Source organism: Paludisphaera rhizosphaerae (assembly GCF_011065895.1).
In the GTDB taxonomy this organism is placed as follows: Bacteria; Planctomycetota; Planctomycetia; order Isosphaerales; family Isosphaeraceae; genus Paludisphaera; species Paludisphaera rhizosphaerae.
Genome location: NZ_JAALCR010000004.1, coordinates 57,471 through 115,141, shown reverse-complemented (window position 1 = coordinate 115,141; position 57,671 = coordinate 57,471). Strand labels below are relative to the sequence as shown.

At 66.1% G+C, this 57,671-nt stretch carries 40 protein-coding genes, 1 tRNA gene and 1 riboswitch (1 of these 42 only partly in view); of the genes, 18 read left to right on the top strand and 23 right to left on the bottom strand.

All coding sequences use genetic code 11. The annotated features are described in order from the left end of the window. Positions 1 to 58: 58 nt before the first annotated feature. The 6 genes from sppA to G5C50_RS06560 all read left to right on the top strand — a co-directional run bounded on the left by sppA (position 59) and on the right by G5C50_RS06560 (position 6,825). Entirely contained in the window at positions 59 to 1,948 is a 1,890-nt protein-coding gene (sppA, locus tag G5C50_RS06585; protein ID WP_165066753.1) for a signal peptide peptidase SppA, read from the top strand. Between the two features lie 90 nt (positions 1,949 to 2,038). Further along, positions 2,039 to 2,422 carry a CoA-binding protein gene (locus G5C50_RS06580; protein WP_165066751.1) on the top strand — a complete coding sequence of 128 codons (384 nt, stop codon included), beginning with the start codon at positions 2,039 to 2,041 and terminating at the stop codon, positions 2,420 to 2,422. A gap of 293 nt (positions 2,423 to 2,715) precedes the next feature. Continuing rightward, a complete protein-coding gene (locus G5C50_RS06575; RefSeq protein ID WP_165066749.1) occupies positions 2,716 to 3,843 on the top strand; it encodes a radical SAM protein in 1,128 nt (375 codons plus the stop codon). Between the two features lie 64 nt (positions 3,844 to 3,907). After that, positions 3,908 to 4,408, top strand: coding sequence for a hypothetical protein (locus tag G5C50_RS06570; protein ID WP_165066746.1), 501 nt, complete (start codon positions 3,908 to 3,910; stop codon positions 4,406 to 4,408). 111 nt (positions 4,409 to 4,519) lie between these two features. After that, complete coding sequence (locus tag G5C50_RS06565; RefSeq protein ID WP_165066744.1) at positions 4,520 to 5,641, top strand: redoxin domain-containing protein; 1,122 nt, start codon at positions 4,520 to 4,522, stop codon at positions 5,639 to 5,641. A gap of 32 nt (positions 5,642 to 5,673) precedes the next feature. Next, positions 5,674 to 6,825 carry a serine hydrolase domain-containing protein gene (locus G5C50_RS06560; protein ID WP_165066741.1) on the top strand — a complete coding sequence of 384 codons (1,152 nt, stop codon included), beginning with the start codon at positions 5,674 to 5,676 and terminating at the stop codon, positions 6,823 to 6,825. Positions 6,826 to 6,837: 12 nt separating this feature from the next. Here G5C50_RS06560 and G5C50_RS06555 read toward each other — a convergent pair whose 3' ends face one another. The 6 genes from G5C50_RS06555 to cax all read right to left on the bottom strand — a co-directional run bounded on the left by G5C50_RS06555 (position 6,838) and on the right by cax (position 16,420). Further along, on the bottom strand, positions 6,838 to 8,430 hold the full coding sequence (locus G5C50_RS06555; protein ID WP_165066739.1) for an ArnT family glycosyltransferase: 1,593 nt from the start codon (positions 8,428 to 8,430) through the stop codon (positions 6,838 to 6,840). 577 nt (positions 8,431 to 9,007) lie between these two features. Next, complete coding sequence (locus G5C50_RS06550; RefSeq protein ID WP_165066736.1) at positions 9,008 to 12,385, bottom strand: WD40 repeat domain-containing serine/threonine protein kinase; 3,378 nt, start codon at positions 12,383 to 12,385, stop codon at positions 9,008 to 9,010. Then, positions 12,382 to 12,960, bottom strand: coding sequence for a sigma-70 family RNA polymerase sigma factor (locus tag G5C50_RS06545; RefSeq protein ID WP_165066733.1), 579 nt, complete (start codon positions 12,958 to 12,960; stop codon positions 12,382 to 12,384). Before G5C50_RS06545 ends, G5C50_RS06550 begins: the two co-directional genes overlap by 4 nt. A gap of 117 nt (positions 12,961 to 13,077) precedes the next feature. After that, entirely contained in the window at positions 13,078 to 13,449 is a 372-nt protein-coding gene (locus G5C50_RS06540) for a hypothetical protein (protein ID WP_165066730.1), read from the bottom strand. 131 nt (positions 13,450 to 13,580) lie between these two features. Then, positions 13,581 to 14,615, bottom strand: a complete 1,035-nt coding sequence (locus tag G5C50_RS06535) for a DUF1559 family PulG-like putative transporter (protein ID WP_165066727.1) — start codon at positions 14,613 to 14,615, stop codon at positions 13,581 to 13,583. A 551-nt stretch (positions 14,616 to 15,166) separates the two neighbouring features. Next, entirely contained in the window at positions 15,167 to 16,420 is a 1,254-nt protein-coding gene (gene cax / locus G5C50_RS06530; RefSeq protein WP_206107603.1) for a calcium/proton exchanger, read from the bottom strand. Positions 16,421 to 16,518: 98 nt separating this feature from the next. Here cax and trxA point away from each other — a divergent pair, with 98 nt between their 5' ends. The 3 genes from trxA (at position 16,519) to G5C50_RS06515 (ending at position 17,767) form a co-directional block, all read left to right on the top strand. Next, positions 16,519 to 16,854, top strand: coding sequence for a thioredoxin (gene trxA / locus G5C50_RS06525; protein ID WP_165066724.1), 336 nt, complete (start codon positions 16,519 to 16,521; stop codon positions 16,852 to 16,854). A 22-nt stretch (positions 16,855 to 16,876) separates the two neighbouring features. Then, on the top strand, positions 16,877 to 17,572 hold the full coding sequence (locus G5C50_RS06520) for a phosphoribosylanthranilate isomerase (RefSeq protein ID WP_165066721.1): 696 nt from the start codon (positions 16,877 to 16,879) through the stop codon (positions 17,570 to 17,572). 108 nt (positions 17,573 to 17,680) lie between these two features. Further along, positions 17,681 to 17,767: transfer RNA gene (locus G5C50_RS06515), tRNA-Leu, on the top strand. Positions 17,768 to 17,924: 157 nt separating this feature from the next. Here the strand turns inward: G5C50_RS06515 and G5C50_RS06510 are convergent. From G5C50_RS06510 to G5C50_RS06465, 10 genes are all read right to left on the bottom strand, one after another. Then, positions 17,925 to 18,647, bottom strand: a complete 723-nt coding sequence (locus G5C50_RS06510) for a phytanoyl-CoA dioxygenase family protein (RefSeq protein ID WP_165066718.1) — start codon at positions 18,645 to 18,647, stop codon at positions 17,925 to 17,927. 54 nt (positions 18,648 to 18,701) lie between these two features. Beyond that, the gene (locus tag G5C50_RS06505; RefSeq protein ID WP_165066715.1) at positions 18,702 to 19,916 is read right to left on the bottom strand and encodes an inositol-3-phosphate synthase; all 1,215 of its coding nucleotides are present in this window, start codon (positions 19,914 to 19,916) and stop codon (positions 18,702 to 18,704) included. Positions 19,917 to 20,690: 774 nt separating this feature from the next. Then, positions 20,691 to 23,087 (bottom strand): M56 family metallopeptidase, encoded by a 2,397-nt coding sequence (locus G5C50_RS06500; protein WP_165066712.1) that lies wholly within the window; start codon positions 23,085 to 23,087, stop codon positions 20,691 to 20,693. Positions 23,088 to 23,472: 385 nt separating this feature from the next. Further along, the gene (locus G5C50_RS06495) at positions 23,473 to 23,856 is read right to left on the bottom strand and encodes a BlaI/MecI/CopY family transcriptional regulator (RefSeq protein WP_165066710.1); all 384 of its coding nucleotides are present in this window, start codon (positions 23,854 to 23,856) and stop codon (positions 23,473 to 23,475) included. Positions 23,857 to 23,955: 99 nt separating this feature from the next. Further along, a complete protein-coding gene (locus G5C50_RS06490) occupies positions 23,956 to 24,981 on the bottom strand; it encodes a 6-phosphofructokinase (protein ID WP_165066707.1) in 1,026 nt (341 codons plus the stop codon). Positions 24,982 to 25,102: 121 nt separating this feature from the next. After that, the gene (locus tag G5C50_RS06485; RefSeq protein WP_165066704.1) at positions 25,103 to 26,425 is read right to left on the bottom strand and encodes a glycoside hydrolase family 71/99-like protein; all 1,323 of its coding nucleotides are present in this window, start codon (positions 26,423 to 26,425) and stop codon (positions 25,103 to 25,105) included. A 107-nt stretch (positions 26,426 to 26,532) separates the two neighbouring features. Further along, the gene (locus tag G5C50_RS06480) at positions 26,533 to 28,059 is read right to left on the bottom strand and encodes a DUF2934 domain-containing protein (RefSeq protein WP_165066701.1); all 1,527 of its coding nucleotides are present in this window, start codon (positions 28,057 to 28,059) and stop codon (positions 26,533 to 26,535) included. A 101-nt stretch (positions 28,060 to 28,160) separates the two neighbouring features. After that, positions 28,161 to 29,528 (bottom strand): acetyl-CoA carboxylase biotin carboxylase subunit, encoded by a 1,368-nt coding sequence (gene accC / locus G5C50_RS06475; RefSeq protein WP_165066698.1) that lies wholly within the window; start codon positions 29,526 to 29,528, stop codon positions 28,161 to 28,163. A 35-nt stretch (positions 29,529 to 29,563) separates the two neighbouring features. Beyond that, entirely contained in the window at positions 29,564 to 30,076 is a 513-nt protein-coding gene (gene accB, locus G5C50_RS06470; RefSeq protein ID WP_165066695.1) for an acetyl-CoA carboxylase biotin carboxyl carrier protein, read from the bottom strand. Positions 30,077 to 30,203: 127 nt separating this feature from the next. After that, complete coding sequence (locus G5C50_RS06465) at positions 30,204 to 31,298, bottom strand: M24 family metallopeptidase (protein WP_165066692.1); 1,095 nt, start codon at positions 31,296 to 31,298, stop codon at positions 30,204 to 30,206. A 379-nt stretch (positions 31,299 to 31,677) separates the two neighbouring features. Here G5C50_RS06465 and G5C50_RS06460 point away from each other — a divergent pair, with 379 nt between their 5' ends. Beyond that, a complete protein-coding gene (locus tag G5C50_RS06460) occupies positions 31,678 to 32,343 on the top strand; it encodes a 3-keto-disaccharide hydrolase (RefSeq protein ID WP_165066689.1) in 666 nt (221 codons plus the stop codon). A 151-nt stretch (positions 32,344 to 32,494) separates the two neighbouring features. Here the strand turns inward: G5C50_RS06460 and G5C50_RS06455 are convergent, their stop codons facing one another. The 3 genes from G5C50_RS06455 to G5C50_RS06445 all read right to left on the bottom strand — a co-directional run bounded on the left by G5C50_RS06455 (position 32,495) and on the right by G5C50_RS06445 (position 34,787). After that, a complete protein-coding gene (locus tag G5C50_RS06455; RefSeq protein WP_165066686.1) occupies positions 32,495 to 33,067 on the bottom strand; it encodes a hypothetical protein in 573 nt (190 codons plus the stop codon). A gap of 182 nt (positions 33,068 to 33,249) precedes the next feature. Beyond that, positions 33,250 to 34,314 (bottom strand): TPM domain-containing protein, encoded by a 1,065-nt coding sequence (locus G5C50_RS06450; RefSeq protein ID WP_165066683.1) that lies wholly within the window; start codon positions 34,312 to 34,314, stop codon positions 33,250 to 33,252. A 191-nt stretch (positions 34,315 to 34,505) separates the two neighbouring features. After that, entirely contained in the window at positions 34,506 to 34,787 is a 282-nt protein-coding gene (locus tag G5C50_RS06445; protein WP_240906987.1) for a hypothetical protein, read from the bottom strand. Between the two features lie 187 nt (positions 34,788 to 34,974). Here G5C50_RS06445 and G5C50_RS06440 point away from each other — a divergent pair, with 187 nt between their 5' ends. Further along, entirely contained in the window at positions 34,975 to 36,441 is a 1,467-nt protein-coding gene (locus tag G5C50_RS06440) for a hypothetical protein (protein ID WP_165066680.1), read from the top strand. A gap of 222 nt (positions 36,442 to 36,663) precedes the next feature. Here G5C50_RS06440 and G5C50_RS06435 read toward each other — a convergent pair whose 3' ends face one another. Further along, positions 36,664 to 38,025 carry a c-type cytochrome gene (locus tag G5C50_RS06435; protein WP_240906986.1) on the bottom strand — a complete coding sequence of 454 codons (1,362 nt, stop codon included), beginning with the start codon at positions 38,023 to 38,025 and terminating at the stop codon, positions 36,664 to 36,666. A gap of 173 nt (positions 38,026 to 38,198) precedes the next feature. Between G5C50_RS06435 and G5C50_RS06430 the strand changes: the two genes are divergently transcribed. The 3 genes from G5C50_RS06430 to G5C50_RS06420 all read left to right on the top strand — a co-directional run bounded on the left by G5C50_RS06430 (position 38,199) and on the right by G5C50_RS06420 (position 42,723). Beyond that, positions 38,199 to 38,591, top strand: coding sequence for a BlaI/MecI/CopY family transcriptional regulator (locus G5C50_RS06430; RefSeq protein ID WP_165066677.1), 393 nt, complete (start codon positions 38,199 to 38,201; stop codon positions 38,589 to 38,591). Further along, positions 38,588 to 41,980: a carboxypeptidase regulatory-like domain-containing protein gene (locus tag G5C50_RS06425; protein WP_165066674.1), complete on the top strand. Its 3,393-nt coding sequence runs from the start codon at positions 38,588 to 38,590 to the stop codon at positions 41,978 to 41,980. Before G5C50_RS06430 ends, G5C50_RS06425 begins: the two co-directional genes overlap by 4 nt. A 305-nt stretch (positions 41,981 to 42,285) precedes the next feature. Further along, positions 42,286 to 42,723, top strand: coding sequence for a hypothetical protein (locus tag G5C50_RS06420; RefSeq protein WP_165066671.1), 438 nt, complete (start codon positions 42,286 to 42,288; stop codon positions 42,721 to 42,723). 252 nt (positions 42,724 to 42,975) lie between these two features. On the opposite strand, the gene G5C50_RS06415 is transcribed toward G5C50_RS06420, so the two are convergent. Then, entirely contained in the window at positions 42,976 to 43,800 is an 825-nt protein-coding gene (locus tag G5C50_RS06415; RefSeq protein WP_165066668.1) for a PEP-CTERM sorting domain-containing protein, read from the bottom strand. 388 nt (positions 43,801 to 44,188) lie between these two features. After that, positions 44,189 to 44,434: riboswitch (cobalamin riboswitch) on the bottom strand. Positions 44,435 to 44,547: 113 nt separating this feature from the next. Between G5C50_RS06415 and G5C50_RS06410 the strand changes: the two genes are divergently transcribed. The 4 genes from G5C50_RS06410 to G5C50_RS06395 all read left to right on the top strand — a co-directional run bounded on the left by G5C50_RS06410 (position 44,548) and on the right by G5C50_RS06395 (position 54,389). Further along, positions 44,548 to 47,394: a tetratricopeptide repeat protein gene (locus G5C50_RS06410; protein WP_165066665.1), complete on the top strand. Its 2,847-nt coding sequence runs from the start codon at positions 44,548 to 44,550 to the stop codon at positions 47,392 to 47,394. 37 nt (positions 47,395 to 47,431) lie between these two features. Further along, positions 47,432 to 49,705, top strand: coding sequence for a cellulase family glycosylhydrolase (locus G5C50_RS06405; RefSeq protein ID WP_165066662.1), 2,274 nt, complete (start codon positions 47,432 to 47,434; stop codon positions 49,703 to 49,705). Between the two features lie 72 nt (positions 49,706 to 49,777). Continuing rightward, complete coding sequence (locus G5C50_RS06400; RefSeq protein ID WP_206107602.1) at positions 49,778 to 50,731, top strand: bestrophin family protein; 954 nt, start codon at positions 49,778 to 49,780, stop codon at positions 50,729 to 50,731. A 247-nt stretch (positions 50,732 to 50,978) separates the two neighbouring features. After that, on the top strand, positions 50,979 to 54,389 hold the full coding sequence (locus G5C50_RS06395) for a serine/threonine-protein kinase (protein ID WP_165066659.1): 3,411 nt from the start codon (positions 50,979 to 50,981) through the stop codon (positions 54,387 to 54,389). A 6-nt stretch (positions 54,390 to 54,395) separates the two neighbouring features. On the opposite strand, the gene G5C50_RS06390 is transcribed toward G5C50_RS06395, so the two are convergent. Together G5C50_RS06390 and G5C50_RS06385 are read right to left on the bottom strand one after the other, a co-directional pair. Further along, positions 54,396 to 55,175: a glycosyltransferase gene (locus G5C50_RS06390; protein WP_165066656.1), complete on the bottom strand. Its 780-nt coding sequence runs from the start codon at positions 55,173 to 55,175 to the stop codon at positions 54,396 to 54,398. A 44-nt stretch (positions 55,176 to 55,219) separates the two neighbouring features. Continuing rightward, positions 55,220 to 57,671: the 3' portion of a PVC-type heme-binding CxxCH protein gene (locus G5C50_RS06385; protein ID WP_165066653.1), read on the bottom strand. It continues 1,265 nt past the right edge of the window; the window shows 2,452 of its 3,717 coding nt (coding positions 1,266-3,717); its start codon lies beyond the right edge, outside the window; the stop codon is at positions 55,220 to 55,222.

The window sequence follows — 57,671 nt, the reverse complement described above, 5'->3', positions numbered from 1 at the left end:
GACGTTCGGGTGCATGGAAGCTGAGCATGACGCGCGAATTCATCGAGGACGATCACCCATGACGAACATCGGATATCGAGTCCGCCTGGCCTTGGCCTTCGGGCTCGCCGCTGCGGTCGCCGCCGGACCATGGATCGGCAAGGCCGCCGCTCAGGAGAAGCCGGCGGGCGAGTCGAAACCCGCCGAGCCTGAGAAGAAACCGGAACCGCCCAAGGCCCGAGTCGCTGTCTTTCGGCTCTCCGGCACGATTCAGGAGACGCCCCGCGACGAGGTCCTGAACCTCGGCGGCGAGACCTCGACGCCGCTTTGGCCCCTCATCGAGCGGCTCGACAAGGCGGCCAAGGATCCGGCGGTCAAGGCGGTCGTCGTTCTGGTTGAGAGTCCTACCGTTGGTTCCTCCCAGGTGGCTGAGATCCGCGCGGCGTTTGAGCGTGTGAAGGCCGCGGGCAAGCCGGTGATCGCCCATGCGGATCAGGTCGGGAGCCTGAGCCATTACGTCCTCATGAGTGCGGCTTCGCGGGTGAGCGTCGTCCCGACGGGCGACCTCTGGATCACCGGACTCTACGGCGAATCGCCCTACATCCGCAACCTGCTCGAAAAGGTCGGCGTCCGGCCCGACTTCCTCACCTGCGGGGATTACAAGAGCGCCGCCGAGATGTTCATGCGCGACGGCCCTAGCAAGGAGGCCGACGCGATGCAGAACTGGCTGCTCGACAGCCTCTTCGACACGATGGTCGCCCGGGTCGCCGCCAGCCGGAAGGTCGATCCTGAGTTGGTCAAGGCCTGGATCGACAGCGGCCCGCACACGGCGGAGAAGGCCAGGGCGCTCGGCGTGATCGACGCCGTCGAGCATCGCCAGGACCTGGAGGCGTACCTCAAGAAGACGTACGGCGGCGACGTCGTGATCGACCGCAAGTACGGCAAGAAGGAGGAGCCCAAGCTCGACGCGACGAACCCGTTTGGGATCTTCAGGTTCCTCGGCGAGGTGATGGCGGCTTCGAAGGTCGACAAGCAGAAGCCTGCTGTGGGCGTGGTCTACGTCGACGGGCCGATCGTGCTGGAGAAGTCGGGGGGCATGTCCGTCTTCCAGGACGGCGAGGCCGCCGGCGTCTCGATTCGCCGCGCCCTCGATGATGCGGCCAACGACGACGCCATCAAGGCGGTCGTCCTGCGGGTGGATTCGCCGGGTGGCTCGGCCCTGGCCAGCGAGATCATCCTCGACGCCACCCGTCGCGTGAAGGCGAAAAAAACCCTGGTCGTTTCGATGGGGAACGTCGCCGGCAGCGGCGGCTACTATGTGGCCTGCGGCACTGACGCCGTTTTCGCCGACGAGACCACGATCACGGGCTCCATCGGCGTTGTCAGCGGTAAGGTTGCGGTCAACGGCCTCTTCGATCGGCTCGGGGTGACGTTCAAGCCTTACCGCCGCGGCCAGAACGCCGGCATGCTCTCCACCGGCGATCTCTTCACGCCCGCGGAGCGGCAGAAGATGCAAGATTATATGAACGAAATCTACGGCGAGTTCAAGGGACACGTCGTCGCCATCCGAGGCGGCAAGCTCAAGAAGCCGATCGACGATCTCGCCGGCGGCCGCGTCTACACGGGCAAGCAGGCCCTGGAACTGGGACTGATCGACCGCCTCGGCGGCTTCCACGACGCTGTCACGCATGCCGCCGGCCTGGCCAAGATCACTGAATACGACGTCCGCGCCGTCCCCAAGGCGAAGTCGGTCATCGAGGAGATTCTGGAGCAATCCTCGGACGACGACCGCAAAGGGCTGGTTCGTACGCCCGCCTCAGGTTCGATCCTCCTGGAGGCCGCGGCGCCGCTGTTGAAGGCGATCGACCCTGCCCGCGCCGGAACCATTCGTCTGGCGTTGGGGAGGTTGGAACTGATCCGCCGCGAGGGCGTCGTCGCGATGATGCCAGAACTGGGGCTCGATCGCTGAACTGGGGATCGACCCGCGTATAATCCCACGAGGCGGGCGGAGACGGTCGCACCGACTTCGCCCGCCTCGCTCTTTTCAGGAGCCCTCTCGATGTCCGAACCCCGCCCCAGGATCGCCGTCGTCGGCGCCAGTCGCGATCGTTCAAAGTTCGGCAACAAGGCCGTGCGCGCGTTCGTCGCCCAGGGCTGGGAGGTTTTTCCGGTCAACCCGACGCTCGACGAGGTCGAGGGCCTTCGCGCCTATCCCGATCTGGCCTCGATCCCTGGCGGCCGGCTCGACCGGGTCTCGCTCTATGTTCCGCCCCAGGTCGGCATCCGCGTTCTCGACCAGATCAAGCTGGCGGACGTTGGCGAGGTCTGGCTCAACCCCGGATCGGAGTCGCCCGAACTCGTCGCGCACGCCGAAGCCCTTGGACTCGACGTGATCCAGGCGTGCAGCATCATCGACCTCGGCGAGAATCCACGTCACTACTGATCGTCTCCTCTCGCTGAATTCCGAAACGGACGGTTCTCACACGGCGTTGTTTTTCGGCAACGCTCGTCGGATCGCGCTGCGGCATTTCAAGGCTGCGACTGGCGTGCCGCCGGCCCTGGCGTCGGCGTTTCGGGTCATCGTAGGCGGGGTCGCCTGATCAATCAACGATCTTTAGTATGGCCATCTACGAATGCAGCTTGCCGAGTTTCGATGGTGCGTGGAAACATGGGTTTGAGGATCGGCGGCAGTCCATCGATCCTTGACTCAACCACCTTCGATCACTCAGGCAGGCCATGAATCTCAAGGATCTTCCGCTGCTTGCGCGGATGGGGAGAAGGCACCTGGCGACGATCCTCCCGGAGGCCCTTTATCTGTCGACCGGGATCGACCTCACCCGTCCGGCGCTGATCGGAGCTTCGGTCACGAATCGCTGCAATTACAAGTGCCTGCAGTGCGCGTGTTGGAGGATGCAGCCCGAGGCGGAGATGACCGTGGAACAGTGGAAGGCCGGACTCGACGGCCTTCGAGAGTATCTCGGTCGTTACCGTGTCCAGTTCGTGGGCGGGGAACCCTTTGTGAAGCGTGGGTTCCTGGACCTCCTGGAGCATTGCGATCGCCTGGGGGTCGATTTCGGGGTCATGACCAACGGGTCGGCGTTCGTCAATCGTCGTGTGGTTGATCGGTTTGTGAAGGCGGGGCCGATCCTCGTCACGATTTCCGTGGACGGACCGACGGCTGAGCTGCACGATCGGCTCCGAGGGCACCCGGGATCGCTGGAGGCGATTGAAGTCGGTATCCACAACCTCCGGGAGTTTCGCGAGGAGCGCCGCCGTTCGTTCCCGATCCGGATCAAGGCGACCCTCAACGCCCGCAACTATCGAACCGCTCCTGCAATGGTCGATTGGGCCGCAGCTCAAGGGGCGACCTCGATCGACTTCGAGCCTGTTCGCGAGTGGACTGAGGAGACTCGGGGGGAACTCTGGCCGACGATGGACGACAGCGACGAGTTGGAGGGCATCGTGAGCGAACTCCTCGAGATGCAGAAGGCTGGAGCGCCGATCGAGACCTCGAATCATAAGCTGCTGAGCATGCCCGATCACTTCCGTCGACGCCCGCCCAGTCCAGAGGTGGAGGTCTGCCGGATTGGGTTGCGAGCCTTCTCGATCAACCCGCAAGGCATTGTGTCGCACTGCCACTACTTCGAGCCGATCGGCGATCTGACACGGCAAACCGCTCGTGAGATTTGGACGGGCGAGCATGCCCGCGCGGTCCGGAGCCAGACGATCGCCTGTACTCGGGGATGCTCATACGGCTGCTACGCGACCAAGCCGGTGCTGCACACCATCAAGCGGGGCCTCAAGGTCTTCGCCCGCCCCGTCGTCGATCCGACTCCTCGGGTTGAGACCGCTCCCGGTACCTGATCGATCTCGGGATCGGCTACGATGGGGTAGAGGGTCGACGCCGGCCCGATGGAGATCCCCGTTCATGAGCCGATCCCGCGACCTGGTCCTCACCCTACTGGCGGCGGCCTTCACGGCCGCTGCGCCTGAGGAACCCCACGTCGACTTCAAGGTCGTCGCCTGGTACGATCGCGCCTCTCCTGTCGCCACCTTCCGCTACCAGTCGTACGACCTTCGGAAGGGCGATTACACGCCGGCGGTCGACCAGTGGATTGCCATGATGCGCTCGACTTTTCCGCACTACGAGGTTGTGGTCCGCGACGTCGATCTCTCGCACGAGGAGGGGCCGACGGATACTCGCAAGGTCGGGGCGGTGATCCATCGTGAGCTTCTCGCCGCCGCCGCGGCCGAGGGCCTGTTCCTGAACGCCGCCCCTTCCGTCCGGGACGTCGTCGCCCGCGAGCCGTTCACACGCCGCCTTGCGCCGATCGAACAGCCGTCGACCGTGCGGTTCGCGCCCCCGACATGGTACGCGATTCCCTGGAACTACCCGTTTCCGGTGCCGTATCCTCGGCCGTTCCCCTGATTCGAGGGCGTCGACCCTGGGACGCGGAGGCTTGCCAGCGCGAGTCGGCTCGGTCAGACTACCGAGAATCATCGGATGCGAAATCGACCGACGCCTTGGGAGCGACCCGCCATGAGAACGACGCCTGCTTCGATCGCCCTCGCGCTCCTCGCCCTGTCATTCGCCGGGAGAGCCGTTGTCGCCGATCCGCCTGGCCTGAAACCTCTCGACATCGGCGCGCCCGCCCCGGACTTCAACCTGCCGGGCGTCGACGGTCGGAACCACACGCTGCAGGATTACGGCTCGGCCAGGGCGCTCGTGGTCGTCTTCACGTGCAACCACTGCCCGACGGCCCAGGCCTACGAGGCCCGCCTCGCCAAGCTTCACGACGACTACAAGGATAAGGGCGTCGCGCTGGTGGCTATTTCACCCAACGACGCCAAGGCGGTTCGGCTCGACGAGCTGGGCTACACGGACCTCGGCGATTCGCTCGAGGACATGAAGATCCGGGCTCGCGATCATAAGTATGCCTACCCCTACCTATACGACGGCGACACGCAGGCGACCTCGAAGGCCTACGGGGCGCTCGCCACGCCTCACGTCTTCATCTTCGACGCTGATCGGAAGCTCCGCTATCAGGGCCGGTTCGACGACGGCGAGGTGAAGGCGATCAAGTCGCACGACGCGCTCGACGCCCTGCAGGCCGTCCTGGCAGGCAAGACGGTTGAGCGTTCCACGACCCGCGTCTTCGGTTGCTCGACCAAGTGGGCGGAGAAGCAGGCCGACGCCGTGAAGTCGCTGGAGAAGTGGGACGCCGAGCCCGTCGCGATCGAGCCGATCTCGCTCCAGGGCGTCGCCAAACTGGCCAAGAACGAGACCGACAAGTACACCGTGGTCAACGTCTGGGCGACTTGGTGCGGCCCCTGCGTTCAGGAGCTTCCCGAGTTCGTGACGATGAACCGGATGTACCGCAAGCGGCCGTTCCAGTTGATCACCATCAGCCTGGACGACCCCGCGAAGAAGGCCGAAGCCCTGGCGACGCTGAAGGAGAAGCATGTCTCCTCGCTCAACTACATCCTCGATTCGGCCGATCGCGACGCCTTCGCCGAGGCGCTCGACCCCAAGTGGCCCGGCCCCGTCCCCTACACTCTGGTCATCGCCCCCGGCGGCGAGGTCGTCTATCGCAAGAGCGGCGGCGTCGACCCCCTGGAGCTGAAGCGCGCCATCGTCGAGAAGATCGGTCGGACGTACTGAGCCGCTGGGATCGCATCAAAGGTGCCCTCGATATGAATGCCAGCCTCGTCGCCTTCGCTCTGGGCGTGACGATGTTCGCAGCAGCCGCCGCCGACGGCGAGCCTCCCGCCAGTCCTGAGATTGCGGCGGCCCTGCAGCCGTACTTCGACCAGTACAAGCTGGCGGGAGCCATCGGGGTCGTCGCGGACAGGACGGGAAGAATCCATTATCGGAATCTGATGGGTTACTCCGATGTGGAGGCGAAGCGGCCGATCCGTGAGGACGACGTCTTCTGGGTCGCCTCAATGACGAAGATGTTCGCCGGGGCGTCCATCATGATGCTCGTGGACGAAGGCAAGGTCAGCCTGGACGACCCGGTCAGCAAGTTCATCCCGCAACTCGGCAGGTGGATGGTCGTCGAGGAGAAAGACCCCTCCCACGTCCTCCTGAAACCGCCGGTGCGCCCGGTAACCATCCGGCACATCCTCAGCCACACGAGCGGCCTCACGGGGATGTCAGAGCTTCAACAGGCGATCGGGTCGGACCGGACTCCCTTGCAGGCGAGGGCTCTGAGTTCCGTCACAGGGCCGCTCCAGTGGCAGCCCGGCGACAAGTACGCCTACGGCAATCAAGGCATGAATATCGCCGCACGCATTGTCGAGATCGTCGGCGGCATGCCCTATGAGCAATTCCTGCAAGCTCGCTTCTTCGATCCGCTGGGCATGTCGGAGACGACCTTCTGGCCGAGCGAGCAGCAGGTCGCCAGGCTCGTGGGCGCCTACGGCCCGAGCAAGGATAAAACGGGCTACGCTCGCGGCGGCATCGGCTTTCTGACGAAACCGTTGAGCGATCGGGAGCATCGCTATCCCGAGGCCGGCGGCGGCCTCTTCTCCACGACGCACGACATCCTCCGATACGGCCTGATGCTCGCCAACGACGGCGAACTCGACGGCCGGCGATACCTCTCGCACGAGGCGATGAACGAACTGCGGAAGGAACAGACGGGGACGACCAAGGTGAACTACAGCCTGGGTTATCACCTTCGCAACGGCATGTTCGGCCACGACGGGGCTTATGGAACGGACCTGTCGGTCGATCCCAAGACCGGCATGGTGGCCGTTTTCATGGTCCAGTGCACCAGTGGCGATCAATGGGCGGCTCGCGACCTGTTCCTCAAGACGGCCGCCCAGGTTTTCCCGAAGTGAGTCCGCCGAGCCTCAGCGGACCGTCCCAACTCGGTTCGTGGCCGTTTGGAGTTCAGAGACTCGCCAAAGCTGATAACGGGCGATGGGAGACTCGGGACGGCAGTCGCGGAAGTCGCTCGGGAGGTCCCAGGCGGTCTTGCCGCAGTTGAGGATGAAGACCTCGCGGCCGGCTCCAAGCTCCGGGCTTTCAGCCAGGCGGACGGCGTCGTCCGGAGTCTGCGCTACGAGGACGGTCTGGCAGATCCGACCTGCGTAGAAGGGGAGGGGGGGCTGCTCGCGGGAGTCGTTCACCGGTGAGAAACGGTCGGGGGCGAACGAGCAGACCGAGGGATCGGCGACGATGAGGTCGTCCGGTCCGATGGTTCGACCCAACTCCCGAGCGATCGCGTCCTGACGCCGGTCCTCGCTCGACGATCGGAGGATCCGCGCCGCGGGCGTCAGATCCACGATCACGAACGCCGCCAGGACGGCCGCGAGGATTCCAACGGCAGCCCGAGCCGAAAGCCGCGCCGCGATCGGCTCGACGGCCATTCCCGCCGCCAGGGCGAATGAGGGGACGTAAAGCAGGACGAAGAAGTCGTGCAGGAAGGCGAGGTTGGGGGCGAAGTTCAGCGGCAGGGCGAGCACCAGCAGGCCTAGACACCAGGCGAGAGCCTTGAATCGCCGCCTGCGGACCAGGACCGCCGCTGAGAGCAAAGCTGCCGCCAGAGGAATCCGTCCGACATTGCGGACCAGCCGCACGCCGTTCAGGCAGGCCATGGACCATGGCGTGAGGACGGTTGTGTCGTTCTGTTTCAGGGTCGACCAGGAGGAGCGTTCGCCGATGTGGTGCACGAACTGTCGCACATCCCCGAGCGCGTCTCCCGTGGCCGCCTGGAGCGTCCCCAGGTAGACGATGAAGGGGATGGTCGTCACCGCCAGCGTCGCAGCCAGGAGGTCGAACCGCCGGCCGCGGATCGTCCGCCAGCCTAGCCAGGGAGCCAGCACGCCGAGGAAGATCCACGAGAACATCACCGCGAGCGTGCCCGCCGCCCCCACCGTCACCGTCCGCCATCGCGACCTGGTATCGAGCCCAATCCCCAGAGCCAGCATGAACGGCCCCAGGCCCAGGTTCTCGAACACGCAGAGAAGCGAATAGCGGAACAGGACAACCGGCGTCAGCCCGGCGACCACCATCGCGGCGAGCCCCGCCCGGTCGCCCGCCAGCCTCCTCGCGAGCAGGCCGACCCCGATGAGGAAGAAGTTCATCGAGACCAGAACGGGGAGCCTGACGGCTCCATCGTAGGGCAGTCCCGCGGCCATCCCCAGGGCGACGACCCACGACGCGGCCGGTCCGTAAGACCGATGCAAGATCAGCCCGCCGTCCCGCCGAATCGCTGTGACGTTGGCGAGTCGCGTCGTCCCTGGTCCCAGCAGGTAGTGGTTGAGGGCCGTCCTGCCGATCTGCCGGCTGATGAAGGCGTCGTGCCCAGCCTTCATGGGGAGCGTCGCCCGCCACCCCTGGAAGACGTTCCAGACGAGCAGGAACACCACGGCGGCCGTCAAAGCCCGCCGCGACGAACGTTCGATTCGACCTCGGCCCGTCTGGTCCAAACCCTCACCCATCAGGCACCCCTCGAAAGTGAGGGCCGGGCGATCCTCGCGATTGATGCCACCGGAACGATCGCGAGTCGCGTCAAGGCCGTTGCTCGCCGTCAGGACGGCGTACCGACCTCTCCGAACTCCTCGGCGAATCCATCGACTCGTTCCGAAGCCTGGACGACCAAAAGCCTCCTGCGGACAGGCTTCATGGAACGTTCTTGAGGATCCGGCGGATCGTCGCGATCAGTCCGCGACGGCCGTTCGTTCCCACGACGCAGTCGACACTCCGAACACGACCCCGGGGCTGACGCGTCGTCGATTGGGTTCGACGACAAACGGAGCCAGTCCGAGTGTTGGGCTTAAGTCGTTGAACGAGATTAGCTTGCGGGCGAATCCCGTGGGTTCGTTCGCGCGCTTTTCGCTTCGCTCCACAAGGAGCATTCGACATGTTTGCATTGCCAAAGAGCGTTGAAGGCGTCACGGTCTCTAACTCAAATATGTTCCTTGGGAGGCGGTTTTGAGAAAGCGATTGAGGTTTTCATTCCGCTGGAAGGATCGGCTTCCGCGACCCGACCTCCGACGCGACGGTCCGCCGCCTGGCTCATTTCGGCAACCGTCGAATCGCGCTTTCCGCCGTCGACCCGCTCGGCCAGGCGACGAGAACGGGAGTCTGGGGGTCGTAATTCAGGCGTAACAGGGAGGAACCGTCGGGGGAGAATCGAACCCTGGTTGATTCCGAGGGGTGCCGAGCCGATCCGGGCAGGGTCAGGATGGGACGGCCCGTGGCGACGTCCATGAGCATCGTGGAGCCGTTTTGCAGAGCGCAGGCCAGCAGCCGGCCGTCGGGGGAAAAATCCAGGGAACGGATCTGGGGGGTCGCGTTGAGGATCACCGGCGCGGCGTGTGGAGCGTCTCGATCACAGACGACGATCGAGCCCGGCCTGTAACCGACGGCGATCGTTCGCCCGTCCCGAGTCCATGCCAGAGCGGCGGGCCAGCCAAGATCGGGCGAGGAATACTTGTCCAGGTTGCTCGTCTTCAGGTCCCAGATCCAGAGAGCCAGGGGGCTCGCCATCGCCAGACTCTCGCCGTTGGGTGAGAATTCCGGTGTGGCGCCGAGGATCGAGACCCTCGGAGACGAGGCAATCGGCAAACCGTCGGCGATGGTCCAGACGCCGGCCCATTCCTTACCGTTGAGGTTATAGGAGATCGCGACCCGAGTGCTGTCTGGGGAGAACGTCATCCCGTGAAGCTCGAACTTCCCGCCCCGGTCCGGTTCGGGCTTGAATTGAAGCGGGGGAGGGGGGGGCGAGCCGTCGAGCTTGACGAGGCGGATCGGAGGCTGGTCGTTTGGGACCTTGAGGGCCGCCATGGTCCGGTCCGGTGATACGACGACTCCCCCTACGTCGGTCGCCTTGACGGCGTGGTTCGATACAAACTTGCTTTCGTCGAAACTCCAGGTGAAGAACCGGGTCTCGCCGGATTCGGATCTCGCCGCGGTCATCGATTGAGGCGACCAGGAGGGGATGCTGTCCGGAGTGGGTCCAAGGGCGGCCCTCCAGGTCTGTCTGTCCTGCACGCAGTCCAGATCCCAGATTTCCACGGAATCGTGGTCGCCGCAGGCGATGAGTCGGTTCCCTCCCGGCTCGAAGGCCAGGCTCCAGTGACGGCCGACCCACGATCGATAGGTCCTGAGAACCAGATGTGTTTCGAGATCGCGCAATACGATGATCCCTGGACCCCCGCTCGTCGCAAGCAGGCGGCCGTCCGACGAGAAGGCCACGGCTTCGATCGCCTGGTCGAATTCAGGGCTGAGTGAAACGACCTTGTCGCCTCGCTCGATTCGCAACTTGCCCCCCTTGTTGCCGGTTGCGATCGAACGGCCGTCGGCGCTGAATGCGACGCAGTTGACGAACTGGGCGCCTGGGTCAGGGCGGGCGGCGCCGTCGGCCAGGTCGATCTTCAAGAACCCCGGCTTGCCGTCGAAGCAGACCCCCAGCCATCGGCCGTCTGGTGAGACGGCCATGGCGTTGATTCGTTGACCCGAGGTGCTGGACAGTTCCCTGGAGACTCCGGCGTTTAGGTCGTAGGAAACGACGACGCCCGCGACTCCCCCCCAGATCACGGAACGGCCGTCCGGCGTGAAGACGACGGCGACGATCTCGCGGCCGGGCTCACTGAGGAGCCTGGGAGCAATCGAGGCGTCGGCGGCGTTCCACAACCGGACCACGCCGTCGTTGCCGCATGAGGCGAGTTGCTCGCCGTTGGGCGAGAACGCGACCCAGTCGACGTCGCCGTCGTGGCCGCGAAAGGTGCGAAGGAGGACGTGGGTTTCGGCGTCCCAAAGACGGATCGTGCCGTCCTGGCCGGCGGTGGCGAAGGTTCGACCGTTGGGGGAATACTCAACGTGATAGACGTCCCCCTTGTGACCTTCCAGTCGCTTGGGACGGGTGTTGCACAGCCGCCAGAGGTAGTACCAGGCGAAGCCCCGGTCGTCCTCGTCGCCATGGCGCGGAATATGCCGCGAGAGCACGGCCGTCGCTTCGGCGAGGTCGTTGCGGCGGACGTACTCGCCGGCCTGGTAGACGTCGCGGACGTACGTGGCCCGGCGGTTGGAGCGAGCAAGATGGTGGTTGTGCGAGGCGAGAAGCAAAAGGGCGGAACCGCCGACGACGGCCAGCGCCAGTGAAAAGACCAGGGAGGCGGCCAGCGGCTTGTGGCGGCGGGCCCAGCGTTCGGCTCGCGTCAGCAGGCTGGGGCGGCGAGCGAGGATCGGACGGCCGTCGAGGAAGCGGCGGAGGTCGGCGGCCATTTCGCCGGCGTTTGCGTAGCGGGAGTCGCGTTCGCGGCCCAGGGCGTTGAGGACGATCGTTTCGAGGTCGCGAGGGATCGTGCGGTTCCACGATCGAAGTCGTCGTGGTTCGCCTTTGGCGATGGCGGCGAGCAGAGCGTCGCGGTCGGCGCCTTCATGAACGGGATGGAGCGTCAGCAACTCGTAGAGGGTCGCCCCCAGGCTGTAGACGTCGGTTCGTCCGTCGAGGTGCGAACTGTCTCCCACGGACTGCTCCGGGCTCATGTACCGAAGCGTTCCCAACAGGTCGCCGGCAAGCGTCAGGCTGGGGTCGCCGGTCAGGCGGGCCAGGCCGAAGTCGGTGATCCAGAGGACGCCCTCGGCGTCGACCATCATGTTGGAGGGCTTCACGTCCCGGTGGATGACGCCGTGGCGATGGGCGTGCTCCAGGGCGTCGGCCGCCTGGACGCCCCATTCGGCGACCCGCCTAAGGTGGCTCGGTCCTCGTGGGACGGCTGAAGCGGTCGGCGTCTCCGGAGGAGCGATCGAACCTGGCGACGGGGCGGAGGACTCCGTCGTGGCCGGATCGGTGATCGGAAGGTCTGACGCGATTGGGTCGCGCGTCATGGCCTGCGGGTCACGAGGCCTCCCCCGCGCTTCGCGGAGCCAGTCGGCGAGGGTCCGGCCGTTGATGAACTGCATGGCGTAATAGTGAACGCCCTGCTCGCAACCGACAGAGAAGACCGGAACGATGTTGGTGTGGTGGAGTCGGGCGGCGGCCTGGGCCTCGACCTGGAATCGGCGGAGCCGCAACCGGTCCAGCGCGGCGGCGCTCGGCAGGATCTTGACGGCCACCCGCCTTCGCAGACTGACCTGGTCGGCTTCGAAAACGATCCCCATGCCGCCTCGGCCGATCAGCTTGAGGAGCACGAAATCTCCCAGCCGAGTTCCCGCAGGCGCGTCATCGACGTGCCTCCGAGTGGCATCAACGGCGTCCAGGATCTGGATGCAGGCGCGGAGACGGTCGGCGACGTCGGGGTGATCCGCCGCCAGCGACTCGGCGTCGACGGGGTGCCCCCCCTCCAGCGCCGTGAAGTAGGCCTCAAGCGCATGGGCCAGTTCCGAGTCGGCCTGGGCCGCTGCGTTGTCGAGGTTGGTTCGGCTTCCATCGTCGGCCGCGTGAGTCACGGCCGCCCCCGCAGTTCGGTTGAGAGGCGCTCCAGAGCGCGGGTCCAGAGTATGCGAACGGCCCCGGGCGATCTCCCCATCCGCCCCGCGACGTCCTCGAAGGGGAGGTGCTGAACCGTGCGAAGCTGGTAGACCTCCCGATAGTCGGCGGGGAGCCGATCGACGGCCTCAGCCAGCAGCAACCGGCGCTCTCGCCGGGCCGTCCCCTCGCTCGGGGAGAGCGCCTGTGAGGTGAGGGCCCCATCGAGAGGGAAGCCGGCGTTTCCCAGGAGGGAGTCGAGCGGACCCTGGAGGTCGCGACGTCGGGAGATCCGACGGTCGTCCTGCACCTCATCGGCGAGGCGGTTCTCCAGAATGCGCAAGAGCCAGCCGAGAAACGCACGGTCGTCGCCGACGAACCGGTCGAAGTCGCGGCTAGCCTTGAGGAAGGTCTCCTGGACGACGTCCGAGGGGGCGATGCGCGTTCTCTGGCCCGCCCCGAGCCGCCTGTCCGCCGCGGCCCGAAGTCGGCCTCGGTAGTTTTCCAGCAGTCGTCCCAGAGCTTCCGGATCGCCCCGTCTCGCCTCTTCGAGCATGACGTCGTCCTCCGTCGAAGGCGGTCGTAAACCAGCCCAAGACATCATGACGACGAATCAAGGCGATCTTCACGCGAAAAATCGGCCGGGAGGCGAGATCGCTGGATCGGCGGCGGCTCAGGGCAACTCGAAGTCGAAGGTGTTGTCTCCAGTCTTCACGTCAACCTCTTTGCTGACGCCGGCCGCGCCCCGGTCCTTTGCGAAGGCCTCGGAGCGGAACGAGACGAGGTTGCCGCCCACGAGCGATTTGCCTTCGTATTTGCCGTCGACGATCTTCAGCGATCGCAGGCCGACGCCCTTGCGGCTGACGTTGTTGCCGTCGAACTGGACCTCCCCGCTCGCCAGCGGCTTGCCGTGGAGCTTGACCGTCCCGTGAACCGGGGCCTCCTCGGTCGAGGTGGAGACGGGAGGCGCGCCGTTGTCGCACCCCCAGACCCCGACGAAGCTCGCCGTCAACGCGATCGCCGCCCATCCCCGCATCGTCTTCATCGCTCTTCGACTCCTGATCCGACCCCGCTCGCAGCGGCAGTCGACCGATCTTGAATATGCGACGTAGGCCGGCCGGCGTTCCTCCCTTGCGGCAGGGACGACGCCGGCCGGCCGTCTCACGTTTCCGCGGCTCAGAACGAGTCGGCCGAGACGACCTCGCCGCCGGACCGAGTCCCCAGCGCCCACCAGGTGACGTTGCTGATGCTCGACTTAACGAAGCGGACCGAGCCGTCCATCATCAGGGTGTTCACCCCGCCGGCGTGTCGGCTGGTGGCCGTGATCGAGCCGTAGTCGCTGTCGGTGTTCGTTCCAGTGGTCGTCGTGCAGGAGTAGGAGTTCGGGGGCATGACCATCGAGAACCGCGTTTGGCCGGAGCGGCCCCACCACCACGTCGAGCCCAGCGGGAAGCCGCCGGCCACGTTCGAGGTCGTCGGCGTCAGGGCCTTGCAGTTCGTGTAGTCGGTGAGCGGAATCGTCGAGGCGGCCGTTGTTCCCACGATCACCGAGCCTTTAGGGTTGGTCGGGTCGAGGGCGAGCGTGGCGCTGGTGCCGATGCCTCGGATGACCTCGCTGAAGCCGACGGTGTTCGACGTGCCGTCGGTGATCGCGCTGATCTTGTTGGCCTGGCCGATCCCATTGAAGACGCCCAGGTTGGTCGAGTTGGGAACCACTGTGATCGAGAAGAGGTCGTTGGCGCTCTTGAAACTGGCCGCCTCAGACCCCGCCGCCGCCTGGTAATTGTTGGTCCCGTAGGCGTAGGTGATCCGCGATGAATCAGACGGGCAGGTGAAGACGTTGATGGCGGTGAATTGCACCGTGGAATTCATGGAGCTGGTGCTGTTCCAGAACGGCGCGTCGGTCGCGAACGTCGCCGAGAAATTGCAGGCGTTGTACAACGCCGATTGTTCCATGTTGGGCAGGATCATGAGCAGGGCCGAGGGCGAGCAGTTCGAGTTCACCCGGACGAACTCGGCCGGCGGGAACGAGCCCTGGGCGCTCTCGTAATTGTGCAGGCCCAGGCCGAGCTGCTTCATGTTGTTGACGCACTGAGCCCGGCGCGCGGCTTCGCGAGCCGCCTGAACGGCGGGAAGCAACAGGGCGATGAGAACCGCGATGATGGCAATGACCACGAGCAACTCGATCAGCGTGAATCCCCGGCGGCGCATGATGGACTCCCTTTAGGGGACGCGACAAAACTCAAGATGTACGCTTGGATGCGGACGTGACAGGGCCCAGCACGATGATCGTGGCCCCGCAGCACCGCAGAGTGTCGACGTAAACGCGCGTCGTCGACCTACAATCAGGTCGACCACGAAGTGACGATATGAGACCGCACTCTCAAAACAGCCTGGGGCCGCCTTTCGCACCGGACCCAGGAACGAGTCAAAGGATCGATCACGGTGGATCGACCGACTGCTTCGTGAGAAGATTCGTCGCCTCAAACGCGAATCTCACAAAGGACTCTCGAAAAAATTATACGCGTCACGACGAGGGACGGATCCGGATTCTCAGCCCCGTGGAATTCGCGGCGGCGAGGTGCTTCGGGAGATGACCGCCTCCCTCGCATGGAGGCTTCCTCGCTCGCCAGTCGATCAAAGATCCCGCATGGGATGTCGCGACGCGGTCGACACCGTCAGGTGCGAAGCGGATTCTTCGGAGGGGGCTGGCCTTCCGTCGGGGGATAAGGAAGACGACGCGACGGAGGTCGACCGGCCGATCAACGGCCGATGATCGCACCACCCATCAACTGGCCGTCGTCGGTGCTGGGAGCGGCGGAGGACGGCGTGGCATGGCGTCCTTCCTGGACATGCGGGTGGGACGGCAGGAAGAAGAAGGTCAGGGCGAGAATCGCGTACACCGCCAGCAGCATTAGACCTTCAAGCCAGTTCGACTCGCCGTCCTCGGCAACCATTCGCGCTACGGCGACCGACAGAAGGACGGCCAGCACCTCCAGACTGCTGAAGAGGAGGTCCATCGGCTCGGCGCGGAGGTAGCTCGCAAGCACCAGGACTGGAGCCACGAAGAGCGCGATCTGCAACGACGACCCGATGGCGATCCCGACGGCGAGATCCATCTGATTCTTCATCGCCATGAGAACGGCCGTCGAATGCTCGGCGGCGTTCCCGATGATCGCCACGACGATCACCCCGACGAACACCCCGTTCATCCCCAAAGCGTGGCTCGCCCCTTCGACCGCCCCGACCAGGATCTCACTCATCCAGGCTACGAGGAGCGTCGCTCCAACCAGGACGGCGACCGCCTTCCTCGGGCTCCAGGCCGGGCCGTGTCCGTGCTCGGTCTGGCAGGCGTCCTCGTCGGTCGGCTCTGGGTTGAACAGTCCTTTGTGGGTCCGCAGGCTGAAGACCAGGTGCGCGGCGTAAGTCATAAGCAGGACCAGCGATACGCCGATGCTCAACTCATGCTCCAGAGTGGCGTCGGCCGCGGTGATCTCGGGGAGCGAGTGAAAGATCGCGGGAACGAGCATGCCGATCGCGGCCAGGACCATCATCGTGGCCCCCACGCCGGCGGCCGTCCGATTGAAGCGCTGGATGTCGTACTTGAGGCCGCCGGCCAGCAGGCTCGCCCCCAACACCAGCAGGATGTTGCCGATGATGCTCCCCGTCAGCGACGCCTTGACCACCTCGTCCAGGCCGTTGAACAGGGCGAACAGCGCGATGATCAACTCGGCCGCGTTGCCGAAGGTCGCGTTGAGCAACCCGCCGATCCCCGGCCCCAGCCGTTCAGCCAGTTGCTCGGTAGCCCTCCCCATCAAGCCGGCCAGCGGGATGATCGCTGCGCACGAGGCCGCGAAGAGGAGGATCGGCCCCGCGCCGGCGAACCTCAGAGCGATCGCCAGAGGAACCGCCAACAGGAGGACCGTCAGCCATCCGGAGGCTCTCGGGTCCAGGAAGTCCCACGGGCTGGAGGCCGGAACGGGCCCTTCCGGTTGGTTGACTCGCGCCTGGTGCAACTTATAATGCCTCCAAGTTTCAGTGCCGTTGCCTGAACGGCTAAGAGAATTTAATCCAGGCTCTCCGAATCGGTTGCATCGCAGCGAGGGATCAGATCATGGCCGACAGCGTGAAGGAGTTTACCGACGCCAACTGGAAGTCGGAAGTACTGGACTCCGCTACTCCCGTCATCGTCGATTTTTGGGCGCCCTGGTGCGGCCCTTGCCGGATGCTGGCCCCCACGATCGAGAAGCTGGCTAACGAGTTCGGCGACAAGGTGAAGGTCGGTAAGATGAACACCGACGAGAACACGGACACGCCGGGCAGCCTGCGGATCTCCGCGATCCCGACCGTCCTGGTCTTCCAGGGGGGTAAGGAAGTCGACCGTCTGGTTGGCGTCAACCCGCTGAACAAGTTCAAGGACGCTCTCGAGAAGCTGGGCGTCCCCGTCTGATCTTCGCCGAGTTCATCCGTTCATGCCCGCCTCCCTCGTCGCCGAACCCGTCTTCCGAGGGAGCCCCGGGATCAAGGTCTGCGGCCTGATCGACCCCGCCGAGGCGTCCGCCTGCCTGGCGGCCGGGGTCGACTGGCTGGGCCTGAATTTCCACCCGCAGTCGCCGCGATCGGTTTCGGTCGATCGCGCCCGCGAGGTGCTGCACGCCTTCGATCGCGATCCCGCCGATTGCGCCGTCGGCCTGTTCGTCGGCCGTCCGCCCGTGGAGGTCGCGACCATCTGCCGGACGCTTGGGCTAACGCGGATCCAACTTCACGGCGACGAACCTCCCGAGGACCTCGTCGCATTGGGCGACTTCTTCCTGATCCGCGCCTTCCGCCTCCGCGACGAGTCGTCGGTCCGAGGGATGGCGACCTACCTCGAGCGTACCGAACGCCTGGGCCGCTCGCCCGACGCGATCCTGATCGACGCCTGGTCGCCGACCGCTTTCGGCGGCACCGGGGCCTCGATCGGTGCGTCGATCCTGGCCGACCTGCCGCCGATTCGTCGGCTGATGCTGGCCGGAGGCCTGACACCCGAGAACGTCGCCGAGCGGGTCGCCGTGGTGAATCCCTGGATGGTCGACGTCGCCAGCGGCGTCGAATCATCTCCCGGTCGCAAAGACCCAGCGAAGGTCAAGGCACTGCTCGCCGCTGTACACACCCCCCATTCTTCATGATTTCACCCGAGTTCCCCGCGACCCCCTCGACGCGCCCCCCTGGGGGTGCTACAATACCCCTCGACCTGACGACGTGCGACTAACACCGCACGCTCGATGAACTTGAAAGCCGAAGTGGCGGAATTGGCAGACGCGCTAGGTTCAGGTCCTAGTGGGCTAACCATGCCCGTGGAGGTTCAAGTCCTCTCTTCGGCACTTGCAAAGGGCTTGCGACATCGATGTCGCAAGCCCTTTTTTCATTGGTGAGATGGAGTTTCAAGAAACGTCTCACCCATGCTCGAGCAGTCGGATGACAAGTCGCTTCGGCCGCCGCCTGGAGAGACGGCCGATGGTCTCATCAACAGTCGGGCGTTTAGTCGAGGTTGACGGTGGGCGGTTGTTCGTGCCATTCGACGCCGAACGGCAGGGTTCCGGTCGCGTATTCGAGGTGGATGACGCGGCGGTGGGCGGGACCGTTTGAGGGCGACGACGCGTGGAGGAGCAGCGGCCGCATCATGAGCACGCCGCCGCGAGGGACCAGGCACGTCTGGACCCCGGCCTTGTCGAGCCATTCCTGACTCGAGGGGACGTCGAGTCGGCCTTGCTGGTGTGAGCCTGGAACGACGAGCAGAGGACCGTTCTCTGGCCCTGCCTCGTCGAGGTGGAGGCGGATCGTGACCATGCGTTCCAGGACCTCGGCCGGAGGCCGGACGTGCGGTACGCCTGCCTTGACGGTCCAGGGGCCGAAGCCAGGGGCGCTCACGCGTCGCTTGATGGCGATGGTGAGATCCTGATGCCAGGGCACGCCCCAGTTGGCCGTGGGCGTCTTGTCGAAGAGAAGGCCTCGAACCGGGAACGCCCCAGAGCCCAGGACGGCGCGGGCGAGGCCCAGGAGCGCCTCGCCCTCAGCGATCCGCCGGACCTCAGGCAGATCGGCCAGCAGGTTCCGGCTCGCGTAAACCTCGCCCGCTCGTTCCAGGCGAGATCCCGATCGGACCGCCCCCAGCGCCGTGATCAGGCGGTCGACCTCTTCGCCGGTGAGGACTTCGTCGACGATCGCGAAACCATCCTGCTCGAACTTCTCGAGTCCCTTCATGGGCCCTCCTCCCGGCCGTTCACGGGCCGGCGAAGAGGGCCGGCGGGCTAAGCTTCAACGGGACTCGGCATTCGCCTTGGCGGCGTACGCTTCGAGGTGGGCGAACTGCTTGAAGAAGTCGTTCTCGGGGTCTCCCTCAGGGCCCTTGAAGAAGCAGGAGAGGTGCTTCATCAGGCCCTTGCCGCCCCGGCGCTTCTCCAGGTCGGCAAGGCGGGCGAGGTCGACGCCGAGGGGGGCGGCGAGCAGGCTGTCGCAGCCTTGCCAGGTGAACTGCAGGGCCATCTTCGTGCCCAGGAACCCCTTGAAGTGGATGTGGTCCCAGGCCGTCTTCCAGTCGCCCATGTCGGGGACGTACTCGATCGAGACGACCGAGGCCGGCTTGTAGCCCAGGATCTCCGTGATGACCTTGTCCTTGGTCTCGACCTTGGACGACTTGTTCGTCGGGTCGTCCAAAACCACACCGTCACGGTTGCCGAAGATGTTGTGGCCGACCCAACTCATGACCTTGAAATTCCGAGCGGCGAACATCGGCGCCAGCACGGTCTTCATCAGCGTTTCGCCGGTCTTGCCGTCCTTGCCCGCATAGAGGGCCCCCGTCTTCTCCGCGAGCGCGTGAGCGGCCGGGAACGAGGCCCCCAGGCTGGGGGTGAAGTTGATGTAGGTGTGGCCGCCTCGGAACGCGGCCAGGGCGTACAGGCTGCTGGAGGGGAGGACCGGATCGCCGGGGCGATCCAGAACGGCTTCCAGACCGTCGATCGTCTCGTGAGCCGTCGCCGTGCGGAACGGGGGTTCGGTGCTAGAGACGTTCAGGACGATCAGGTGGTCGACCTTCTCGGCCTTCACGAACGCTTCCAGATCGGCGGCGATCTGGTCGATCGCCTGGCGGGCCGTGCCGACGGGGGCCGAGGCGTTCCAGTCGCCGAGCTTCGCGACCGTCGGGCTCAGGCCGTAGCGGGGGGCGGGACGGACGCGGGCCGAGGCCGCCGCCAGTTCCTCGCGGCAGGCGCGGAGCCATTCAGCGTCGAAGACTCCCGACGCGGCGCGGAACTCCTCGGCCGAGGCGTCGAACGTCGTCTCGCGGATCTCGTGGCCGCCGACGACGAAGTCGCCCGGGGCCGGGAGCGGGAGGTCGCGGAAGGCCGGCAGGTCGGTCGTGAGCCCGGTCTGGTCCGAAAGGCCCCTCGCCATCGCCGCCAGGCCAACGGTCATCGTCGTCCCAACCCCACCGAAGGCTCCCACGAGCCAGAGTCCAACTCGCCGACGCGCCATGATCGCTTCACCTATTCGCTTGCGGTGCAGGGGGGATGCCGGAGGAGGGTGGACCCGTCCGACGACGCCTCAGCGCGTTGGGACGAATCTCGATCTCCTCATTATCGCCCCGTCCCCCATCCCATTCAACCCGCCCGAAAGCTCGCCACCGACGGATCGACCGCGACAACCTGACGAACCCGAAGTCGGCCGAGTCGAGCGTCTCCCACTCGGGTTCGTTCGCGCGCTTTTCGCGCGTTCCCGCCTCACGCCGCGGTGGTCTCAAGCGAATCGATCGAGCCTTCCTCGCTCGATCCGTCCGCCTTCGATCGCTCTCGCCATCGGCTTCGACGTTGGGTTCGATCGCTCTGGACAGGAGCCCCGGCGTTGGACGCAACAGTCGATGGAATCGAAGTTTGCGTTGAGCGCCGATGGCGGCTTCGTTCGGTGAAAAAGCGAGGCCGTCGCATTGATTCCGACCCGGAAAAGCCCGTCGGGCGCCATGCCCACGCAAGCGTGGGCATGCGATCCGCGACGGCCTCACAGCAGCCCTGCGTCGGCTTCGTTCGCGCGGTTTTCCGCCTCCGAACGCCCCAACGCGGCAATCCAGGCAAGATGTCAAAGAACCCGCGTTTCGACTGTCTCCACTGAGAATCTACCCCCTAACCTGAATTGCTGTTCGTCGATAGTTACCGCTCTGGGCTGAGGATCGAGGCGGCCACAACAGCCTCGACCGCCGCAATCTGGGAATCCTTGCCCGATGTAACGTCCGGAGTGGCCCCGGCGCCCATCGATTCATTCGATGACCTTCAGAGCGGCCTTCAGTTGATCGACGTCGGCTGGGGTCAGATTGAGATACTGCGTGTTGGTCCCTTCCTGTTCGGCTCCCACGAAGCAGTAGACGACCCGAACATGGGCCGGAGTATTTCCCCCCCTCTCGGCCTCGGCGATCAACTGCTTGACGAACTCCTGAACAGTGCCGACCTGGGTACGTCCCACCATCCAGAAGGTGTAGCCCTTGGCCAGCCGGCCGATCCCGAACCGGTAGGAATCCGCCCCGGGATCCATGACGACGACGCCCTTATCGGTGTAAATCTCGTAGGCTTTCCTCAGTTCGGGCGTCATCTCGGTGAGCTTCATGCCGAGGACTTCGTGGGACTTGAAGGTGGAGGGAAGCTCCATCGGCTTCAGGTCGATCGCGATGCCCTCCTCGTCTCCGTCGACGTCTTTCCGAACCATCGTCTTCTGCCCGATCGCCGTGGAGAGGACCCGGATCGTGTTCCTTTTCCTCGCCACCCCTCGCAGGACGAACTTTCCCGTCGCGTCGGTGGTGGTTGACTTACGTGTCGAGCCGGAGGCGGCCCCCGGGCCTCCTCCATTGGCTTCGGCTCCGACGACGACACCGGGCACAGGCGCTCCGGACGAGTCGAGGATCGTCCCTGAGAGCCTCGAACCTCTCGCCATCACAACGCGCAACGACTTTCGTTCGTTCTCAGAGAGGTTGTAGAGATTTGATGTCCGGACGTCGACGTGGTCGGGATGCGTAAACAGGACCTCGGCCGCGGCTGGACGGCGCTTCTCGTCGAAAATCGAGGCATCCTCGGGATAATTGAACAGCTCGAAGGACCCGTCATTGCCTGTGATGGTTCGTTCCACCCATCCGCCGGATCGGTCCCAGTGGAGTTGTGCGTGGACCGTGGCGTTCCCGACAGGCTTGCCTGCCTCGTCGACGGCGACACCCTTGAAATAGAGCGATGGTTCCAGGGTGAAGGAGGCGTTCACCTCCTCCCCGGGCCCGACCTTGAGTCTGCGATCATCGATCCTTGGCCCCATCGGCATGCCGGTGGAACGGCGATAACCTGGCTTCAGCACGTCGACGGCGATCGTCGTTGCGACGTCGAGGTCGGGTACCACCAGCCGGTATTTCCCATCGGCGTCGGTCCGAACCTCGTACCGTTTTGATGACGGAGCAGGCGGCCGAGTACGAAGTTCGACGAAGGGGTAGACGGCCAGCACTCGGGCATCGGCGAGCGGCTCGCCGGACTGATTCTTGACCTCACCGACGATCACGGCCGGCTTCGCGGCGGGGGGAGCGTTCTGAGCCTGGGGTGAGGTTTGCGGGGAAGGGGCCTGAGGAGGCTCGGCCGAGAAGGCGACGGCCAGCGGCAACGTGACGAGGCCGAAGACGAGGGCTGCGGGAAGGGGACGCAACTTCGCGGGGCGGGGCTGGGCCAGCATGCGGATCCTCCTTGTCAACGAATCCGTGGAATGGACGGCGGTCGGGAGCGGGACGCCGAGGCGGGGCGTCCGGGAGAGGAAGTCGAGCGTTTCCAGCAGGGCGAGCGCGTAAGTCTTCGCCTGGCTCGGGGAGGCTTCCAGGACGATCGCGTCGCAGCATTCTTCTTCCAGGTCGCGGAGCCTTCGCCGCGACCACCAGACGACCGGATGCCACCAGAAACCAACGGTCGCGGCGAGTTCCAGCAGCCGCACCAGGTAGTCGCGACGCCGGACGTGTGCCAGTTCATGGAGCAGGATCGAGGCGCGGGCCTCCTCCGCCAGCCCGTCGAACAGGCGGCTCGGCAGCACGAGGCACGGGCGACCACCCATCGACCAGACCAGCGGCGGCAAGGTGTGCTCGGTCGTCAGTGCTTCGGGAACACGTCGCAAGCCGAGCCGCGTCGACAACTTCGAGACCAGCAATTGCGTCTCGTCGGAGGCGGGCTCGAAGCCGCTCATGAGCCTTACGAAGCGACGGATCCGCAGGCTGTACGCCAGGGCCAGGCAGGCCGAGCCGGCGAGCCAGAGAGCGCTGAGGACCGTCGTCGGGCGCCATTTTCTCACGAAAGATGTCGCCGCGGCCGGATGTCGGTTCAGGTCGGCCGGCTGGATCGTGACCTTGGGGACTGGGGGCCCAGCGACGGTCGACTCGTCTCCATCTCCCACGGCCGTAGGGTGAGGCGATCCCTGCTCGAGGGGCTGTTGATCCGCGATCCTCGCGGCCGGCGGGGTCGCTGGTTGGACTGGCCAGGAGAGGGTCGCCAGCGGGGGCGTGAAGAGCTTGACGAGGACCGCCAGCCACAGGACATGGACGGCCGCGGGGTTTTTCCAGAGCCGGCCGATCAGCGCCGCGGTGATCGCCATCAGGCCGGCGACGACCGCGTTGCTCAGGATGATCGCCCAGAACATGTTCATAAATGTCCTCGCGATGGGGAGCGGATGATCTGACCTACTTCTGGGCCGCAGGGGTTGTCCAGGCGCCATTTCCCGCAGGGCTGAGGACTCCTCATCCCTTCAGCCATAACGGCCTTCTCCCCTCGCGGAAGAAGGTGGCCGCTTGGGAGTTGTCAGTTATCAGTCGTCAGAGAGGAGTGTGAGCCCTCACGTCTGAGAACTGGGAACTAACAACTGAGAACTCCTTGGCGGTCGTCCCCCTCATCTGACCGCTGCGCGGTCTGTCTTCCCCCGCGAGGGGTCAGACCAATTGCCCCTCCGCGACGCTCGATCTGAAATCCGACGACCCTCACCCGCCGCTGCGCGGCTGCCCTCTCCGGGGGGAGAGGCGATGTTCGATCGCGGCTCACTCGCCCGACGGCCAGAGGTCGTCGACGAGTTTGCGCAACGCGTCGAGGTCTTGTCGGGTCAACTCCTTCGAGCGCAGGAGGGTCGTCACCAGGGGGGCGAGGGAGCCCTCGCAGACCTGATCCGCCAGCGCCTGGAGGCGGTTCTCCAGGAAGTCCTCGCGGCTGATCTTCGCCCGGAACCGATGCGCTCGTTCGCTCCGGTCGCGTTGGACGCAGCCCTTGGACTCAAGCCGCTCCAGGAGCTTCTGCACGGTGGCTGTCTTGGAGTCGCTCACGTCGTCGTAGATCGCGCTGGCGATGTCCCGACTGGTCGGGTCGCCCCGCTTCCAGATCACCTCCAGGACGGCCAGCTCGCCGTCCGTCACCTGATCGATGCCCATGTCGGAACACCTCCGAAGAATCATAGACAGACTGTCTGTCTAGATATCGATTGGGCGGCGGCTCGTCAAGCGGCGACCTGCGAGAATCTTCGATCGGTCTCAGTAGAAGAACGCGGCGGCGTCCTGGTAGTAGGCCAGATCGAGGGAGCGGGTGGCGAGGACCGAGGACTCGAGGGGGACGTCGGCGATCTGCGAGCCGCGGAGGGTCAAGACGGTCCCGAAGCGGCGTCGGAGGATGAGTTCGGCGGCGGCGAGGCCCATGCGGGTGGCGAGGACGCGGTCGTGGACCGTCGGCGCGCCGCCGCGTTGGAGGTGGCCGAGAACGACCGTGCGAGTCTCGGCGCGAAGCTGGCGGTCGATCGCGTGGGCGACCAGCGAGCCGACGCCTCCCAGCCGGGGGTGGCCGAAGGCGTCGGATTCCAGGACGGCGGGGCTGGCGTCGGGGTAGCGGGCGCCCTCGGCGACGAGGACGATCGCGTGGTTCTTCCCCGCCTCGCGTTTGCGACGGAGCGAGGCGATCAGGTGGGGGACTTCGATGGGGACCTCGGGGACGAGGATGTAGTCGGCCCCGACCGCCATCCCGGCGAAGCAGGCGAGCCATCCAGTCGAGCGACCCATGGTCTCGACGACCATCACGCGACGGTGGCTTTCCGCCGTGGTGCGAAGCCGTTCGACGGATTCGACGACGACGTTGACCGCCGTGTCGAAGCCGAACGAGAAGTCGGCCAGTTCCAGGTCGTTGTCGATCGTCTTGGGGACGCCGACGATCGGCAGCTCGAAGTCGTTGATCAGGCGCGCCGCCACGCCCAGCGTGTCATCGCCGCCGACGACGATGAGGGCGTCGAGGCCGGCCTCCGCGAAGTTGCGGCGAAGGTTGGGGACGTCGGCGTCCGGGCTCTTGTAGGGGTTCGTGCGGGAGGAGCCGAGGATCGTTCCTCCCATGCCGATGGTCGGGTCCACGTCCTCGGGGGTCAGAGGCCGAAACATCCCCCGGATCAGTCCCCGCCAACCTTCCTGGATCCCCAGGCAGGAGCCCCCCGCGTCGGCCACCCGGCGCGTGACGGCCCGGATCACGGCGTTCAAGCCGGGACAGTCGCCTCCACCCGTCAACAGGCCGACTTTCATGGGTCCACCCTCTCTACGGGTCGTCACCCCAGACTCGCTCACCGAGTCGACTCCTCACACTGTTGAAGCTAACACGGCTGGGCGACCGCGGCCAGCGAGACCGAGGCGAAAACCGTCGGGGTCACCGGCCCGAGCCTGCTGGGGCGGCGGGAGGCGAGGGAATCGTCCATGACAACGGGGCGTCACCCCGGATCATCCGCGTCGCCGCGCCCGTCAGCGTCAGGTACCAGTCGTTCGGGACGCCCTCGGTGGAGGCGAATCGTTGGCCCGCCGGGGTTCGGTCGGCCAGCTTGTAGATCGCCGTCCCCTCGTCGACCTCGTCGAACATGCCGACGAAGACCGTCCTAATCCCCAAGTCGCGGAAGGTGGCGAACTGCCGCCAGTAGAATTCTCCCTTGCGCCGGGGGATCAGCGAGCGGCCGGGTTGCAGGCGCTGGAGGTTGTCCCAGGAGAAGCCGGGGAAAGCCGTGGGCATGTACCCTTTGCCGGCGGCCTTCAACTCGGCGACGTCCCCCTCCCAGATGCGTTGGCGGGCGCGGTCCATCGAGGCGTCGTCGCGATAGCGGCCGGCGTCCCAGGGGCTGACCGCATCGAAGGAACGGTAGACGTCGGCCCACTCGGGCTCGGTGCGCGAGTCTCCCTTCAGGGTCCGCCAGTTGGCGTCGACGCCGCCGATCAGGTAGACGCCGCCGTACTTCGGGTCGTTCTTGAAGAAGTCGATGAGTTCCCTGGCCTGCTCGACGGTCCAGTTCCGGTCCTTGAACCCCAGGCCCCAGAGGAGGACGACGGGCTTGCCCTGGTGGTGGAGGTATCGGGAGTCTTCCCGAACCTTGACCTTGTCGCAGAGGAATGTCCAATCGTCCTTGACGCGCTGGGTGTTGCGGCCGCCGGAGAGGTCCAGCATCATCGCCCAGACCCGACCTTCGCGGTGGCAGCCTTCGCGGACGTTGGCGAGGACCTGATTGACGTGCTTCGACCGCTTGGGGCTGCTGGCCTCGCCGATGAACCGGCTGAGGAAGACGCCGTCGATCCCGTACTCTCGCATCCAGCGCGTGTGGACGAGCACGGGGCCCTTGCGGAAGGCGCTGTAGACCTTGGCGGGGGAGCCGTCGGGCATCGTCAGGCCGGGGACGTCGCAGAGGTCTTCGGGGGCGTACTCGGAGACGTCGGGCCAGAGGTCGACGACCAGCCGGGCGTTGGGTTGTCCCAGGCGTTCGCCCCAGTGCGTGAATCCGAACCCCGCACCGTCGCAGGGAGTGTTGTGCCATCCCTGGTAGCCGCAAAGGACCTTCCCGTCGAGCGTCGTGGCGTCGACGTCGGTGCGGGTCGGTCCTTCGTAGGGTTTCAGCCAGGGCTCATCGCCGGGCGTCTGGGCGTTCGCCAGGCTCGCCGCGACCAGGAAGAGGAGGAACGCCGGGGACCAACGCGGAAAGCGGGGTGTCATGGGGAGGGCTCCGCTGCGATCGAACGTCCAGGACGCCGACAGCGGAGCCTAACGCGCGCTGCGGACCATCGCCAGCAGCGAGTTCGCCGACCGAGAGTGTCCGACGCTCAGGAAGCGAGTCCCAGATCCCGGAGCGCCGCGATCCAGAACTCGCGGCCGTCGCTCGGCGGGGAGCCGGCCGCCTGCCATAGCTCGTATGCGCGACGGCGGATCTGGTCGTCCGTCGGCCGAGAGGGCGTTTTGCTCCAATGCTCGCCGCGATAGAGCATCACGAAAGGCTCAGCGTGAGTGGAGAAGAGCCAGTCCATGGGCTCGTCGACGTTCGGCTCGTCTTCCGGCTCGGCAGGGACGTCGATGAGCCAGTGGGGAACCTCGTCGACGAATTCCTCGGCATCGGGGGGCGCCGGCAGCGAAAGGATTTCGCGCGGGGCCTCATCGACGATTTCTTCTTCCTCCTCCTCGGTGTCGTGCGAAATCGAGAACAGCCGATGCAGAGGCGCGCCGAGCATCGCCTCTACCTCGGGCTCGATCTCGGTCGGAACGATCGGGAGCAGGAGTTGGGGCGCCGCAAGGAGCTCTTCGAACTCGGGTTCAACGAACGCATCGAGCAGCAGGGCCGACGGTTCGTCGGGAGGCAGCGGGAGGGTGAAGAAGCAATCCAGAGGGTGGCGACCCGGCAGATTGGCCTTCGGCCGATCGACGTCGGGGATGAGCAGCCAATCCAGAGGGTTGAGGAAGGGCGAGACGGCTTTCGGCGTCTCCAGAACCTCGTTGACCGGCGGTTGCACCGGCGCGACCGGGGCAGGCTGGGGCGCGGCCCGGAAGAGCAACTCCGCCGGCACGCCGGGGAGGTCTCGATTCCGGAGCTCCTCGGGAATGCCTGGGAAGAGGAGGAATCGGTCCAACGACGATTCGGCGAGCGGCGCCAAGGGCTCGGGACGATGGAAGCGCACCGGCTCGGGAGGCGTCGGGGGGAGGAAGAGCCTGATTGGGGCCGGTGGCTCCTCGCGGACCGTTTCCTCAGGCTCGCGGCGCGAGGTTGGTTCGGAGCCTGTCGGCGAGGGGGGGATTCGGCTGAGAAGCTCGCCGAGGTGGATGAGGATCCAGGCCGCGACGGCCTCGGGATCGACGAGCCTCGGCTCCGGCTCGATCGTCGGCAGGTCCGAGACTTCCTCCAGGGACGCCGGCTCGATCGCCTCGGCGTCCGCGAGGTCGGGCGGCGCGACGAGGCTGGGCGGGAGCGTCAGTTCCTCGACGGGCTCGGGAAGCGACGCCTCTTCGACGACCTCGGCGACTTCCGGAAGCGGTCCTTGATCCGCGGCCGGGATCCGTCCGTCAACTCTGGCGACTTCGGGGAACGGCGAGGCGTTCCGGGTTTTGAACCGCGTCACGGCGTCCTCGAGAAGCATCGAAGCTTCCAGGGACGGCCAGCGGGCGGCGGCGGCCGGGGGAGGGGCCCACAAGGTTCTCGAAGCACGACGGGCCAGCCGGGGCCGGGCTCCCGGATGGCCGTAGTCGAACCGGGTCTCGATCCTCGGGACCCGATCGACGTTCAGGGGAACAGGGGTCGGCGGCTCGGCCAGGCTGCGATGGATCTGCATCAGCCGGCCGGCGATGTTCGCGAGACTCGACATCCATGTCACCTCGGCGCACGACGAGGGCGGTTCCGATCACGACCGTCCGGAGACGGCGGCCCCTTTTTCGGCCGCCGACGCCGTTCCGTCAAGCTCGAAACTCAGGAGCCGGCCGGCGCCTTGGCCTTCGGCGGCATCAGAACGCGCTCGACCCAGGTGGTGTCGACGTTGCCGTCGATGAAGTCTTTGTGACGGAAGATCCGCTGGTGCAGCGGGATGGTCGTCTTGACCCCCTCGATGACCAGCTCGTCGAGCGCCCGGCGCATCCGGCCGATGGCCTCGGCGCGGGAAGGGGCGTGGACGATCAGCTTGCCGACGAGCGAGTCGTAATTCGGCGGGACCGAATAGCCGGCGCGGACGTGGGAATCCCAGCGGACGCCGGGGCCTCCGGGGACCGTCAGCGCGGTGATCCGGCCGGCGGAGGGGCGGAAGTCGTGGTCAGGGTCCTCGGAGTTGATCCGGACCTCGATCGCGTGGCCTTCCGACTTCACGTCTTCCTGGCGGAAGGGGAGAGGCTCGCCGGCGGCGATCCGGATCTGCTGCTGGACCAGGTCGATGCCGGTGATCTCCTCGGAGACCGGGTGCTCGACCTGGATCCGGGCGTTGACCTCGATGAAGTAGAAGTTGTTCTCGGAGTCGACGAGGAACTCGCAGGTGCCGGCGTTGGTGTAGCCGACGGCCTTCGCCAGCCGGACGGCGGCCTCGCCGAGCTTCTCGCGGACCTCCATCGGCAGGGCGGCGGAGGCCTCCTCGACGAGCTTCTGATGCCGGCGCTGGAGGGAGCAGTCGCGGTCCCAGCAGTGGACGACGTTGCCGTGCAGGTCGGCGAGGATCTGGACCTCGACGTGCCGGGGGCGGTCGATGTACTTCTCCAGGTAGATCGACGGGTTCTTGAACGCGGCCTGGGCCTCGTTGCGGGCGGCCTGGATCGAGCTCGGCAGCGACGCCTCGTCGCGGCAGACGCGCATCCCCTTGCCGCCGCCGCCGGCCGCGGCCTTGATCAGCACCGGGAAGCCGATCGACTTGGCGACGCGGATCGCCTCGGCCTCGGAGTCGATGGCGCCGTCGGAGCCAGGCACGCTGGCGACCTTCGCCTGGGAGGCGATCACCTTGGCCTCGGTCTTCAGGCCCATCTTGCGGATCGCCTCATGCGGCGGGCCGATGAACTCGAAGTTGCAGCTTCGGCAGATCTCGGCGAACTGGGGGTTCTCGCTGAGGAACCCGTAGCCGGGGTGGATCGCCTGGACGTCGGCGACTTCGGCCGCGGCGATCAGCCGGGGGATGTTCAGGTAGCTGTCCACCGATGCCGCCTTGCCGATGCAGATGGCGCGGTCGGCCAGCTCCAGGTAGGGGGCGTCGCGGTCGGCCTGGGAATAAACCGCGACGACCTCGACCCCCAGCTCCTTGCACGCCCGGATGACCCGCAGCGCGATCTCGCCCCGATTGGCGACCAGTATCCTCTGGAACATCGGACTTCACCACCTCGGTCGACGGGACGGGCTGATCAGGCGGGGACGACGCGGAACATGGGCTGGCCGAACTCGACCGGCTGCCCGTTCTTCACGAGGATCTCGGCGATCGTCCCCGAGACGCCGGCGGGGATGTCGGTGAAGACCTTCATGGCCTCGATGATGCAGAGGGTCGTCGCGGACTGGATGACCGAGCCGACCGAGACGAACGGCGGGGCGTCGGGCGAGGCCGACGAGTAATACGTGCCCACCATCGGGCTCTCGATGACGATGGTCTTCGGCCCAGCGGCCGGTTCGGAAGGGGCGGCGGTCGTCGGAGCGGCCGGCGGGGCGACGGGAGCCGGAGCCGGGGCGTAGGCGGCCGGATAGGCGGGGAGGCCGGCGGGCGCGACCGTCTCGGCGCCCCGACGCCGCAGGTGGACGCTGTACGGGCCGTCGGTGATTTCCACCTCGCTCAGGTCGTACTTCTTCATCAGCTTGACGAGATGGTGGACTTTCTTAACATCCAGCGGCTCGCCGCTTCTCACCTCGGGACCCTGCTCGGCCATACCTTCGCTCCACTCCTCTTGGTCTCGGATCGCCGCCGTCCACCTTCTTGGCGGCGCGGGTCGCTCATTCCCGACTACGGGACGGCCCGAACTTCCGGTCTCGCCCGATTCGTCGCGGCGGACGGCGTCAAGCCCGCACGGAGTCGAGTTCCTTGGGGAGACTCGACAGAACCTCGCGGCCGTCCGGCGTCACCAGGACGTCGTCCTCGATCCGGACGCCGCCCCACTCGGGCAGATAGATGCCGGGCTCGACGGTCACGACCATCCCGGGCTCCAGGATCGTCGGCGACTCCCGGCGGAGGCGGGGCCCCTCGTGGACGTCCATGCCGATCCCGTGGCCCAGGCCATGGTCAAAAAAACGGCCGAACCCCGCTTGCTCGATGTACGAGCGGGCTTCGGCGTCCACGTCCTGGGCCTTGACACCGGGGCGGATCGCCTGGACGGCCCGTTTCTGAGCCTCAAGAACGACCCCATAGACCTCTTCGAATTTCGGTGTGACGTTACCGGTTACAACCACCCGCGTCAAGTCGCTCTTATAGGATCGGCCGCAGGCCCCCCAGTCGATCAGGACGAAATCGTCGTCGCCGATTCGGGTCTCCGAAGTCGGCCGCGCATGAGGAAGGGCGGCCCGCACCCCCACCGCGACGATCGACGGAAAACTCGTCCCCGTCGCCCCCAGGGCTCGCATGTGGGCTTCCAGGCGGTCGGCCGCCTCCTTCTCCGTCTCTCCGGCTTTCAATTCCCTTTTGAGTCTTAAAAAGGCGTCCTGGGCGATGGCGACGGCCTCGCGGATCAGGCCGACTTCCTCATTGTCCTTGATCTGCCGGAGCTTTTCGACCAGGCCGGTCGTCGGGGCAAGGCTCGTCGACTTGAGTTCGCCTTTGACGGCCTCGAAATCCGCGACGCTGAGGTGGGAGGCCTCGAATCCGAGCGAGGGGAGCCGGAGCTTCTCGGCGATCTCGGCGACCGCCTTGGTCATCGGTTGGACGTTGGGCCGGATGTAGGCTTCCAGGCCGGGGCATTCCTGTTCCAGTTGGGTCGTGAATCGGCCGTCCGAGAGGACCATGTCGCGGCCGTCGCGGCCGACGAGGAGGTAGGAGGAATCGCCGGTGAAGCCGGTCAGGTAGGCGACGTTGGAAGGGTCGACGACCAGCAGGGCGGCGACGTCCTGGGAAGCCAGCTCGGCCCGAAGGGCGTCGCGACGACGCAAGATCCGATCCATGAAGGACTCCGGGAAAGTCGGTCGGGGCAGCGGAGCGGATGTGTCTCTGAGTTGGAGGCCGCCATAACGGCCTTCCCCCCTCGCGGGGGAAGGTGGCCCGAAGGGCCGGATGAGGGGGGATCGGCGTCGCCTCGAAAGCGGTGCTTCGGACGCAAATCCGACGGCGGTCGTCCCCCTCAACTGACCGCTCCGCGGTCTGTCTTCCCCCGCGAGGGGGGAAGACCGTCCCCTCGAAGGGTCAGCCAAGAATCAAAGACACACTCGCGGGGCTGTGGGATGGATCCCTCGCCCCGGCATGATACGTTAGCCGTTGCCGACGCCGTCGCAAAGGGGCGGCGGTCGTCCTGCCGACTTACCTGCCTACTCGCGAGCCCTCACCATGACGTTCCGCAAGCCCTCCCTGTCGATCTCGGCGACCCTGGCCGCCGCGCTGCTGGTCCCGGCCCTGACCTTCGCCGGGGATGACGCCAAGTCGATCTTCGACGGCTCCACCCCCAAGGGCTGGCAGCTCACCAACGGCAAGCCGCTGCCGGAGAAGTTCATCCAGGACGGCGCCATCAACCCCCACGGCACCGGCAGCTACATCGTCGTCTACGAGGAGAAGCTGGGCGACTTCGTGGCCGACTTCGACTACAAGCTCAGCGCGAAGTGCAACTCGGGCGTCTTCGTCCGGGTCAACAACCTCAAGGACCCGGTGAACACGGGCCTGGAGATCGCCATCGACGACACCACCGGCAAGGGCCTGCACGACTCGGGCGCCGTCTACGACCTGGTCGCCCCCAAGTCGAACGCCCAGAAGCCGGTCGGCGAGTGGAACCACATGACGATCACCGCCAAGGGCCCGAGCATCAAGGTGCAAATCAACGGGACCGAGGTCACCACCATCAACCTCGACGAATTCAACGAGGTCGGCAAGCGGGCCGACGGCTCCGACCACAAGTTCAAGAAGGTCGCCATCGGCAAGCTCGACCGCACCGGCTGGTTCGGCTTCCAGGACCACGGCCAGGACTGCTGGTACAAGAACATCACGATCAAGCAGCCTTGATAGACGAGAGCGAAGTGGCCGCACCGGAATCCCATCCCGGTGCGGCGTGTGTTCTCAATTCAGCCCCGCTCATTCGGATGTCTTCGACGAGGATGCTGGCTAACAAATCGGAGGCACGAGTACGTGCAGCGGACCGATAGACGAGGTCTATTCAACCCCCTCCTTCGTCACCCGGCCAATCGAGAATCCGCAGTACCACGAATTCATCGTCGTGAAACTGGAACCCCAGACGGAATGGTGCGACGCGTGTTAATCCGTCGAAGGCGTTGGCCTGAACCAGTCGCTCAACGACCCGCCAGAGGGATACGATAACCCGGCCTTCAAGCTCCTCGCCCTGTTGATCATCATCGCATTCAGCGAAAAAGGTTCCCCATTCGGGCAACGGGACGAACTCGATAAGTTCATGTCGCCATGATCCATGGTGGTTAAAGTCGCGGATCTGCTGACTCGGCTCGGCGACGAGATAACGGGCTTGCTCCCAACCGCGGTCCTGTTCGAAGACCTGATTTCGAATCCGCTCCTTACGCTGCTGATGACGCATCGCTTCACTCAGGGAATTCGATGCGGTATCGAAATTGAGGCTGACACCCGTGAATAGGGAATCGACGACATAGGCGAACAGCGAGAACGACTCGCCAGGATGCTGGCGGCCGAAGTTCTGGATCGCGGTTCGACTCCGCTCGAATAACAGTTCTTCCGCTCGTCGCCAGGCATGCTCCGCCATCAGATCAGGAGTCCTGTGCAAAGCCCGATGGGGTGGACGTCACCGGCTCCGAGTTTCCTTCACCTTGCCAGACTACCAGACTGTCCGATCTCGCCCTATAAGGCTTCGTAAACGATAACGGCCGCGTCGGGAGACCTCCCGGCGCGGCCGTTGTTGTTTAGGTTTCAGACAGATCGCGGTGGTTACCAGCTTCCGCCGTCGTCACCGCCGCCGCCCCAGTCTCCACCGCCGCCCCAGTCGCCGCCGCCGCCCGAGTCGCCCCAGGAAGCGCCCTGGCCGCCGTCGTCGGAGCCGCCGATGATGGCGTCGCCGTTGTCATACGAGGGGCCGAAGTCGTCCTGGCCCGTGGGGGTGTAGCCGGTCGCGTCGGTGTGGTAGCCGCCGGAGTGTCGACCGGAGAACTGGTCGTAGATCCAGTTGCCCGCCATCGCACCGCCGATGCCGCCGAGCAGGCTGGAGAAGAATCCGCCGCCTCGACCGTAGCCGCCACCATAACCAGGTCCGTAGCCGGGGCCGCCCATGCCGGGGCCGCCGGCCATCCCTCCCTTGGGGTAGCCGCCGGGGTAGCCCGCCTGGCCGCCGCCGAAGGCCCCGCTGAACAGCCGGATCACGAACAGGACCGCGAGGATCCCCAGCGCGATCGTGAACAGCGAGCCGAGGCCGAACTGGGCCGGGGCGGCCTGAGGTCGTCGGTTGACGTCCAGGCGTCCTGGCGCGTTCGGCATGAGGCCGCGGCGCTGCTGAGGACGGGCCTCGGCGACCGGGTGGTCCGGCAGGGCCTTGTCGATGGCCGCCGTCGCGGCGACGAGGCCGCCGTCGAAGTCGCCCGCTTTGAACGCGGGGACGAACGAATCGCGGATCTCGCGCCGGGTCGCCGAGGGGAGGACCGAACCCAACCGCTCACGGGTCAGGACGTTGGAGATCACCTTGTCCTTCTTCGAGAGCAGGATGTAGATCCCCTCGTCGCGAAGCTCGCGATCGCGCTTCTCCGCCAGAACGTTGATCGAGTGCCGCTTGGCCTCGACGTCGGCGTCGGCGGGAAGGTCGGGGATCGCGTCGATCGTTTCGATGATTATCGGTACGCCGGTCTGCCGCTCGATCCGGTTCAGCTCAGCGTCGGCCTTCTTGACGGCCTCGGCGGAGAACATCCCGGCGCGGTCGCGGACGTCGGCGGCGGTAGCGGCGGGGGACCAGGCCAGAGCCGCGGCAATCAGCGGCAGGGCGGTCCAGCGGAGCGATCGAAGCATGGCGTCTCTTCCTTCCCGGCGCGGCCGAAGGGCCGGCGCCATATCGAACGTCGCGGCGGTTGTCAGCCTCCGACGGGCCACGGCCCGCGGGAAGTCCTTCGCCTCCTGCGACGATTTCTTGCACGAACACTATACGACCGCGACCCCGAACCGTTCGACGGAATCCACGGATCGGGTCGTCCTTCCGGCCGTCAAGTCGTTGAAACCTCGTCGAGTCGGGACACGGCGACCACGTCCGCCAACCGAAGCAGTACGCGAGAACGGTTCCGGCGCACGCCGAGCGTGGCCGATTCGTAGACGTAAACCTCGCGAGAGGCGGCTCCATGACGGAAGTCGTGCAGGTCAGCGTCGCGAATCTCCAGGAAGAGCGGATCGACGCCGGTGAGCGTCCCCAGACAGACGTACGTCGAGATCAGGTCCACAACCACGACCTGGCCGATCAGGTCGCGGAGCATCGGAGATTCGTCGGTCACGGCCGCGCGTCCTCGGATGAAACGTCTTGGAAATTCACTATTTATAAAGAATTTTCGAGCCCGTGGTTCAGCTTGACGAATTGTAGGACCCGAGATACGGTCCCGCCACCATCTCCCCCTCGATTTCTCGATGCGAGGCTCATGGCCGGTCGGCCCAGGGCCTCCTGATAATAGGACCTTGATGGTCATGATCCAGTCGAAGAAAGCGCTCGCCGTCGTCGCCCTCTCCGCGCTGGGTCTCGCGGGGTGGAAGGGCCAGGACCCCGCCGACCCGGTCGACGCCGCCCCTTCGACGGCCGGACAGGCCGCCAAGACGGCGGCTCCCCCGCAGCAATTCGTCCTCATCACCGACGGCCGACTCTTTGAGGGGGTCGTCACCGAGGATGAGGAAGAGAACAAGGTCGTCGTGACCATGCCCATTGGGCAGATGAAATTCCCGGTGAAGAGAGTCGAGCGCGTCTTCGCCTCGATTCAGGAAGTCCACGCTTACAAATGCGACCAGGTGCCTGAAGAAGACATCGACGAGCAGATCAAGCTCGCCCAGTGGTGCCTGGCCAAGAATCTGCCGGCTGAGGCCCGCAAGCATCTGGAGCAGGTGCTTAGCATGGTCCCCAAGCACACTCAGGCGAAGGCGATGCACGCGGCCCTGGTAATGGATGAGGCCCGCCTGGCTCGCCGGCAGCAGATGGACGCCGATCTCCAGCGGACGGCCGGCGAGGAAGTCGACACGGGCAGTCCCGCCCCGCTCAGCAAGGACGTCGTCCGCGGCGCTCAGCGGCGGATGGGCGTCGGTGACCTTTCCATGATCTTCGACCTGCCTCCCAACGCGGCCAACCAGCGATTCCGCGAATTCCGCGACCAGGTCCACCCCGTCCTCCAGACCGCCTGCGCCCGATGCCACAACGAGCGTTACGACGGCGGCTTCCAACTCGTCGACACCCGGAGGAAGGCCGACCAGACGCTCGACGCTCTGCGGGTCAACCTGGACGCCGCCCTCAGCCTGGTGGACCGCGAGACTCCCGGCCGCAGCGAGTTGCTGGCCAGTTCCCTGCGTCCCCACAGCAAGGGGATGTCGCGGCCGATCTTCCAGAGCTCGACCGACCGGGGCTACCAGATCCTGGCCGCCTGGGTGAACAGCCTGCGTCTCCGTCCCACAGTGGGAGCGCCGGTCGCCGGGGATCCTCAGGCCGCTCCTGCCGCCGAGGGGGGAGAAGTCTTCGCCGCCGATCGCGGTCGAATCACGCGATCGACGGTGCAGGTCGACCCGATCACCGGGCCGGGAGTCAGCGCTCCGCCGCCGAACCGTCAGCACTATGAGACCCCGCCGATGAGGTACCAGCCCGGTCAGGGAATGGTCGAAGACAAGAGCGGCGGCGCAGACGCTCCCGTGCCGTTCGCCGTCTCCGGCGTCATGCCTCAAACGTCGACCCCGCCGGTCGCCCCGAATGCGGCTCCGGCCTCCCCTTCCAACCCCCGGCTGCCCGACGCCATCGCCAAGGCCCAGGCCGAGGCCGAGGCCCGACTCTCCGGCGGAGCGCCTCCCCTCCCCGTCGACGAGAAGGGAAGGCCCGCCGTCGGCAAGTCGTCCAAGCCCATGAAGCTGGACCCAGCCCTCCTCCAGAAGGCTCTCCAGCAGAAGAACGGCGCTGAGTAAATCGCCGTCCCATAGGTGCGCACTTATCGACCTTCCCCCTTGAGGGGGAAGGTGGCCCGAAGGGCCGGATGAGGGGTGGAGGTCCAGAAGGCTCTGAATGCGAACCGTATTCAGAGCTCCGACGCCGGTCATCCCCCTCATCTGACCGCTTCGCGGTCTATCTTCTCCCCTCCAGGGGGGAAGACGTTGGGACGCTCGCTAAGTACTTTTGAAATGGTCGGATCAGAGCGTCTTGAGATACTCAATCAGATCAGACCTCTGGGCCTCGCTGAGCTTGTCGCCGAAGGTGTGACCGCCCACGCCCAGGCCATACCGTGAGGCGTCGAAGACCCTGCGCGGGTCTTTCGGATCGGGCGGGCCGTCGGGGGCCTCGACGAACTTCCAGCCCACGTCGCGCTGGTCGTAATGCTCGAAATCCGTCGACGGCGGCCGGAGATAGCGCCGGGGACGGAGACGCGAGTCGAGCAGGGCCCGCAAGGTGGGGACTGAGCCGTTGTGAAGGTACGGCGCGCTCGCCCAGATCCCCACGAGCGGCGGCGCCTGATATCCACGCTCGGCGTCGACGTCGACCGGATGCCGCTCGGCGAACCACGTCGAGTTGTAGTGGTTGACGGACAGCTCGGAGAGCCCCTCGATCCGCGCCGGGTCGGTCTTGATCACGTCCAGCGGAACGACGACGTTCGGGTAGTCGACCCGTTCGCCGTAGGCGCCGTGGCATTTCGCGCACGATTCCTCGAAGACGGCCCGACCGCGCGCGGCCGCGTCGGCGTCGACGGCGAAGGGATACTTCGGCGGCTCGATGCTGAGCAGATAGGCGTGGATGTCCGCGAAGGCTGGCTCCAACTCGCGGAACTGGTCGGCCGTCTTCTCAGCGAGCAGAAACTGCATGATCGAGCGGACCGACCCCGCCGGCGTCCGGCCGTCGTAGTACATCGTCGTCTTATACTTGAGGACCCACCACGGCGGGGCGTCCAGCTCGGGCAGGTTCGTGCCCATCGCCATCGGGAACCTGCGCAGGGAGAGGTCGGAATTGCGGAAGGCCATCAAGGCGACCGACATCATCCCCGCGTTGGTCGTTCCGCGCGAGGTGTTCAGGACGAACGGCAGGATCGGCAGGCGGCGGCCGTCGGCCCGGAAGAGGTCGGGGAAGAAACCCGCGTAATCGATCTGCGTGTTCGGCAACCCGACGTAGCTCTTCCCGCCGATTGATCCCCCGTGGCAGACCAGGCAGTCGACCTGCATCCCCCGCGTCTTGCCGTCGGCCTTAGTCGATCGCTTCAGCCCCATCGGCAGGCCGTCGTTGGGGAAGGGCGCGGGGTGGAACCCGTATCGCTTGGCGAAGGCCCGGGCATAGCCGTCCGGATCGACGTCCGGATCGGGCGCGGGCTCGCCCCAGAACTTCGCCACCCCCTTGAAGGCGGCGTCCGACCACTCCGCGTTGAGGAACTGCCGCCCCTCCATCGCCTTCCGCCCACGCTCGACGGCCGCCGGATCGGGCGGTTCCCCCGCCGTAGTCGACGTGGAAAAGGCTGCCGCGACGAGCAGGACCATGAGCGAGCGGCGTTTCGCGAAGTCGGTACTCATGATTTTCGATCGATGGGGTCGATTCGATGGGTTTCCGTTCACCGGTTGATTCTACACGCCGCCGCCTCGCGGGCAAGCCGCTGCGCACGGGGATTCGATGTGCAGATTCTTCTGCACATTTCTCTGGATCGGCGCGTCAATGTGCAGTACGGTCTGCAGATCGGAGGTGGACGATGGCGCGATTGACTCAGGGCGAGTTGAAGGTGATGCGGCTCCTCTGGGAGCACGGCGAGATGAAGCCGGCCGAGTTGCAGACGCGGTTCCCGGAGCCGATCAAGAATCCGGCCCTGCGATCCCATCTCTCGACGTTGCTGGAGAAGGGGCACGTCACGCGTCGGCTGGTCGGCAAGGCGTTCTATTACAAGCCGTCGACGCGGCGGAAGTCGGCCTTTCGGACGATGCTCGGCGAGCTGGTGGACGCGTACTGCGGCGGCTCGGTTGAGAACCTCGTGCTGAACATCATCCGGTCGGAGAAGCTCAGCGAGGACGACCTGATCGCGCTCCGGAAACTGGCCGACGAGCAGGACGATCGGCCGACGTCGAACGAGGGAGGAAAGCGGCGATGAACGCCATGCCCGATTTCACCCGGCTGGCCGACGCTCCCGTTGGCGCGATCCTCGTCCTGAAGGCGACGGCCGTTCTCCTCGCGGCCTGGCTGACTACGTGGGGGCTGTCGCGGGCGAACCCTCGCTGGCGGGTCCTGGTTTGGCGAGCGGCTGTCGTGGGCCTGGCTGCCGTCGTCGTGCTCGCCACCGCGCCGCCCCTGGTGACCTGGCGCGTCGCCTCGCCGCTTCGAACAACGCCCCAGCCGATGAGTGTCGCTTCGACGTCGTCGGCCGCACCGACGCCCGTCTTCATCACGCCCGATTCCGTTGATGCGTTCGCGGATCGGCTCGTGCTTTCTCCCGCTCCGCCGTCCCCCACCTTCCATTCGTCGGCCTGGCTGCCGGCCGTCTGGCTCGGCGGGGTCGTCGTCTTCGGGCTTCGGTTCGCGATCGGGGCGTGGCGGTTGTCGCGAGTCGTGAGGCGTGCGGAGGACGCGCCGGAAGCGGTGCGAGACGCCTGCCGCGATGCGGCCTCGCGATTGGGCGTGAGGAGGCGTGTGCGGGTCGTCGCGACGTCCGAGGTCGCCTCGCCCTGTCTCACGGGCTTGTTGCGCCCGGTGGTTCTGCTCCCGGCGGGGATGGGGCTCGATGCGCTGGGGCCCGACCTGGATGCCGTGCTGGTTCACGAACTAACGCACGTGCGCAACGGCGACCTCGTCTGGAACGACGCGCTGCACTTGGCGTCGATCGGCCTGTGGTTCCATCCGCTCGCCTGGCGAATGCGGCAGTCGCACGCGGCGGCTTGCGACGCCGTCTGCGACGCCGTGGCCGTCGACCGCCTTGGCGACGTGGCGACCTACGGCCGGGCGCTCGCCCGCCTGGCCTTGCGAGCGAACGCCTCGCCCCCCGCCCATGGCCTGGCGATGGCCCGCGCCTGCGACGTCCGCCGCCGGATCGCCTCGCTCCAGCGATTCGTCTACCGTGCACCACTACCCAGGAGGCTCGTCATGCCCGCGTTTCTCGTCTCCGCCGTCTTCGCCGCGCTCATCGGCGGCGCGGCCGTAATCCGCGCTCAGGAGGAACCTCCTCCGGCCGCCTCGAAGAAGGCTGACGAGCCCGGGAAGAAAACCATGACCATCCGCGTCGTCGACGCTGCGACCGGCGAGCCCTTGCCTGGGGTGGCCGTCGAGTACAGGCAACAAGTGAATGGGGCGAAACGGCCGGCCGTCGCCAACTTGATCACCGGACCCGACGGCGCCCTGGCCGTTGAGTACCCAACGGGAGTCGACCTGAGGAGCTTCTACTTGCTCCTTCGGAAGCCCGGTTTCGTGGCGGTCCCCTTCTGGCGGTGGGTCGACTCCTTTCAGACGATCGTCATTCCCGAGTCCCAGGAGTTCCGGCTTGCAAGAGGCCGAACGCTCGTCGGCGAGGTCGTCGACGAAACCGGAGCGCCGATCGAGGGGGCTTCGGTCGATTTGAGTATGTCGGCCGTAGGGGGCCCTGGCTCGTTCTCGTTCGATTTCGCCAGCGTCAAGACAGACGCCCAGGGGCATTGGCGGACTGATGAGGCTCCTGAGGTCATCGACCGCGTCAACGTCGGCGTCAAGCACCCCGACTATCGAGCAGGCCGTGCCGATCCCGGTTTCAAAACGACGTTGACGAAGGGAGCGACGGTGTCGGGGCGCGTTGTCGGGCCAGACGGCAAGCCCGTGGCAGCGGCAAAGGTGGCGTTGGGTTTGCAGCACTTCCCAACCTCCGTCGTTGCGCCGAGAGCAGAAACCGACGCCGCCGGCATGTTTTCTCTTCGGAAACTCAGTCCGGAGCCGTCGTTTCTCGTCGTCCTGGCTGAAGGCTTCAGCGTCCAGGTCCAGGACGTCGACGTCATGGAGAAGGATGCGACTCCTCCTGTGGAGATCCGGCTTGGTCCCGCCGCGACGATTCGCGGGCGCGTCGTCGACAAGCAGGGGAAGCCCATCGAGGGAGTGAGCTGCCAGCCGAACACCTGGCGCGGTCGAAAACAGCTTTGGGTCAGGATCGGCGTGATGAAGTCCGACGCGGACGGCCGGTTCGTCTGGAAGAACGCCCCGGACGATACGGTCCAGTTCACCTTCTATCGCGAGGGGTACATGTATCGCGAGGATACACCCATGAAGGCCGGCGACGCCGAGCAGGTCGTGGTGATGAATCCTACCCTTGCGATCTCCGGGTCCGTCGTCGATGCAGTCACCCGACGGTCGATCCCCCAATTCACCGTCCTCCCCGGGTACATCTCCTCGGGCCAGCCTGAACCCTCATGGCTGCGGAATGATCTGCGTACGTTCTCGGACGGTCGATATGAGGTGAAGACGGATATACCGTACAAGGGCCGGGCGCTTCGGGTTGAGGCGCCCGGGTACAAACCCGTGGTTTCCCGAGTCTTCCAACCTGATGAGGGGGTGGTCACGGAGGACTTCGCGCTGGAGACCGGCGGCCAGCTTGAAGGGGTGGTGCTACGGCCCGACGGCAAGCCGGCGGCCGGAGTCGAGGTCGCGTCGCGTGGTTCGAGTTCGGTCGCGGTCGAGGGGCCGGCTTTCAGTCGGAGAGGCGAGACGGAGATTGTGAGAACCAACCCTGAGGGGCGTTTCGCACTCCCGATTCCCTCGGGCGATTATGAACTCGCAGCGGTCGCGGATGCTGGAGTGGCTCAGGCGTCGGCCGAGGAGTTCGCCGCGACGCATACCCTCAAGATGTCTGCGTGGGGGCGGATCGAGGGGAAGGTGCTCGTCGGGCGACGTCCGGCGCAAGGCGTAACCGTCCGCTATATGCGGGAACGGCCTCCGGGGCCATCGCGACGGGTGGACTTTGACGCTGTGGCTCAGACCGATGCGGAGGGTCGCTTCTCGTTCTCCTGGGTCCCTCCCGGGCCGGGTCAGGTCTGTCGACTGATCGGCTCGACGAACTCCGACAGTTCCTCGTCGAGGCTTTGTTGGGTGGTTCCGGTCGTCGTTGAGGCAGGGAAGGTGTCTCAGGCCACGATCGGGGGCTCAGGTCGGCCCGTCGTGGGTCGGCTGGTCGCGCGAGACGGCAAGGCCGTTGATTGGACACGGCTCAAACCCGTGGTCCTCACTCAACCACCTTCGCGCGAGATGCTGCTGGTGCTGCGGCTAGGGAGCGCGGGGTTTCCGGTGCTCGTCCAGTACGGATCGGGCCTGGATGCGGACGGCCGGTTCCGCATTGATGACGTCCCGCCCGGCGCCTACGAATTAATCGCCGATACCAGCGGGTCCATCCCGCCTGGTGCGACACCACTACCGACGTTTCTTACGAGGACGAGTAAGGCTGTGGACGTTCCCGATGGGGACCAGGCCCAGCCGGTGGACGTCGGCGACGTGGTCGTCGAGGTGGATCGGCCGACCGGAAACGGAAAATGATCGGGTCCGGCGGAGTCTGTCGCCTGAATGACCGCTGATACAGCAGTTTATGCAAGAATCTGCACGGAAGTCCATCGACAGGGGACATGCGCGCGCCTACAATCGACTTCAATCACGGAATATCGGACACTCCTCGCTCAACACCATCGAAGAAGGACGGATTGGGGTGCCATGGCCATGCTTGCGTGGTTATGAACCGATTCCAAACCCTCAATCCAGAAATGGCTTCCGGCGGATGCTGGTGGCGTTGAGCGAGGAGTGTCGAATATCGCGCGCATCGGTTCGGTCGATTGGGAGACCCGCGCATGGGACCTGCCGAGATCGTCGCCAGCCTCAAGGAACTCTGCGAGGAAAAAGGGCCGCGCCTGGTCACCGAGCAGATCGTCGACTGGATCGAGACGATCGGCGGGTATGAATCCGAGGCTGAGCTGATCGCCTTCGCCAAGAAGATGAAGGCCCGCCAGTACGCTCGGCTCCTGGAATACGACGACGAACGCGTCGGCCGGCGGATCAAGCAGTTGTGGAGCTTCCGCGACAAGCGGCGGAACCGTCGCTACTACACGGACATCCTCCAGATGTCCGAAGATCGCCGCAATCGCCTGGTCGACGAGTACATCCGGTTCGCCGGCCAGCTCAAGACCGTCCGAAAAGCCATGGCCGACTCGCTCGCCGGCCAGGGCTTCTTCGAGTTTTACGGCGACGACCTGGAAGAAGCCGAGGAACCGGCGACCTCCGAGGTTTGAGAGAAAGCTGAGGGGCGCGATCCGACAGTCTTCCCGCCTCGCGGGGGAAGACAGACCGCGAAGCGGTCAGATGGGGGGGATGACCGCCGTAGAGTTCTCAGTTGGCAGTTCTCAGTTCTCGACCGAGGGAACGTACTTACTCTCCTCTCTCTCAACTGAGAACTGAGAACCATTCGTGCCCTTTGGGCCACCTTCCCCCGCATGGGGGGAAGGCCGTTGTGGACCTATCCACCGCCGCCGGGCCGTTCTCATTCACGCGTCGCGACGCCGTCGCGACCGCAACGCCACGGCCATGATCGTTGCCCCGATCCCGGCCGTGGCGAGGCTCGCCGGCTCGGGGACGGAGGCGACGTTAATTGCGCCGACCGCGGAGAGGTCGAACCCCGAGGACGCGAACGGCGTGGTGAACGGGTCGTTGATCAGGTGGCCGAAGGCGTCATAGCTGCCGTAGGCGGGGTCGATTGAGCCGACGACGTCGATGATCCGGACGTAGTTGATGTTGTTGACGTCCAGCAGCGGCGAGCGTCCCGCCAACTCCGCGAGGTCGAAGCCTGTCCCGTAACCCGAGATGTACTTCCCGGCGAGGTTGTTGATCTTGCTGGCGTCGAGAAGCCCGAAGCCCCCGACCTGCGTGTCGGTCTGGGTCAGCGACGTGGCGTCGAACCTGAAGAAGTTCACGCCGTCGGTCGAGACCTCCACGAACGCCAGTTCGAGGAAGGCGAGGCCGGGCCCGCCGGAGAGGAAGCCGTTCTCAAACACGGCGAAGTCGGCCCCTGCACCGTCGTAGAGCGGATTGTCGAACTTCAGGGTGATCGAACCGCCGTCGCCCAGCGAAATCAGACCCGGGAATGAGCCAGAACTGGCGTCGCCGAGCCCGGGATTCGCGGCGTTCATCGGCCCCCGATCGATCGAGACCACGTTCGTCGCCCAGGCCTTGAACAGGTTGCTGGACTGGGCGATCCCCAGCGAGCCGGCCTGGCCGATCTGAGGGTCGAAGTCGGCGAGGACGTTGGGAACGAAGGAGAGGAGGGCGGTGAGGAGCAAGCCCGGGGCGAGGCGGTGAGTCGCGAGACGCATCAGCAGTTCCTTTCGTTGAATCAAGCTCTGAGACGATGCCGGCGCGCACGATCCCCGGTCCCGCCTTCCCCACGGATTCGTGAGGGGCGGGTCTAGGTCTCGGCGCTCGTCCCTGGAGGCGTTCGGTGATGCTCGCTCAGCGGCTCCGGAACCTCATCGACCCGGTCGGCGCACGGCGCCGCCGCAACCTTCCGCAACGCCCTGCCGAGGCATCACGGAGGATCGACGGGTGGACGACGTGCGCCGGCCGGGTCGATGAGGAGGAGACGTTTGAGCGAGCCATTCCGGGGCCTTCGGGGACGGCCTCGCGGAACGAAGAGGGCGTGGGGCCGGTCTGCGCAGGGTGCGCGGCGGGACGCCTTCCCCCGGATGCTTGAGGCCGAAGCATCAACTGGGTGTCCGAAGGGCCGTATTCTGGCTCGCGAGTCGATCGGCCCCCGAACGCCTTCCCACGAGCCTTGGCTCGCAGTGGCTGGGAACGCCGACGAAGCCGATTCCCGAAATGGGGAAGTCGTCTCGTCAGGGTTCCGTGTCGTCCGGGGACCTTCTCGCTTACAGCGGCGGTCCCGCGCCGGATTCTCACCGGCTTCCTGTCCAGCGGTTGGTGCTGGACGCCCATCGGATTGGCCGGAATGTACAACGAGACGCCCCAACCTTGCAAGGGAAAGCCGCGCGATCGACGACCGACTGCCATCCTCGGCAGCCTTCTGGTAACGTGGAATGATCGACTCAGAGGAGGGAGCTGCCATGGGTTGTGGAACGATCATGATGCTCGCAGCGCTGGTTGCTCAGGCCGGCGGCGCGGTCGATTCGGACGGGGCCCGGCGGCTCATGGCGAGCGGCCGCTACGCGGAGGCCGAGGAGGCTTACGACGCACTCGTCGAGGCCGCCCGCAAGAAGCCCGACGGCCTGACGCCGGATTTGGAACGCACCCTGGCGCTCGGCCAGGCGAACGCCAAGGCGGCGCAGGGAGAGGTCGACGCGGCCGTGGCCATCCTGGAAGCCGTCGAGGCCAAGGACCCGAAAGCGTCGAAGGTCGCCGCCAGGCTCTCTGAACTCCATTTCCAGCGCGGTCGCTGGGAGGCCGCCGACGAGGCCGTGAAGCGAGCCCTGGCGATCGATCCCAACGATCTGCCGGCCCGCTGGACGGCCGCCCGACTTCTGGAAGCCCGCGGCGAGTTGGAGAAGGCCGTCGAGGCCTGCAAGTGGTTCGTCGACCGTTACAACGAGAATCGACGACAGGTCGCCGAGGACGCCGAGGCGCTTATCATCATCGGCCAGGCCGCCGAGCGCTACTACCGCGCCTCGGCTCGCGGCGAGGAGCTGGCGGAGTCGCTCAACGACGTCCTGAACGAGATCTACGAAGGCGCGCTCAAGGCCGACCCGACTTGCTGGAAGGCTCCCTGGTTGGAAGGGCGGATGTTCCTCTCGGGCTATGCCGAGGGGAAGGCCATGAAGGAGCTGACGCGGGCCTCGCAGATCAACCCGCTGGCCCCCGAGGTCCTGGTCACGCTCGGCCAGGCCGACCTCCAGGGCTATCGCCTCTCCGCCGGCCGGAAGAAGGCCGAGCGGGCCCTGTCCGTCAATCCGAACTACGGCCCCGCGCACATCCTGATCGCCGACCTGAACATCTCCGACGAGCGATTCCAGGACGCGCTCGAGGCCTCCAAGAAGGCCGTCGCCGCAAACCCTCGCGACGAGGACGCCCTGGCGAGGCTCGCGGCCTCATGCCGACTCCTGGTCGACCCCGCCGGCGCGGCGGCGGCCGAGCTGACCGCGTTGTCGAACAATCCTCGCCCGGCGAACTTCTACGCCGGGCTGGCCGAGCGCCTGGCCGACCGCCGCAAGTATTTCACGGCCGAACGCGCCTTCCTTCTGGCCGCGCAGGCCGACCCCGGCCGCGCCGACGTTCCCATCGGCCTGGGGATGCTCTACATGCAGATCGGCCGGGAGGACGAGGCCAATTCGCTCTTCAACGCGGCCTTCGCCGCCGACCCGTTCAACGTCCGGGCCGACAACATGATGCGCGTGCTCAAGCATATGAGCACCTACAAGGCGATCGACTCCGAGCACTTCGTCACAACCTACCTGCCGGGGCAGGACGATTTGCTGGCGAAGTACATGTCCGAATATCTGGAATCGGTCATGCCCGAGCTGACCGCCATGTTCGGCTACAAACCGCCGAGCCGGACCAAGATCGAGATCATGAAGGACCACCAGTGGTTCAGCGGCCGGACGGTGGCGCTCCCCTTCATCCCGACCGTCGGCGCCTGTACGGGGAAGATCGTCGCCATGGCCAGCCCTCGGGCGACCAACAAGCCCTACAACTGGGCCCGGGTTATCAAGCACGAGTTCACGCACGTCGTGACCCTGCAGGAAACCGAGTTCAACATCCCCCACTGGTACACCGAGGCCCTCGCCGTTGAGAGCGAGGCCAGCCCCCGGCCTCAGGAATGGAACAAGCTGCTGCTGGAACGCGTCCCCTCGCGGAAAAAGCTCCTGAACCTCGACACGATCAACCTGGGCTTCATCCGTCCCGACGAGCCCGACGACCGCCAGATGGCCTACTGCCAGGCCCAACTTTACGCCCAGTACATGGCCAAGCGGTTCGGCCCGGACGCGCAGATCAAAATGCTGACGGCCTACCGTCGCGGTCTGACCACGGAAGGGGCGATCCGCGATTGCTTCCAGGTCGACAAGGCCGACTTCGAGAAGGGCTATCTCGCCCACCTCGACGACGTGGTCAAGACGATCCGCGCCCGGGTGGACTCGGACGAGCCCATGAAGTTCTCGCAGCTCGAACGCGAGTTGAAGGCCAAGCCCGACGATCCGGACCTGAACGCCAAGATGGCCTACGAGCACTTCACCCGCCGCGACCTCAAGGCCGCCCGGCCGCTCGCGGAGAAGGCGCTGAAGCTCAAGCCCAACCACCCGCTGGCCAGCTACGTGAAAGCCCGACTGCTGGGCTCGATCGGCGACGACGAGGCCGCGCTGGAGATCCTGGAGCCGGCCCTCGACCCCGAGCATCCCGACGAGCGAGTCGTGGATCAACTGGCCGAGCTGTACCTCAAGGCGGACCGACTCGACGAGGCCGAGAAGCTCTACGAGAAGGCCCACCAGGGCGACCCCCAGCACTCCAAGTGGATCGCCAACCTGGGTCGCGTTCATCTCCGTCAGAAGAAGGTGGAGGCCTTCCTCGCCGATTTGGCCCAACTCGCCGACAACGACGCCGACAACCTCGCCGTCCGCAACACCCTGGCCGAGCGATGGCTCGGCCGCGACGACGCGGCCGAGGCCGAGAAGTGGGCGCGGGAATGCCTCTACGTCGACGTCTACAGCCCGACATCCCACGTCCTGCTGGGCGACGCTCTGGCGCTGGGCAAGAAGCCCACCGAGGCGATCGAGGAGTACCGCGTCGCCCTGACGCTCAAGCCCAAGAAGCCCGTCGATATCAAGCTCAAGATGGCGCAGGCGCTGCTCGACGCCGGCCGCAAGGACGACGCCAAGGCGACCCTTGACGAGATCCTCAAGGCCGACCCCGAGCATCCTGAAGCCAAGGCCCTCCGCGAAAAAGCGGACGCTCCCGCCGGCTGATTCGCCGACGAGGCCGATCTTCCTACTGGAGTCCTCGATGAAATCCGTCCTCCCCCGGATCTTCCTCGCAGCGGCGGCCGTTCTCCTGATCGCCGCTGCGCCGGATCGGATCAACCTACTTCCCAGACCGAGGATCCCAGACGGGTTCGGCGTCAACATCCATTTCACCGACCCGAAGCCCGGCGAGATGGAACGGTTCGCGGAGGCCGGCTTCAAGTGGGTCCGCATGGACCTGGGCTGGGCGGGGGTTGAGAAGCAGCCGGGCAAGTACGATTTCTCGGCCTTCGACCGCCTGGTCGGACACCTGGACAAGGTCGGGGCCCGGGCTTACTTCATCCTCGACTACGGCCATCCGAGATACGACGGCGGCTTGTCGCCTCATACTCCCGAAGGCCGCGCCGCGTTCGCCGCGTATGCCAGGGCGGCCGCCGCCCACTTCAAGGGACGAGGGGTGATCTGGGAGATCTGGAACGAGCCCAACATCTCGTTCTGGAAGCCGAAGCCCAACGCGGACGACTACACAAAGCTCGCCAACGCGACCGTCGACGCCCTTCGCGGAGGCGACCCCGATGCATTCGTCATGGCCCCGGCTTCGTCTCAGTTCCCCTGGGAGTTTTTCGAGACGCTCTTCGCCTCGGGAATCCTTGAGAAGCTGGACGCCGTCTCGGTCCATCCCTATCGCGAGAGCAACCCCGAGACGGCCGCCGACGACTATGGCCGGCTTCGCGCCATGATCGCCCGCTACGCTTCGCCGGGCCGGAAGATGCTGCCGATCATCTCAGGGGAGTGGGGCTACTCCACGGCCGAGAAACGGTTCAGCGAGGCCGAGCAGGCGAGATACATCGTCCGGGAGTATTTGTCGAACCTCGCCAACGGCGTCAATCTCTCGATCTTCTACGACTGGAAGGACGACGGCCCCGATCCCAAAGAGAACGAACACCGCTTCGGCACCGTCCGCCAGGATCTATCGCCGAAGCCTTCGTTCCTGGCGGCCAAGAACCTGATCCAGACCTTGCGGGGGTATGAGTTCCGCCATCGTCTCAAGGGCGAAAGTCCATCGGAATGGCGATTACTCTTCGCCAGGCCGCCCATGCTCCTGGGCACAGGCCCTGGGCCGGTCGTGCAACCCCGCGAATCAATCGCGATCGTCTCGTGGACAACCGATCCGAAGGCCTCGGAAGCGTCGCGGACTCCAAGCATCCGCCTCGTCAAACCCGAGGACCCCGACGCGGAATCACTGGAGGCGTTGGCGACGGCCGCTCTCTGGACCGGGCCTCTCGTCGAGCAGGGGCGTGGCGCGATCACGGCACCCGATCCCTCGCCTCGGATTTACCGCCCTCCGATCTATGCTCCCCATTTGACGGCTCGGGTGCTGGGCGTGCATCAGTTTCCCCTGAGGTTAGCCGACCCGGGAGGGGCCCCCCTGACGCCTCCTCCTTCATGGGTGCGCAGCCCTTCGCGTGAATTCGAGGTGGAGATCCGCTACAAGGATCGTCCCCTGCCTGCGCTCGCACCTTTCAAGATTTGGCGAATCGATCCGCTGGAACTCGCCGTCGCGCCTCGAGGCCAGGTGTATCAGGCGACCATCAAGAACCCGTCCAAGCTTCCCTTCGAGGGGCGTCTCGTCTCCCTCGGGCCTGATCGTCGCGAACTTGCCACCGTCCCCGTGTCGATCCCAGAGGGGGAATCGGAAAGGAAGCTCACGCTGCCGATCGAATCGCAAGATGTAAATCTTTCCATGAGAGATTCTTACGAAACCCCGGTTTTGGAGCCAATCCTCGGTCGCTTCGAACCGATTCGCGGTCTCGATCGTAGTGAGGTGCTGGACGGCGTCGAAACCATCCTGCACGTGGAAAACAAAGGGCAGGCGGGCCAACCCGTGAAGACGACGATCGAGAAGTCCGACGGGAGAGACGAGCGGGTTCTCAAGGTCGATTTTCAGTTCGATCCCGGATGGCGTTACCTGACGGTCCATCCTCGTAAACCCTTGCCCATTCCTGAGAACGCCCGTGAGGCCCTCCTCTGGATCAAGGGGGACGGCTCGAACGCGTACCTCCGCTGCCGGTTCACCGACAAGACGGGGCAGACGTTCCAGCCCGACCTCGGCAGGCTCGATTTCAAGGGCTGGCGACTCGTCAGCATCCCGCTCGACGGCTCGGCGAAGGGGGGACGTTGGGGAGGAGCCGACGACGGGGCGATTCACCGGCCGCTGGCGTGGGACTCTCTCCTGCTGCTCGATTCACCCGATCGCAACAAGGGAGGGGCGGGCTCCGTGGTGATCGCTTCTCCATCCTATCGGCTCGATCACTGATCGGTCTGCGGGTCTGATTTCACCAAGGCCCGGCGTGGACCGGAGCCGACGCGAGGGGAGCTAGCTGGTTCAGTGAGATTTCGCGATAAGGAATTGCTGTTCTGGGCGGAAGTGTTCGGCATCCAGGGCTCGGCGATGCCGCTCATCGCCCTCCGGGTGCTGGTGTTCGGACTCTTCGCAACCATCGTCTGGGCCATTCATGAAGGCAGCGACGAACTGTCGCTGCACCTGGGCGTCGGCCCGCACGAGGTCGCCGGCGCCGCGCTGGGCCTCTTGTTGGTTCTCCGGACCAACGCCGGGTACGAGCGGTGGTGGGAAGGCCGAAAACTCTGGGGAGGCATCGTCAACCAGTCGCGCAATCTGGCGATCGACGCGATGGCCTACGGTCCCGAGGATCGCGCCTGGCGCGAGCAGTTCATCCGGTGGGCAGCGTCCTTCCCTCACGCCGTCCGCCTGAATCTCCGCGATCAACGGCACAGCACCTCGATGATCGCGCTGCTGGGACGCGAGGCCGCCGAGCGAGCGTTCGCGGCGCACCACATTCCCAACGCGATTTCCATGCATCTGGCGGCGCTGCTGCGGGAAGCCCACGAGCGGATGGGGATGAGCGCCTTCGCCTTCCATCAGGCGGAAGCCCAACGAGGAATCCTGATCGACCACCTCGGCGCCTGCGAGCGAATTCGGTCGTCGCCGCTGCCGCTGGCCTACCGCATCGAGATCCGTCGGTTCATCCTCCTGTTCATGCTGACCCTTCCCTTCGCGTTGTTGGAGGAGATCGGCTGGCTGACCCCCCTGGCCACGATGCTCGTCGCCGCTCCGATCCTGGCTCTCGATAAAATCGGAACCGAGCTGCAATACCCGTTCTCGCCGACGAGCCTCAACCATCTGCCTCTGGATCAGCTCTGCCTCAAGATCGAAACCGACTTGCTCTCCATGCTGGAAGTCGGCGACGCTCTGCCGCCGGCTCATCCCGACCGCGTCACCCAGGATGAGGTCGAAGCCGTTCCAGTACGTCCGCTGTCGTGAGTCCGCGGCCGGTGTGGAACGTCGCAAGGGTTATTCCATGCAACGAAGCCGTTCAGTCTGGCTTGCACCGGCTGAATGAAGACGTCAGGATGGATTAACTCCCCAATCAGCCGGCCTTGCGGCCGCGCGATCCGAAGCCCTCGGACTCGACGCACTCTCCGCCGCGTTGATGTTCCGTCGACGCAATCAAACTTCGACCCCGACGAACCACACGGACGAGCCCCTGGCGACCGGGGGCTACGCGACCATGCTCACCGCCCCCGGCGGCGATTCCGACAAGACCGACGGCGGCCATCCTCCCACGGACGCCGAGACGACCTCCGACGGCGGCCGACCAGCCCCTCCACCGGTCCGGGCGTTCGGCGATTTCCGGATCATCCGGGAGATCGGCCGGGGCGGCATGGGGGTCGTCTACGAGGCATGGCAGATCTCGTTGTCGCGACGAGTGGCCTTGAAGGTCCTCTCGCACGGCCTCACCGACCCTCGCCGCCGCCGCCGGTTCGACCTTGAGGCGAAGGCGGCCGGGGGTCTGCACCATACGAATATCGTCCCGGTGTTCGGCTGCGGCGAGCATGACGGGACGTTGTATTACGTGATGCAGTTCATCCCGGGAGTCGGTCTGGACGCAGTCCTGGACGCTCCACGTGGACATGGACCCAGACAAGCGTCGACGGAGAATCTGGTGGGGTCCTCGACGCCCTGGGCCGACGCCCGAGGCATCGAGACCCGGCCCTGGGGGGAGGAGCCGACCGCGCCGGTCGAGGATGGGTCTTCCTCGAAGGCCGAGAGTGAAGTCGAAGCGCCGAGAAAAGCGTCTCCGCTTCGGACGGTCCCCGACGACTTCTGGGGCGAGGGAGAAGGCCCTCAGCGTTGGAAGTGGATTGCCCGTCTGGGCGTTCAGGCCGCCGATGGGCTCGGCTATGCTCATTCGAAGGACATCCAGCATCGAGACGTCAAACCTTCAAACCTTCTTCTCGACGAGCGCGGAACGCTTTGGTTGACCGATTTCGGTCTGGCGAAGTGGGGAGGGGACGCGGAGTCGGCTCAGGGCGGCGACGTGGTCGGGACGCTCCGCTACATGCCGCCGGAAGCTCTTGAAGGCGATTACGGCCCGACGGGAGACCTGTACGGTCTCGGCCTGACGCTCTACGAGTTGCTCGCGGGCCGGCCGGCGTTCAACGAGCGTGATCGCGGCCGCCTGTTTCGTCAGGTCTCCGACGCTTCCCCCACACCGCTTCGGCAGCTCGACCGTCGAATTCCGCCGGACCTCGCGGCGATCGTTCATAAGGCCATCAAGAAGCATCCATCGGAACGTTACGCTTCGGCCGCCGCGATGGAAGCCGACCTCCAACGCTTCGTGGAGGATCGACCGGTCTGGGCGCGACGAGCTTCGGCCGTTGAACGATACTGGCGATGGGCGCGACGGAACCCGGCGATCGCGATCCTGGGCGCGGTGCTAACCGCCGTCCTCGTCCTGGCGACGGCAGCCTCTCTGGAAGCGGCCCGCCGATTTCGCGCGCAGGCCGAGAGCCAGCGGATTCTGGCCGAGGAGCGAGAAGCCGGCCGCCGCGAGGCCCAGCACGCCCGCGACGAGGAGTCCGAGGCCCACCAACTGGCCGTCATCGCTCTGGACAGCCTGAACGCCACGCGAGAGGAACTCGACCGCACCCTCTATGACACTCGCGCCAACCTGGCCGCGGCGGCCTGGGAGGGGAGCGACTACGGGCAGTATCGGACCCTCCTGAAGCTGCTTACCCCCGAACCCGGCGCGGTCGACCACCGGGGATGGGAGTGGCGCTATCTCATCGGACTTCGATCACGCGAGCGGTTGGCGGTCGGCGGCCCTGAAGAACCTCTCCTCTCGGTCTCCGTTTCTCCCGACGGATCGGGGTTCGCCACGCTCACGGCCGACGGGGCTATGCGGCTTCACGCCACGTCCGACGGCCGCGAACGATTGGTCATCCGCCCGCCCATGCGTCGCCGACGCGTCATCGATCTCGCCTTCGGAATACATGCCCTGGCCTACAGCCCTGACGGCGCCCGTCTCGCGGGCGCTGGCCCTGACGGCTCGATCGGGATCTATCGGGTTCACGACGGATCGCTGGAACGCGAACTGGACGGGGAACAGGCGGCCGTCCTCTCGTTGGCATGGACTCCGGACGGCTCCAGACTGGCGGCGGGGTTCGCCGGTCACATCGTCCGAATTTGGGATACAGCGAGCGGAGCGCCGCTCAAGCCGATACCAGGCCGCCATGGCGGGCCCGTGACCTCCGTCGCCGTCAGCCCGGACGGCTCGCTCGCCGCCACGGCAAGCTCCGACGGATTGGTCAGGATCTGGAACCTCGGCGAGGCTCCGACGCTGGTCCACGCGCTTCAAGGCCACGAAGGCGGGGTGCGCTGCGTCGCCTTCAGCCCCGACGGCCGCCGGCTGGCGAGCGCCGGACTGGACGGAACTCTGCGGGTCTGGCAGGTGGAGTCAGGGGAACCGCGGACGGTGATCCGGGCTCACCAGGGCGGGATCTTTTCAATGGCTCTCCCCCGCAAAGGTGGGTGGATCGCCACCGGCGGGGCCGACGACGTGGTCCGCGTCTGGGACCTGGAGACCGGTCGGCAGTTGCAGGAGTTTCTCGGGCACACGGACGGTGTCGAGGGTCTGGCGGCGGACGTTGAGGGGCGAGTGCTGATCTCGTCTTCGCCCGACGGATTCGCGAAGGTCTGGGATCCAACCAGCCCTCCTCACCCCCGATCCCTCGACGATCCCTCGCTTGCGACGCTGGGGGGGGCCGCCGACTGCCTGGCTCTCAGCCCCGACGGCCGTCTGATCACCACGGGTCATTACGACGGAACGATCCGTCTCTGGGAGGCGAGCACGGGGCAGTTGCTCAGTCGGCTCGGTGCGCATGCAAGCCGCGTTCGTGCCGTCGCTTTCAGCCCGGACGGTCGCCGACTGGTCTCGTGCGAGGGCGATCCCAACGCCGCCAAGGAGCTTCGAGGGGTGGCGAAGGTCTGGGACCTTGAGAGCGGCGAGCAGATCGGCGGATTCGCCGGCCACAACGACGTGATCGACGACGTCATGTTCCTCAACGGGGGCAGGAGCGTCGTCTCGGCCGGGGGCGAAGGCAAGATCCAAATCTGGGACGTCGAGAACCGAGAGTCGACGATCATTCTGGAAGGGCACCGCGAATCGGTCCGTAAACTGGCTCTGGGGCCCGACGGCCGGACGCTTGCTTCCGGCGCCGATGATGGGACCATCCGATTGTGGGATCTTGAAACTCACACCCTTCTGGCGGAACTTCCCGTCGGCGAGGACGTGCTGGCGCTGGCATACTCACCCGACGCTCACTGGCTGGCGGCGGCTCGTCGCAACGGTCCGATCCTGCTGTGGGATCTACGAACCCGCGACTTCCCTCAACGGCTTGAGGGCCATATCGGGAACGTCAACGCCCTCCGCTTCACGCCGGACGGCCGGCTCGCTTCCGCGGGCCTCGACCGGAGCGTTCGGATCTGGGACGTCCAGGGGAGACGCACTCTCCTGACGTTAAAAGGTCATGCCGGGAGAATCGACGGCCTTGCCGTTTCATCGAACGGCGACATGCTCGTCACCTGCGGCATCGACCATACCGTCAAGGTCTGGGAAGCCCCCGAGGTCGACCGGTAGGCGACGTCAACGGGTCAGGAGATACGCCAGCCCACTGCTCACCGCCGCCAGAGAGGCGATCGCCGCCAGGGCCCTCATCGGTCGGAGGCGAAACCCCTCGCGGACGATCGTCGCCAGAATGCGGCGGCCGTCTCGGAACGCCCGGAGCTTGCTCTCGGTCCCGGCGATCCGGGGATGATAAGGGACGTCGATCTCGACGGTCGGCCACTCCCGGGCGGTCGCCGTCACGGCCAACTCGGTCTCGATCTCGAACCCCTCCGACCGCAGGTCGACCGACTCAACGAACCTCCGGCTGAAGGCCCGATAGCCGGAGAGCAAGTCTCCCGTTCCGGGGCCGACGAGCACTCGGAACGCCGATCCGATCAGGACGTTCCCCAGCGCCCGCACGGGGGCCATCGCCTGCGCGCCGGGGACCGGTCGACGCGCGCCGACGGTCATGTCGGCCTTCCCCTCCAGAACGGGCGCGATCAGCCGGGGGGCTTCCTCGGCCGGGTACGTGCCGTCGCCGTCGGTGAGGACGACGACGTCGAACCCCCTGAGCGTCGTGAACGCCGAGCGGACGACGAAGCCCTTGCCGCGCTCCGGAACCGCGACGACGCGCGCGCCGTGAGCCAGGGCGACGGCGGCGGTGTCGTCCTCGGACGCGTTGTCGAAGACGACGACCTCCGCGCCCGGCAAGGCGGCGCGGAAGTCGTCGACGACGCGACCCACGGCGGCGGCTTCGTTGTAACAGGGGATGGCTACGGCGATCGTCGGCGGGCGCCCGGAGGCTGCGGAAACTTGCACGGCGTTGCGGTCTCGGCTCGTTCGGGGACGGAAATCGGGGGCGGTCAGCGAGGCTTGGCGTCGGCGGCTTCGGCGTCGAACGCGACCGGCTGCGGCGCGACGATCGTGGTCGCGAGCGTCGCCTCCGTTCCCCCCTTGCCGGCGACTCGGATCAGCAGGTCGACCCGGCCGGCGGGCAGGTCGAACTCGGCGGCGAACGGTGCATCGGGATTCGCTCGGGCGAGCGGCAGGGGCTGGCCTCCGATCCAGGCGACGGCTTCCACGGGCGTCTCAACCACCAGGGTCGCTCGCTGCGGGGTCGTTGAGACGACCGGGGCGTAGGCCCAGGCGAATCGGCGGTCGCCGGCGGCCAGGAACGGTTGGAGGTCGGCGCGGCCCTCGGCGTCGGCGTCGAGCCCTCGCCATGAGAGCGACCGCCCCGCGCCGTCGCCGATCATCTTGTCGACGTCGGTTCGGCCCCCCGCGCCCGGCCTGAGGTCGACCTTTTCGGGGAGCGGACCGACGACCCGATACCGGCCGACGACGCTCACCGGCTTCCTGAGCGTCGTCAGGTAGGCGAGCAGGTCGACCAGTTCGGCGTCTGTCATCGTGGCGGCGAGGTTCTCAGGCATGAGGGAGGTCTCGGAGAACTTCCGGCCCTCGATCTCAGACGTCGCCACAGAGACGCGCTCGCCCTGTGAGGTCTTCAGCACGATCTTCTGGGGCGTCTCCTCAACGGGGAGGCCGGTGATGATGCGACCGTCCGTGAGAGCCAGGACAAGCGTGCGGAAGTTGTAGCTGACGGCCGCGCTCGGGTTGAGGATCGAGCGGAGCAACTCATCCTTGCCGTACTTGGTGCCGATCGTCGAGAGGTCGGGGCCCACACAGCGGCCGCGACCCTGGACGCGATGGCACGAGGCGCAGGCGTCCGACTGCTTGCGGAAAAAGACCACCTCGCCACGCGCCGGCTCGCCGCGACGGCGGATCAGCTCGGCGGCCGGAGGCAGAGGACGTCCGCCGGCCGCGACCGGAGGCGGCAGCACTCGGTTCGCGGCATCGCGGACGCGCGGGTCGCCCGAGGCGTGAAGCGTCGTCGTCGCCTCCGTCTTCAGGTCGTCCGGCAGGGTGTTGGCGCGGGCCAGGTCGACGAGCTTCATGCCGCCGCCGGGAAGCTGAGCCAGCGTGCGGACGGCCTCGCGACGCAGGGCCGTCGGGTATTCCCGATCGGTCAAAATCTCGGCGAGTCGACCATTGGCCTCGAACATCTTTGGCATGATGCGAACCGCGGCCTCGGCGCGGAGGGAGGACTCAGGCTTGCCCCGACGCTCCGCGATCAGGTCTCGCAGGACCAGATTGGGAGTGCCGCCCACGGTCCCGATCCCCTCGACGGCCGCGGCGACGACGTCGTCCGGTTGCGTTGGGTCGGCGGCGATGGCGTCGAAGCTGGCGCGATACTGGGCGTCGCGAGTCGCCGCCGCCATGGCGATCCCCTGTCGTCGCCAGTCGGGTTCCTTGAGCGCCCGCTCGATGATCCGAAGCACCGGCGGCCGGTCTTTCGCCGCGTTCCAGGGGCCGGCGAGTTGCGTCGCCAGCATCTCGAAGAGAATTCGACGACGGACGGGGTCGTCGGTCCGGTCCGCCAGCAGCGCCGCGACGTCGGCCGAATAGGGCGATTTGATGCGTCGAAGCACTTCATCGCCGGCCTCCTGGTATTCCGGCGTCTTGAAGTTCGGCAGGATCTGCTCCAGGACGGGAAGCGCTTCCGGACGTTGGAGCCGCCACAAAAGGCCGAGGAATTTGCTCAGAGCGTTGGCCGGCGGCTCGGGGGCGCCTGTGGGGATGAATGCCTCGTTGCGGTCGACGGGGAAGTAAGGCGGCAGCGCGGCGCCGGCGATCTCCGCGAAGTTCCCCGGGTCGCCGAACAAGGAGGGGTCCATCAGGCTGGTGATGAACTCCGAGATCCGCTTCGACAACGCCAGCCCGAGCGCCTCGAGATACCATCGATCGCGGCCGTCCCATCCCAGAACCAGTTTGCGGAGGGCCTCGGCGACCCTGGGCACGGGGACGTTCCGAAGGGCCAGGATCAACTCTCGACGCACGCCGGGGTCGGGGTCGTCGGCCAGCGGCAAGAGGACCTCGAGATGCGCCAGCGCCGCGGCTGGGGGACGCTCGCTTCCGGCCTGGAAATCGACGATCCCGTTCTCGCGGCAGTCGCGGCCGAGGATCCGCACGGCCAGTTCCCGGAGCCGGGGATCGCCCTTCTGGAAGCGGTCGGGATGCTGGATGACCTCGACAGCGATCCCCGAGAGCTTCGGCAGATCGGCGGCGACCTGCAGGGCGCGGCCGGCCTCCTCGGGGGTCCCTTCGCGGATCATCGCGAGCAGGGCGTCGGCTGCGGCGTCCCCCTTCGCAAGCAGGCCGCGACGGGCGGCGTCCTGGGCCGCGACGTTGGGAAGTTTGAGCGCGGCGATTAGGCCCGCGACCGAACCGAAGTCCGGCTTCACCGCCTTCGGCTTC

Coding starts and splice junctions, on each gene's coding strand:
- G5C50_RS06535 (WP_165066727.1), bottom strand. CDS start 14,615: ATGCGCCGCCGGGGATTCACGCTGATCGAGTTGCTCGTGGTCATTGCC.
- G5C50_RS06500 (WP_165066712.1), bottom strand. CDS start 23,087: ATGAACATGTTCTGGGCGATCATCCTGAGCAACGCGGTCGTCGCCGGC.
- G5C50_RS06490 (WP_165066707.1), bottom strand. CDS start 24,981: ATGAAAGTCGGCCTGTTGACGGGTGGAGGCGACTGTCCCGGCTTGAAC.
- accB (WP_165066695.1), bottom strand. CDS start 30,076: ATGGCCGAGCAGGGTCCCGAGGTGAGAAGCGGCGAGCCGCTGGATGTT.
- G5C50_RS06435 (WP_240906986.1), bottom strand. CDS start 38,025: ATGAGTACCGACTTCGCGAAACGCCGCTCGCTCATGGTCCTGCTCGTC.
- G5C50_RS06455 (WP_165066686.1), bottom strand. CDS start 33,067: ATGGCGGAGCATGCCTGGCGACGAGCGGAAGAACTGTTATTCGAGCGG.
- G5C50_RS06415 (WP_165066668.1), bottom strand. CDS start 43,800: ATGCGTCTCGCGACTCACCGCCTCGCCCCGGGCTTGCTCCTCACCGCC.
- G5C50_RS06440 (WP_165066680.1), top strand. CDS start 34,975: ATGATCCAGTCGAAGAAAGCGCTCGCCGTCGTCGCCCTCTCCGCGCTG.
- G5C50_RS06560 (WP_165066741.1), top strand. CDS start 5,674: ATGAATGCCAGCCTCGTCGCCTTCGCTCTGGGCGTGACGATGTTCGCA.
- G5C50_RS06420 (WP_165066671.1), top strand. CDS start 42,286: ATGGGACCTGCCGAGATCGTCGCCAGCCTCAAGGAACTCTGCGAGGAA.
- G5C50_RS06405 (WP_165066662.1), top strand. CDS start 47,432: ATGAAATCCGTCCTCCCCCGGATCTTCCTCGCAGCGGCGGCCGTTCTC.
- sppA (WP_165066753.1), top strand. CDS start 59: ATGACGAACATCGGATATCGAGTCCGCCTGGCCTTGGCCTTCGGGCTC.
- G5C50_RS06555 (WP_165066739.1), bottom strand. CDS start 8,430: ATGGGTGAGGGTTTGGACCAGACGGGCCGAGGTCGAATCGAACGTTCG.
- G5C50_RS06540 (WP_165066730.1), bottom strand. CDS start 13,449: ATGAAGACGATGCGGGGATGGGCGGCGATCGCGTTGACGGCGAGCTTC.
- G5C50_RS06450 (WP_165066683.1), bottom strand. CDS start 34,314: ATGCTTCGATCGCTCCGCTGGACCGCCCTGCCGCTGATTGCCGCGGCT.
- G5C50_RS06465 (WP_165066692.1), bottom strand. CDS start 31,298: ATGGATCGGATCTTGCGTCGTCGCGACGCCCTTCGGGCCGAGCTGGCT.
- G5C50_RS06495 (WP_165066710.1), bottom strand. CDS start 23,856: ATGGGCATCGATCAGGTGACGGACGGCGAGCTGGCCGTCCTGGAGGTG.
- G5C50_RS06570 (WP_165066746.1), top strand. CDS start 3,908: ATGAGCCGATCCCGCGACCTGGTCCTCACCCTACTGGCGGCGGCCTTC.
- accC (WP_165066698.1), bottom strand. CDS start 29,528: ATGTTCCAGAGGATACTGGTCGCCAATCGGGGCGAGATCGCGCTGCGG.
- G5C50_RS06410 (WP_165066665.1), top strand. CDS start 44,548: ATGGGTTGTGGAACGATCATGATGCTCGCAGCGCTGGTTGCTCAGGCC.
- G5C50_RS06545 (WP_165066733.1), bottom strand. CDS start 12,960: ATGCTCGAAGAGGCGAGACGGGGCGATCCGGAAGCTCTGGGACGACTG.
- G5C50_RS06430 (WP_165066677.1), top strand. CDS start 38,199: ATGGCGCGATTGACTCAGGGCGAGTTGAAGGTGATGCGGCTCCTCTGG.
- G5C50_RS06425 (WP_165066674.1), top strand. CDS start 38,588: ATGAACGCCATGCCCGATTTCACCCGGCTGGCCGACGCTCCCGTTGGC.
- G5C50_RS06485 (WP_165066704.1), bottom strand. CDS start 26,425: ATGACACCCCGCTTTCCGCGTTGGTCCCCGGCGTTCCTCCTCTTCCTG.
- G5C50_RS06510 (WP_165066718.1), bottom strand. CDS start 18,647: ATGAAGGGACTCGAGAAGTTCGAGCAGGATGGTTTCGCGATCGTCGAC.
- G5C50_RS06565 (WP_165066744.1), top strand. CDS start 4,520: ATGAGAACGACGCCTGCTTCGATCGCCCTCGCGCTCCTCGCCCTGTCA.
- G5C50_RS06575 (WP_165066749.1), top strand. CDS start 2,716: ATGAATCTCAAGGATCTTCCGCTGCTTGCGCGGATGGGGAGAAGGCAC.
- G5C50_RS06395 (WP_165066659.1), top strand. CDS start 50,979: ATGCTCACCGCCCCCGGCGGCGATTCCGACAAGACCGACGGCGGCCAT.
- G5C50_RS06505 (WP_165066715.1), bottom strand. CDS start 19,916: ATGGCGCGTCGGCGAGTTGGACTCTGGCTCGTGGGAGCCTTCGGTGGG.
- G5C50_RS06460 (WP_165066689.1), top strand. CDS start 31,678: ATGACGTTCCGCAAGCCCTCCCTGTCGATCTCGGCGACCCTGGCCGCC.
- G5C50_RS06520 (WP_165066721.1), top strand. CDS start 16,877: ATGCCCGCCTCCCTCGTCGCCGAACCCGTCTTCCGAGGGAGCCCCGGG.
- trxA (WP_165066724.1), top strand. CDS start 16,519: ATGGCCGACAGCGTGAAGGAGTTTACCGACGCCAACTGGAAGTCGGAA.
- G5C50_RS06480 (WP_165066701.1), bottom strand. CDS start 28,059: ATGTCGAGTCTCGCGAACATCGCCGGCCGGCTGATGCAGATCCATCGC.
- G5C50_RS06580 (WP_165066751.1), top strand. CDS start 2,039: ATGTCCGAACCCCGCCCCAGGATCGCCGTCGTCGGCGCCAGTCGCGAT.